The 55,318-nt window shown below is 60.3% G+C and carries 59 protein-coding genes and 1 other RNA gene; 40 read left to right on the top strand and 20 right to left on the bottom strand.

Annotation, left to right across the window (positions count from 1 at the left end):
* Positions 1 to 179: 179 nt before the first annotated feature.
* Together AC1DYF_RS36615 and AC1DYF_RS36610 are read right to left on the bottom strand one after the other, a co-directional pair.
* Entirely contained in the window at positions 180 to 500 is a 321-nt protein-coding gene (locus AC1DYF_RS36615) for a DUF6804 family protein (protein WP_477883358.1), read from the bottom strand.
* Between the two features lie 13 nt (positions 501 to 513).
* Positions 514 to 708, bottom strand: coding sequence for a hypothetical protein (locus tag AC1DYF_RS36610; RefSeq protein ID WP_477883356.1), 195 nt, complete (start codon positions 706 to 708; stop codon positions 514 to 516).
* A 477-nt stretch (positions 709 to 1,185) separates the two neighbouring features.
* Between AC1DYF_RS36610 and AC1DYF_RS36605 the strand changes: the two genes are divergently transcribed.
* The 12 genes from AC1DYF_RS36605 (at position 1,186) to AC1DYF_RS36550 (ending at position 14,273) form a co-directional block, all read left to right on the top strand.
* Positions 1,186 to 2,130, top strand: coding sequence for a transglutaminase family protein (locus AC1DYF_RS36605; RefSeq protein ID WP_477883354.1), 945 nt, complete (start codon positions 1,186 to 1,188; stop codon positions 2,128 to 2,130).
* 42 nt (positions 2,131 to 2,172) lie between these two features.
* Positions 2,173 to 2,943 (top strand): hypothetical protein, encoded by a 771-nt coding sequence (locus AC1DYF_RS36600; protein WP_477883352.1) that lies wholly within the window; start codon positions 2,173 to 2,175, stop codon positions 2,941 to 2,943.
* Positions 2,944 to 2,963: 20 nt separating this feature from the next.
* Positions 2,964 to 3,314 carry a hypothetical protein gene (locus AC1DYF_RS36595; RefSeq protein WP_477883350.1) on the top strand — a complete coding sequence of 117 codons (351 nt, stop codon included), beginning with the start codon at positions 2,964 to 2,966 and terminating at the stop codon, positions 3,312 to 3,314.
* Between the two features lie 160 nt (positions 3,315 to 3,474).
* On the top strand, positions 3,475 to 4,098 hold the full coding sequence (locus AC1DYF_RS36590) for a recombinase family protein (protein ID WP_477883348.1): 624 nt from the start codon (positions 3,475 to 3,477) through the stop codon (positions 4,096 to 4,098).
* A 156-nt stretch (positions 4,099 to 4,254) separates the two neighbouring features.
* A complete protein-coding gene (locus AC1DYF_RS36585; RefSeq protein ID WP_477883346.1) occupies positions 4,255 to 5,214 on the top strand; it encodes a hypothetical protein in 960 nt (319 codons plus the stop codon).
* Between the two features lie 476 nt (positions 5,215 to 5,690).
* The gene (locus AC1DYF_RS36580) at positions 5,691 to 6,893 is read left to right on the top strand and encodes an amidohydrolase family protein (RefSeq protein WP_477883345.1); all 1,203 of its coding nucleotides are present in this window, start codon (positions 5,691 to 5,693) and stop codon (positions 6,891 to 6,893) included.
* Entirely contained in the window at positions 6,890 to 8,191 is a 1,302-nt protein-coding gene (locus AC1DYF_RS36575; RefSeq protein WP_477883343.1) for an amidohydrolase family protein, read from the top strand. Before AC1DYF_RS36580 ends, AC1DYF_RS36575 begins: the two co-directional genes overlap by 4 nt.
* A 395-nt stretch (positions 8,192 to 8,586) precedes the next feature.
* A complete protein-coding gene (ku, locus tag AC1DYF_RS36570) occupies positions 8,587 to 9,471 on the top strand; it encodes a non-homologous end joining protein Ku (RefSeq protein ID WP_477883341.1) in 885 nt (294 codons plus the stop codon).
* Between the two features lie 9 nt (positions 9,472 to 9,480).
* Positions 9,481 to 10,290 (top strand): non-homologous end joining protein Ku, encoded by an 810-nt coding sequence (gene ku / locus AC1DYF_RS36565; RefSeq protein ID WP_477883339.1) that lies wholly within the window; start codon positions 9,481 to 9,483, stop codon positions 10,288 to 10,290.
* 116 nt (positions 10,291 to 10,406) lie between these two features.
* Positions 10,407 to 11,816 (top strand): DUF5939 domain-containing protein, encoded by a 1,410-nt coding sequence (locus AC1DYF_RS36560; RefSeq protein ID WP_477883337.1) that lies wholly within the window; start codon positions 10,407 to 10,409, stop codon positions 11,814 to 11,816.
* A gap of 124 nt (positions 11,817 to 11,940) precedes the next feature.
* Positions 11,941 to 13,350, top strand: a complete 1,410-nt coding sequence (locus AC1DYF_RS36555) for a DUF5939 domain-containing protein (protein ID WP_477883335.1) — start codon at positions 11,941 to 11,943, stop codon at positions 13,348 to 13,350.
* A gap of 14 nt (positions 13,351 to 13,364) precedes the next feature.
* The gene (locus AC1DYF_RS36550) at positions 13,365 to 14,273 is read left to right on the top strand and encodes a hypothetical protein (RefSeq protein ID WP_477883333.1); all 909 of its coding nucleotides are present in this window, start codon (positions 13,365 to 13,367) and stop codon (positions 14,271 to 14,273) included.
* A gap of 2 nt (positions 14,274 to 14,275) precedes the next feature.
* Here AC1DYF_RS36550 and AC1DYF_RS36545 read toward each other — a convergent pair whose 3' ends face one another.
* On the bottom strand, positions 14,276 to 14,713 hold the full coding sequence (locus AC1DYF_RS36545; protein WP_477883332.1) for an OsmC family protein: 438 nt from the start codon (positions 14,711 to 14,713) through the stop codon (positions 14,276 to 14,278).
* Between the two features lie 145 nt (positions 14,714 to 14,858).
* Here AC1DYF_RS36545 and AC1DYF_RS36540 point away from each other — a divergent pair, with 145 nt between their 5' ends.
* Complete coding sequence (locus AC1DYF_RS36540) at positions 14,859 to 15,626, top strand: glutamine amidotransferase (protein ID WP_477883331.1); 768 nt, start codon at positions 14,859 to 14,861, stop codon at positions 15,624 to 15,626.
* A 132-nt stretch (positions 15,627 to 15,758) separates the two neighbouring features.
* Positions 15,759 to 16,319: a PAS domain-containing protein gene (locus AC1DYF_RS36535; RefSeq protein ID WP_477883330.1), complete on the top strand. Its 561-nt coding sequence runs from the start codon at positions 15,759 to 15,761 to the stop codon at positions 16,317 to 16,319.
* A gap of 32 nt (positions 16,320 to 16,351) precedes the next feature.
* Here AC1DYF_RS36535 and AC1DYF_RS36530 read toward each other — a convergent pair whose 3' ends face one another.
* The 3 genes from AC1DYF_RS36530 to AC1DYF_RS36520 are packed head-to-tail and all read right to left on the bottom strand — an operon-like array spanning position 16,352 to position 18,248.
* Positions 16,352 to 16,864, bottom strand: coding sequence for a heme-degrading domain-containing protein (locus AC1DYF_RS36530; RefSeq protein ID WP_477883328.1), 513 nt, complete (start codon positions 16,862 to 16,864; stop codon positions 16,352 to 16,354).
* A gap of 11 nt (positions 16,865 to 16,875) precedes the next feature.
* Positions 16,876 to 17,844 (bottom strand): NAD(+) diphosphatase, encoded by a 969-nt coding sequence (gene nudC, locus AC1DYF_RS36525; RefSeq protein ID WP_477883327.1) that lies wholly within the window; start codon positions 17,842 to 17,844, stop codon positions 16,876 to 16,878.
* A complete protein-coding gene (locus tag AC1DYF_RS36520; protein WP_477883325.1) occupies positions 17,844 to 18,248 on the bottom strand; it encodes an HIT domain-containing protein in 405 nt (134 codons plus the stop codon). The genes nudC and AC1DYF_RS36520 overlap by 1 nt, the downstream gene beginning before the upstream one ends.
* A 91-nt stretch (positions 18,249 to 18,339) precedes the next feature.
* On the opposite strand from AC1DYF_RS36520, the gene ffs reads away from it, so the two are divergent.
* The 3 genes from ffs (at position 18,340) to AC1DYF_RS36505 (ending at position 20,707) form a co-directional block, all read left to right on the top strand.
* An RNA gene (gene ffs / locus AC1DYF_RS36515) (signal recognition particle sRNA small type) lies at positions 18,340 to 18,437 on the top strand.
* A 98-nt stretch (positions 18,438 to 18,535) separates the two neighbouring features.
* Complete coding sequence (locus AC1DYF_RS36510) at positions 18,536 to 20,371, top strand: DNA polymerase III subunit gamma/tau (RefSeq protein ID WP_477883323.1); 1,836 nt, start codon at positions 18,536 to 18,538, stop codon at positions 20,369 to 20,371.
* A 12-nt stretch (positions 20,372 to 20,383) separates the two neighbouring features.
* Positions 20,384 to 20,707 (top strand): YbaB/EbfC family nucleoid-associated protein, encoded by a 324-nt coding sequence (locus AC1DYF_RS36505; RefSeq protein WP_477883321.1) that lies wholly within the window; start codon positions 20,384 to 20,386, stop codon positions 20,705 to 20,707.
* A gap of 377 nt (positions 20,708 to 21,084) precedes the next feature.
* Here AC1DYF_RS36505 and AC1DYF_RS36500 read toward each other — a convergent pair whose 3' ends face one another.
* The 3 genes from AC1DYF_RS36500 to AC1DYF_RS36490 form a co-directional block, all read right to left on the bottom strand.
* On the bottom strand, positions 21,085 to 21,678 hold the full coding sequence (locus AC1DYF_RS36500) for a YdeI/OmpD-associated family protein (RefSeq protein WP_477883319.1): 594 nt from the start codon (positions 21,676 to 21,678) through the stop codon (positions 21,085 to 21,087).
* Between the two features lie 95 nt (positions 21,679 to 21,773).
* Positions 21,774 to 22,658, bottom strand: a complete 885-nt coding sequence (locus AC1DYF_RS36495) for a PhzF family phenazine biosynthesis protein (RefSeq protein WP_477883317.1) — start codon at positions 22,656 to 22,658, stop codon at positions 21,774 to 21,776.
* Between the two features lie 57 nt (positions 22,659 to 22,715).
* Positions 22,716 to 23,606: an alpha/beta hydrolase family protein gene (locus AC1DYF_RS36490; protein ID WP_477883316.1), complete on the bottom strand. Its 891-nt coding sequence runs from the start codon at positions 23,604 to 23,606 to the stop codon at positions 22,716 to 22,718.
* An 82-nt stretch (positions 23,607 to 23,688) separates the two neighbouring features.
* On the opposite strand from AC1DYF_RS36490, the gene AC1DYF_RS36485 reads away from it, so the two are divergent.
* The 4 genes from AC1DYF_RS36485 to AC1DYF_RS36470 all read left to right on the top strand — a co-directional run bounded on the left by AC1DYF_RS36485 (position 23,689) and on the right by AC1DYF_RS36470 (position 27,085).
* Entirely contained in the window at positions 23,689 to 24,279 is a 591-nt protein-coding gene (locus tag AC1DYF_RS36485; RefSeq protein ID WP_477883361.1) for a TetR/AcrR family transcriptional regulator, read from the top strand.
* A gap of 58 nt (positions 24,280 to 24,337) precedes the next feature.
* Positions 24,338 to 24,949, top strand: a complete 612-nt coding sequence (locus tag AC1DYF_RS36480) for a LysE family translocator (RefSeq protein WP_477883314.1) — start codon at positions 24,338 to 24,340, stop codon at positions 24,947 to 24,949.
* 36 nt (positions 24,950 to 24,985) lie between these two features.
* Entirely contained in the window at positions 24,986 to 25,591 is a 606-nt protein-coding gene (recR, locus tag AC1DYF_RS36475) for a recombination mediator RecR (protein ID WP_477883312.1), read from the top strand.
* A 201-nt stretch (positions 25,592 to 25,792) separates the two neighbouring features.
* Positions 25,793 to 27,085 (top strand): lytic murein transglycosylase, encoded by a 1,293-nt coding sequence (locus AC1DYF_RS36470; RefSeq protein WP_477883359.1) that lies wholly within the window; start codon positions 25,793 to 25,795, stop codon positions 27,083 to 27,085.
* On the opposite strand, the gene AC1DYF_RS36465 is transcribed toward AC1DYF_RS36470, so the two are convergent.
* Both AC1DYF_RS36465 and AC1DYF_RS36460 read right to left on the bottom strand, forming a co-directional pair.
* Positions 27,036 to 27,482, bottom strand: coding sequence for an SRPBCC family protein (locus AC1DYF_RS36465; RefSeq protein ID WP_477883311.1), 447 nt, complete (start codon positions 27,480 to 27,482; stop codon positions 27,036 to 27,038). The genes AC1DYF_RS36470 and AC1DYF_RS36465 overlap by 50 nt on opposite strands.
* The gene (locus AC1DYF_RS36460) at positions 27,475 to 27,810 is read right to left on the bottom strand and encodes an ArsR/SmtB family transcription factor (protein ID WP_477883309.1); all 336 of its coding nucleotides are present in this window, start codon (positions 27,808 to 27,810) and stop codon (positions 27,475 to 27,477) included. Before AC1DYF_RS36460 ends, AC1DYF_RS36465 begins: the two co-directional genes overlap by 8 nt.
* Before the next feature lie 227 nt (positions 27,811 to 28,037).
* Here AC1DYF_RS36460 and AC1DYF_RS36455 point away from each other — a divergent pair, with 227 nt between their 5' ends.
* The 10 genes from AC1DYF_RS36455 (at position 28,038) to truB (ending at position 38,497) form a co-directional block, all read left to right on the top strand.
* On the top strand, positions 28,038 to 29,159 hold the full coding sequence (locus AC1DYF_RS36455; RefSeq protein WP_477883308.1) for a hypothetical protein: 1,122 nt from the start codon (positions 28,038 to 28,040) through the stop codon (positions 29,157 to 29,159).
* 75 nt (positions 29,160 to 29,234) lie between these two features.
* Positions 29,235 to 29,828, top strand: a complete 594-nt coding sequence (gene rimP, locus AC1DYF_RS36450; RefSeq protein ID WP_477883307.1) for a ribosome maturation factor RimP — start codon at positions 29,235 to 29,237, stop codon at positions 29,826 to 29,828.
* A gap of 53 nt (positions 29,829 to 29,881) precedes the next feature.
* A complete protein-coding gene (gene nusA, locus AC1DYF_RS36445) occupies positions 29,882 to 31,504 on the top strand; it encodes a transcription termination factor NusA (protein WP_477883306.1) in 1,623 nt (540 codons plus the stop codon).
* A 30-nt stretch (positions 31,505 to 31,534) separates the two neighbouring features.
* Complete coding sequence (locus AC1DYF_RS36440; RefSeq protein WP_477883305.1) at positions 31,535 to 32,182, top strand: RNA-binding protein; 648 nt, start codon at positions 31,535 to 31,537, stop codon at positions 32,180 to 32,182.
* A 70-nt stretch (positions 32,183 to 32,252) separates the two neighbouring features.
* A complete protein-coding gene (gene infB / locus AC1DYF_RS36435; RefSeq protein ID WP_477883304.1) occupies positions 32,253 to 35,192 on the top strand; it encodes a translation initiation factor IF-2 in 2,940 nt (979 codons plus the stop codon).
* A gap of 71 nt (positions 35,193 to 35,263) precedes the next feature.
* Positions 35,264 to 35,641 carry a hypothetical protein gene (locus tag AC1DYF_RS36430; protein WP_477883302.1) on the top strand — a complete coding sequence of 126 codons (378 nt, stop codon included), beginning with the start codon at positions 35,264 to 35,266 and terminating at the stop codon, positions 35,639 to 35,641.
* A gap of 121 nt (positions 35,642 to 35,762) precedes the next feature.
* Positions 35,763 to 36,401 (top strand): hypothetical protein, encoded by a 639-nt coding sequence (locus AC1DYF_RS36425; RefSeq protein ID WP_477883300.1) that lies wholly within the window; start codon positions 35,763 to 35,765, stop codon positions 36,399 to 36,401.
* Between the two features lie 70 nt (positions 36,402 to 36,471).
* Positions 36,472 to 37,092 (top strand): hypothetical protein, encoded by a 621-nt coding sequence (locus AC1DYF_RS36420; RefSeq protein ID WP_477883298.1) that lies wholly within the window; start codon positions 36,472 to 36,474, stop codon positions 37,090 to 37,092.
* A 67-nt stretch (positions 37,093 to 37,159) separates the two neighbouring features.
* The gene (gene rbfA / locus AC1DYF_RS36415) at positions 37,160 to 37,567 is read left to right on the top strand and encodes a 30S ribosome-binding factor RbfA (protein WP_477883296.1); all 408 of its coding nucleotides are present in this window, start codon (positions 37,160 to 37,162) and stop codon (positions 37,565 to 37,567) included.
* On the top strand, positions 37,568 to 38,497 hold the full coding sequence (truB, locus tag AC1DYF_RS36410) for a tRNA pseudouridine(55) synthase TruB (RefSeq protein ID WP_477883295.1): 930 nt from the start codon (positions 37,568 to 37,570) through the stop codon (positions 38,495 to 38,497).
* Positions 38,498 to 38,537: 40 nt separating this feature from the next.
* On the opposite strand, the gene gstA is transcribed toward truB, so the two are convergent.
* On the bottom strand, positions 38,538 to 39,146 hold the full coding sequence (gene gstA / locus AC1DYF_RS36405) for a glutathione transferase GstA (protein WP_477883294.1): 609 nt from the start codon (positions 39,144 to 39,146) through the stop codon (positions 38,538 to 38,540).
* Between the two features lie 134 nt (positions 39,147 to 39,280).
* On the opposite strand from gstA, the gene AC1DYF_RS36400 reads away from it, so the two are divergent.
* A complete protein-coding gene (locus AC1DYF_RS36400) occupies positions 39,281 to 39,658 on the top strand; it encodes a winged helix-turn-helix transcriptional regulator (protein ID WP_477883293.1) in 378 nt (125 codons plus the stop codon).
* Between the two features lie 10 nt (positions 39,659 to 39,668).
* Positions 39,669 to 39,953 (top strand): putative quinol monooxygenase, encoded by a 285-nt coding sequence (locus AC1DYF_RS36395; RefSeq protein WP_477883291.1) that lies wholly within the window; start codon positions 39,669 to 39,671, stop codon positions 39,951 to 39,953.
* Here the strand turns inward: AC1DYF_RS36395 and AC1DYF_RS36390 are convergent, their stop codons facing one another.
* Positions 39,954 to 40,136 (bottom strand): hypothetical protein, encoded by a 183-nt coding sequence (locus AC1DYF_RS36390; protein ID WP_477883289.1) that lies wholly within the window; start codon positions 40,134 to 40,136, stop codon positions 39,954 to 39,956. It abuts the gene before it with no gap.
* A 232-nt stretch (positions 40,137 to 40,368) separates the two neighbouring features.
* Between AC1DYF_RS36390 and rpsO the strand changes: the two genes are divergently transcribed.
* The 5 genes from rpsO to AC1DYF_RS36365 all read left to right on the top strand — a co-directional run bounded on the left by rpsO (position 40,369) and on the right by AC1DYF_RS36365 (position 45,940).
* On the top strand, positions 40,369 to 40,638 hold the full coding sequence (rpsO, locus tag AC1DYF_RS36385) for a 30S ribosomal protein S15 (protein ID WP_477883288.1): 270 nt from the start codon (positions 40,369 to 40,371) through the stop codon (positions 40,636 to 40,638).
* Between the two features lie 243 nt (positions 40,639 to 40,881).
* Entirely contained in the window at positions 40,882 to 43,020 is a 2,139-nt protein-coding gene (gene pnp, locus AC1DYF_RS36380; RefSeq protein WP_477883286.1) for a polyribonucleotide nucleotidyltransferase, read from the top strand.
* Positions 43,021 to 43,099: 79 nt separating this feature from the next.
* A complete protein-coding gene (locus AC1DYF_RS36375; RefSeq protein WP_477883285.1) occupies positions 43,100 to 44,116 on the top strand; it encodes a class I SAM-dependent methyltransferase in 1,017 nt (338 codons plus the stop codon).
* 261 nt (positions 44,117 to 44,377) lie between these two features.
* Entirely contained in the window at positions 44,378 to 45,406 is a 1,029-nt protein-coding gene (locus tag AC1DYF_RS36370) for a helix-turn-helix domain-containing protein (RefSeq protein WP_477883283.1), read from the top strand.
* Between the two features lie 258 nt (positions 45,407 to 45,664).
* Entirely contained in the window at positions 45,665 to 45,940 is a 276-nt protein-coding gene (locus tag AC1DYF_RS36365) for a LuxR C-terminal-related transcriptional regulator (RefSeq protein ID WP_477883282.1), read from the top strand.
* A 182-nt stretch (positions 45,941 to 46,122) separates the two neighbouring features.
* On the opposite strand, the gene fabI is transcribed toward AC1DYF_RS36365, so the two are convergent.
* The 3 genes from fabI to fabA are packed head-to-tail and all read right to left on the bottom strand — an operon-like array spanning position 46,123 to position 48,720.
* Positions 46,123 to 46,929: an enoyl-ACP reductase FabI gene (gene fabI / locus AC1DYF_RS36360; RefSeq protein WP_477883280.1), complete on the bottom strand. Its 807-nt coding sequence runs from the start codon at positions 46,927 to 46,929 to the stop codon at positions 46,123 to 46,125.
* A gap of 8 nt (positions 46,930 to 46,937) precedes the next feature.
* On the bottom strand, positions 46,938 to 48,158 hold the full coding sequence (gene fabB, locus AC1DYF_RS36355) for a beta-ketoacyl-ACP synthase I (protein ID WP_477883278.1): 1,221 nt from the start codon (positions 48,156 to 48,158) through the stop codon (positions 46,938 to 46,940).
* Positions 48,159 to 48,204: 46 nt separating this feature from the next.
* A complete protein-coding gene (gene fabA / locus AC1DYF_RS36350) occupies positions 48,205 to 48,720 on the bottom strand; it encodes a 3-hydroxyacyl-[acyl-carrier-protein] dehydratase FabA (protein WP_477883276.1) in 516 nt (171 codons plus the stop codon).
* Positions 48,721 to 48,953: 233 nt separating this feature from the next.
* Between fabA and irrA the strand changes: the two genes are divergently transcribed.
* Complete coding sequence (gene irrA / locus AC1DYF_RS36345) at positions 48,954 to 49,373, top strand: iron response transcriptional regulator IrrA (RefSeq protein WP_477883274.1); 420 nt, start codon at positions 48,954 to 48,956, stop codon at positions 49,371 to 49,373.
* Between the two features lie 68 nt (positions 49,374 to 49,441).
* Here the strand turns inward: irrA and AC1DYF_RS36340 are convergent, their stop codons facing one another.
* From AC1DYF_RS36340 to AC1DYF_RS36330, 3 genes are all read right to left on the bottom strand, one after another.
* Complete coding sequence (locus AC1DYF_RS36340; protein WP_477883272.1) at positions 49,442 to 50,077, bottom strand: trimeric intracellular cation channel family protein; 636 nt, start codon at positions 50,075 to 50,077, stop codon at positions 49,442 to 49,444.
* A gap of 238 nt (positions 50,078 to 50,315) precedes the next feature.
* On the bottom strand, positions 50,316 to 51,098 hold the full coding sequence (locus tag AC1DYF_RS36335; RefSeq protein WP_477883270.1) for a YdcF family protein: 783 nt from the start codon (positions 51,096 to 51,098) through the stop codon (positions 50,316 to 50,318).
* Positions 51,099 to 51,150: 52 nt separating this feature from the next.
* Positions 51,151 to 52,329, bottom strand: a complete 1,179-nt coding sequence (locus tag AC1DYF_RS36330) for a TMEM43 family protein (protein WP_477883268.1) — start codon at positions 52,327 to 52,329, stop codon at positions 51,151 to 51,153.
* A gap of 250 nt (positions 52,330 to 52,579) precedes the next feature.
* Between AC1DYF_RS36330 and AC1DYF_RS36325 the strand changes: the two genes are divergently transcribed.
* Complete coding sequence (locus AC1DYF_RS36325; RefSeq protein ID WP_477883267.1) at positions 52,580 to 54,583, top strand: MFS transporter; 2,004 nt, start codon at positions 52,580 to 52,582, stop codon at positions 54,581 to 54,583.
* A gap of 368 nt (positions 54,584 to 54,951) precedes the next feature.
* Here AC1DYF_RS36325 and AC1DYF_RS36320 read toward each other — a convergent pair.
* Positions 54,952 to 55,318, bottom strand: a 367-nt coding sequence (locus tag AC1DYF_RS36320) for a DUF433 domain-containing protein (RefSeq protein ID WP_477883265.1), incomplete at its 5' end; no start/stop codon positions are given.

The raw sequence follows: 55,318 nt of genomic DNA, 5'->3' as shown, positions 1-55,318 counted from the left end.
ATTTTAAGCGTTCTCGGTCGGGGTGGTATGTTGACCCGTCTGGGCACTGAAAGGCGATAAACGGGTACCCCGGATATTTGGGCCAAAAGTTCGAAAGCCCCAATCAAATAAGAGGAAACGCGGGTTCCCCCCGGTGCCCCTCGACGTCAGGGCATCGCTTACACCTACCAAGCCGTGCGCTATTGCTTTCGCCCCGCCCATGACCGACGCGACAATGCCAGCCATGTGAAGAACACCGCAAGCCCCAGATCGATAGGCAGCCATGCCGATCTATCCAGCCTGACCGTTATGATCGGATTGAACAGCAGTGCGACAGCGCCCATGAAGATCACCGTCCATACCACGGCTTGCCGCGCTTGATATAGGCCAAGGGCTGCGACGACCGCCGCAATGGTGACCACTAGCCGCAAGAGCGTGTAGTAACCGTAAGGCAGCGGAAGGACGGCGATGACCAGCAGCGCTGCGGGTATCAGGAAAAACAGTGTCGGACGTTCGGTCACTTGCCGCCGCCTCCTACAGGTTGAAGGCATACACGATGACCCCGGCAATCGCCACAAGCGCTACCAGCACCAGCCTATGCACGACAGCGTACCCGGTCCGCCTGCCAAAGCCGTCCGAGGCTTTCGTGGGCAATATCTTCTGCGCAGCCGGATTGGAGATGAACACCTGCACCAAGACGAAGCCGATACACACGACTATGAAAATCATGAATTTGTCCAAACGACAGTCCCCCACTTCGCTGTATTCAACAAAGCTTATGATGCCGTACTTCAACCTGCAACCCCTACGTTGAGCCATTCAACATCTATTCGGACGCTCGCTGCCGCTGGTTCTCAAAGGTACACCTAAATCGCATCGTCTTCGGCTGGACTGGATGCAGAAATGCCACCGATCCTAATCGCAGTTCGAAAATCGCACCGCGCTCAGCGAAGCGACTCTTGGCAACGTTCCTATATATGATAATGTCTATGTTATATAATGTCTGGAAAATCATTAAATCTCATGAGGTTACGTGGCACTCCGGGAATGGAGTGCTTGGTTCAGGTCTTTATTGAGGACGCACCCGCACCTTGCCGCCGCCAGGCCGCATGTTGCCCACAGGAATCATTTAAACTGGTAATCCGTTCGCCTTGACACTCCCGTTTGCCGCGAACTACCAATGGTAGCGGGGCATAGGGGCTGGATATGTTGGTGCGTTCAATCGTCGTGGCGATGGCTGTTTTGATGATGGCCGTGCTGCCCGCCCATTCATCCGAATTTTCGAATATACAGCTGCAAAGCCAGGTCGAGGCCTTGTTTGCGGGCAACCGCGATATGGCCGAAATCAAGCTCACCATCGACCGGCTGACCGACCCTTCGGTGAACGTGGCCGAGGGGCTGAAGGAGATTGCCCGACTGGAAACCGATCTCGACCGCATGGCGGCCGGGGAAACCGACAGCCTCGCCAAGCTCGCCGTCCTCAAACGCTTTGTCTACGAAGCCGGGCCGTGGAACCAGGGCAGGCCGTTCCAATACGACCTGACCGACCCCACCGGCCAGAAGCCGGRAAACCGCCTGCTCACCGATTACCTCGCCGATCGTCACGGCAACTGTGTCTCCATGCCAACCCTGTTCATGGTGCTGGGCCAGCATCTGGGCCTGAAAATGACCTTGGCGCAGGCACCGTTGCACCTGTTCGTCAAGTTCACCGATGACCAGGGCCGGGAGTGGAACCTGGAAACCACCAGCGGCGCCGGGTTTACCCGTGACAGCCACTACCGCAAGATTCTGCCGATGACCGACGCGGCCGTAGCCAGCGGCATCTATCTGCGCGCACTCTCACGCGACGAGACGATTGGTGTCCTGGCTATGGAGTTGGTTGACCATTTCCTGAGAAATGGCCGTTTTGAAGATGCCATCGTTGCCTCTGACGTCATCCTCAAGCACGCGCCGAAATTGGCCTATGTGATGGTCAAGCGCGGCTCGGCCTATGGCGGGATTCTCCGGCGCGACATCGTATCGAAATACAAATCAACGAGCGAGATGGACCCGGAGACCAAGGCTTATGCCGATGGGCTCTATCAGGCCAATCTCGCGGGTTTCGCTGCCGCCGAGGCGCTCGGCTGGCGCGAGCAGGACGGGCAGCTTTAGGGGATTAGAGGGGATGTTGAGATGAGAGACTTGGAGACATCGATGTTTTCACGGCYGATGAGTCTGGTGCTTTTCGCCTTCTTGATAGTGGTGACATTTAGCCAGGCTGCCGATGCGCGGTTTATTTCGCCGGATGATTGGGACCCGACAAAGCCGGGGGTGGGCACCAATCGCTACGCTTATTCGGAAAACGACCCCATCAATAAGAGCGATCCGAATGGGCACAATGATACCGGTGCCTCAAGCGATGACGAAGATCATGATGGCCTTCCGCATGACCTAGACCCCCATCCCGGTGTTGATGACAGGGTGTTTAAGAAGCCAGGAGACTTTCCTGGTCTAATTGGAAAATTCATGGGTGGTGGGGGACCCGGAAAGGTCGCTACCACACCTGGAAAGGCAACAATCGGAGATGATGGGCTTACACTTGGCAAAGCCCCCAAAACCGAAATCAGCGATAAAGCTAAAGAAATTTCGAAAGCAGCTAAGGAATTAGGTAAGGTAACCGATGAAGATGGGAAATTTATCGGTAAAGCCCCTGAGCAGGTTACACCCGGAATTAAGACGCTTAAGGGGCAGTATAAGGATGACCGGGGCAACATCCAACCTTGGGAGGCACACTATGATCAATACGGCCGCCAAATCGGCAGAACTGACTATAATGACGAAAACAGGGCGGCGGCGAAGCCAGAAGTGCACCATGAAATACGAGAATATGGCCCAGGGTTTTCGTATAAAGGAAAATCAGTGATAAATCACGAGCCAGGAGAGTATCCTGGGCCAAATTACTACCGTAAAGGAATTGATTATTAATATTGCATCGGAGAGTGCCAATGAGTGAAAATATTAATTGGAGCTATTTCAACGATCATTGTCTTGAATATAGACAATTCGGGAAAATTGTCTTCAAAAATAGCGTCGAAGGTGACGACGCTGGTCTTTGGGATATCGAGGTTGTATTTACTGACGACCCACGGGGTTCGGCTACTCTTAAAGCAGAGTTCTTTAGATGCTTTGGCATCCATACAGTCGATCTATTCTCCGCCGTTGCTATAGAGCTTAAGGTGATAGATGTAAGTTCCCATCAGATAGAAGGCGCACGCTATAAGATTGTAGACAATGAGTCCGGCGCAATCGATTTTTATTGCCATTCGCTTAGATTTACGAACATTCGCGATAAATGACGTTCGGGCGCTCCAGCGCAATGTGGATACCAATTGTGGAATATGCCATTTAGGTACACCTCCAGCGAACCATGAGCGAACCGGTTCGATAAATATCCATTGACTACTCAAATCAAACTGCATATAAGCGAACCAGTTAAATCGAACTGGAGCGGTCTCCATGACCTTCATCCGTGCCTATCTCAGAGCCTCGACAAAAGACCAAGACGCCAGCCGTGCAAGGGAAGACTTGTTTCGCTTCGCAGAGGAACGCGGCCTGAAAATTGCCGCCACCTACACAGAGAACGAGAGCGGGGCCTCACTGAAGCGGCCTGAGTTGTTCCGGCTGTTGGCCGACTGCCAGCCTGGGGACGTGCTGCTGGTGGAACAGGTCGACCGTCTTAGCCGCTTGAACGCTGTAGACTGGGAGAAGCTGAAGGCCGAGATCAGCAGCCGCAAGGTCAAGGTGGTGGCGCTGGACTTGCCCACGTCTTGGATGATGGCCACGGCTGGCAAGGACGACATCCAGAGCCGGATGCTGGACGCCATCAACGGCATGATGCTGGACATGCTCGCCGCCATCGCGCGCAAGGACTACGAGGACCGCAGAAGGCGGCAAGCGCAAGGCATCGAAAAGGCCAAGGCGAACGGTGACTATAAGGGCCGACCTGAGGACACTGAGCGGAATGCCGGTATCATCAAGATGCTCCAAGCCAAGCTGAGTTGGACTAGCATCCAGAAGGCTACAGGCTGCTCACGGTCCACGCTGTCGAGGCTGGCCAAACGGACGGCTGAGGTAGTCTAAAAAACTTTAGCTGTCACCTTCTTGCGGGGTGATTATGTGTTTTCAATTGCTGAGGGCAGCCGCGCGGGGTTACTACATCCTCTTCCAAGTTCGTCGGCCCACCTATAGCGGTGCTGCAACTTGTGTCGGATAACCGGTCTCTGATTGGAGTGGCTAATGAGTGAAGAATTACGCCCGGCTACGACCCCCGCCCACAGGCTGAACTTTACGACGACTCGTATCGAAATGTTTGCGAACGGGGTCTTGATGGCGCATGGAACTGGCTTCGTTGTGCGCTACCGGGATCAATATGCGCTGGTGACCGCTTGGCACAACTTGAGTGGTAAGAGCCCGATTGACGGTAGTTTAATAGCAAAGATCAGGCCTGATGAAATACGCTTCGAGGTCACCATCGCTGACGAGGTTGGCTTCGTGGATTTCGGGAAATCTAAGAAGTTCCGACGCCCCCTCAGCTTAAAGTTATACGATGAAGATGATCAGAAGATTTGGGTAGATTTCAACAAAGACGGATATCAGGTAGATGTCGCGTTGATTTTGCTAAACGATGCTATCCCAGAATTGATGCAGTATGGCGGGCTTGTTCATATCGATGTTCCATCAACACACCAAGGAGGCGTCTATAACCCAGGGGCAATATTTCCCCCTATGGAGGAAGAGAAGCTAGTCTGGCTTTTCCCGAGGATTAGGAGCGAGGTGTTCATTCTCGGATATCCAAAACATATCCAACTAAGCGATGGGTTTCCCGTCTGGAAAAGGGCGTCAATCGCGTCAGAACCAAACAGCGCAGTGGTTCGTGATGGCGTTGCATTTCAAGATATCCTTTATATAGACGCACTGACGAAGGCGGGGATGTCGGGCGCCCCGGTAATTTACATGGCTCCGGAAGGAGACTTCATGTGGAACGACAAGGGAGAATTTGAAGAATTAGAGTCTCGGTCGATCAAGCTTGTTGGGGTGTATGGTGGGCGGGACGGCTCAACCTCGGACGAAAACGATTTCTCGATGGGACGTGTCTGGAAAGCCAATGTTGTTATCGACCTATTCCGCAAGGCTCTGACGGATAAGGGCGGCGATAACGAAAAATACTGGACTCTCGATAGCGACGACGACGATTGAACAATCGCGCTTCAGCGTGGAAATTTGTGGTACACAGACTGGACGCACTGTGGTACACAATGTTCGAACCACCGCTTGGATACCCCCGCGTCAAGGCCTTGATTTTAATACGAACTCTCGAAAGGCATTGGTGCCCCTTATGCGCTTTGATCGCCTCTTCTGGGCACCATTCCCTTCCGTAATTGTTGATATTGTTTGTGTATTGATCCTCCACCGGGAGGCTCACAGCTGTTACGCAGATGTTCGAGCTGTGGAAAAGAATACCCCTCTCTCCCCGTCGCCTGATGGTACATAGCGCAGCCTATGGCATCCTTTCTGCCCACAAGGGTGAGGCCACGGTGGCCCATGCCTGTCGGCCAGACGCGAGCCGTCGAATTTTCTGATGCGGTTTGGCACCATTATTGCATGCATTTTTCATCACTGGCCGACACTACCGCAAGATTGACGTCTGAGATCAGAAAGAACGGCACCCTCTCGTGACCCCTATCGACACGCTTTTCATCAATGCAAAACTGGCAGACGGCTCGCTATGGGACATCGGCGTGGCGGACGGACGCATCGCCTCCATCACGTCTGCGGGCTCGACGGCCTCCGTCGGCGACACCATCGACCTCGCCGGCGCACTCATCGTTCCCGGCTTTGTCGAAGGCCATATCCATCTCGACACGAGCTTCTACGGCGACAAATGGATCCCGCACAAGCCGTGCACCAACGGCTTCGACGTGCACGAACGCGTCGCCTTCCAGGCTCAGAACATGGCCGAGGCCGCACCCATGGACGAGCGTGCCCGCAGCCAACTCGACCTCTGCATCGGCAACGGCAGCACCCAGATGCGTAGCCATGTGATTGTCGACGGCTCAGTCGGGTTGAAATCGCTTGAAACGGTGCTGAAGGTGCGAGAAGACTATCGTGACCTGATCGACATTCAACTCGTCGCCTTTCCGCAAAGCGGCATCCTCAAAAGCCCGGGCACGCCGGACCTGCTCGACGAAGCGATCAGGTTGGGCGCCGATCTGGTCGGCGGGCTCGATCCTGGCAGTTTCGACCGCGATGTCGATGGCCATCTCGACGTGGTCTTCGGCGTGGCCGAGAAGCATGGTGTCGATGTCGACATTCATCTGCATGATGCCGGGACGCTCGGCCTGTTCACCATCCAGGAAATCTGCGCCCGGACGAATGCGCTCGGCATGCAGGGCCATGTTGCCGTCAGCCATGCCTACGGCCTCGGTGACCTCGCGCCGGACCAGGCGAAGAAGGCGGCCGACCTGATCGCTGCATCGGGCGTCGCGATCATGACCAATGCGCCGGGCAACCACAATTTCCCATCCGTGGCACTGCTGCGCGCGGCCGGCGTCACCGTGTTCAGCGGTAGCGACAATATCCGCGATTCCTGGTGGCCCTATGGAGATGGCGACATGCTTGGCCGTGCAATGATGATCGGCTACCGCTCCGGCTTCTACACTGACGAGGAACTGAATGCTGCCTTCGACGTGGTGACCGCGGCCGGCGCCAGGGCGCTGCGGCTCGAAGGCTACGGCATCACGGTCGGCGCAAAAGCTGATTTCGTGGCGCTTGCGGCCGAGCATGTGCCGCAGGCCGTCGTGGCTGTTCCGAAAGGGCGCAGGGTCTTCAAGCACGGCCGGCTGGTGGCCGAAGATGGGCGCGTGGTTCGCGCATGAGTCTTCCTGCGCCGCTCTTCGATCTCCTCATCCGCAATACCCGTATCGAGGCCGATGGCGCGCTGGTCGACATCGCCGTGCGCGGTGGGAATATCGCTGATATTGGCTCGACGTTGCGGTGCGAAGCTGCCGAAGCCGTTGATGCCGAAGGCGCCTTTGCCTGCGGCGGCTTTGTCGACAGCCATGTTCATCTCGACAAGGCCTGTATTCTTGACCGCTGCACGATTTGCGAAGGCACCCTGGCGGAAGCTGTGCGAGAAACAGCAAAAGCCAAGACCGGTTTTACGGAAAGAGATGTCCATGCCCGCGCCGCGCGCGTCGTCGAACAGGCGATCGTCAATGGCACCACGCGCATGCGCACATTCGTGGAGGTGGACCCGCGCGCTGGCATGCGATCATTCGAAGCGATCAAGCGGATCCGGGCCGATTATGCGTTTGCGATCGACATCGAGATCTGCGCCTTTGCGCAGGACGGACTGACGAACGAGCCTGAGACGTTGGCGATGCTGGATGGGGCACTGGCTAATGGCGCGGATCTGGTCGGCGGCGCGCCCTATATCGACCCGGACCCGCCCGGCCAGATCAAGCTGATCTTCGATCTCGCCGAAAAGCACGACGTGCCGGTGGATCTCCACCTCGATTTCGACCTTGATCCGGCCATGACCAACCTGCCGGCCGTCATCGGAGAAACCATGCGGCGCGGCTGGCAGGGCCGTGTTTGCCTCGGCCACATGACAAGCCTGTCCGCCCTGCCGCCGGCCGAGGTCACCGCAATTGCGTTGCGCCTGGCCGAGGCTGACATCGCGGTCACCATCCTGCCCTCGACGGACCTTTTCCTCAACGGTCGCGCCTATGACAAGCTTGTACCGCGCGGCGTCGCACCTGGACATGTCCTGACACATAGCGGTGTCGTCACGTCGATCGCCAGCAACAACATCCTTAACCCGTTCACGCCCTATGGCGACAGTTCACTGATCCGCATGGCCAATCTCTATGCCAATGTCGCTCAGCTTTCGCGCGATGACGATTTGCGGCACGTGTTCGATATGGTCACACGCTCGGCGTCGCGGCTGATGCAGGCGGATTACGGCCTAACGGTCGGCAAGCCTGCCGACATCGTGCTCATGGACTGCGGTGGTCCTGTGCATGCCGTGCGGGAAATTCCCCGCATTGTCTGCGGCTGGAAGAATGGCCGCAAGACGTTCGACAACGGCCGGCCGACGATTTTCCGGCCATGCTCGCCTACGCCGTCGCAGGTGCAGAGCCATGAGGGAACCGCCTCATCAATTCGGGACTGAGCCCAACGACGATCACCGACTTCACCCATCTGACCGACAAGATCGATCTGTCGCACTGGGATACGATCGGTACGTTCAGCCAATTGAAGAGCCACGCCAATGACGACAGTCACGTCAACATGGTCATCACTGCAGGCGCCGACACGCTGACGATCTGGGCATGACGAAACCTAATCTCGACAATACCGACTTTACATTCTAGGGAGCGGGACGCAGTGCCAGACGAGCGGATCTTCATCTGCCTCTGGACTGGAATTCCTGTCAAATCATTGAGTTGACTTGCTCTTTAGCGTCCATCACGCTCATCGCACTATACTTCAGGCCAATGGCCTCCAAGGAACAATGCGAATAGTCACTCGTTTCGTCGCATGAGTTTCCCCATTCGGAGCGAGACAATGGCACCACGCGCGCAGTGGAAGGGATTTCTGAAGGTCGGTGAAGTCAGTTGCGCGGTGTCGCTCTATACCGCTGCGACGACGTCGGAGCGTATCAGCCTCAATATTCTCAATCGCGACACCGGCAACCGGGTGCGGCGGGAATATGTCGATGTCGAGACCGGAAAGCCTGTCGAGTACGACGATCAGGTCAAAGGTTATGAGACCGATAGCGGCGACTATGTCGTGCTTGAGCCGGAAGAGATCGCCGCCGCCGTGCCCGAAAGCGACAAGACGCTTGCCATCGAAGCCTTCATTCCCTGCGCGGAGATCGACGACACCTATTTCGACAAGCCCTATTATCTCGGTCCTTCGGACAAGAGCGGCAGCGATGCCTTTGCCATTCTCCGGGACGGAATGGAGGAGGCGAAGGTGGCGGCGATTGCCCGCACCGTGCTGTTTCGCCGTGTCCGCACCGTGCTCATCCGTCCGCATGGCAAGGGATTGATCGCCACCACGCTGAATTTCGATTACGAGGTGCGCTCCGCCCGCGAAGCGTTCGACGATGTGCCGGAGATGAAGATCAAGGGCGAGATGCTCGACCTTGCCAAGCACATCATCAACACCAAGAAGGGCAAGTTCGATGCCAGCGATGTCGATGACAGATATGAAGAGGCGTTGACCGAGCTCATCAAAGCCAAGCTGGAGGGTCGGCCGCTGCCGAAGCCGAAGGCGCCCGAAGTGGTCAAGGCGAGCGATCTTATGGAGGCGCTTCGCCTGAGTGCCGGAAGCGGTGCGGAAGGCAAGACGGAAAAGCCCGCCGCGGCCGGCAAGGCGAAGCGATCCGGCGGCAAACAGACGGCTGCCCGCAAGCGGTCCGCTGAAGCCGCGCGACGGGCGAGCTAGGAGACGGCGATGGCGCAGCGTCCTTATTGGAAAGGCTATCTCAAGCTCAGCCTGGTCAACTGCCCGGTCCAGATGATGCCGGCGACATCCGAGGCCGAAAAGGTTCGCTTTCATACGCTGAACCGCAAGACCAAGAACCGCGTCGTCAGCCGCTATATCGATTCGGTGACCGGGCGGCCAGTCGAAGAGGATGACGAGGTCAAGGGCTATCAGCGCGGCGAGAACGAATATGTCATGCTCGAGGAAGAGGAGCTGGACGCCATCGCGCTGGAAAGCGTACGCACCATCGATATCGAAATGTTCAGCCCGCATGATTCGATCCATTGGATCTGGCTGGAAAAGCCCTATTACTTGTCGCCATCCGACCCGATCGGGGAGGAAGCCTTTTCGGTCATCCGCGATGCCATGGCGGCGACGAAGATGGTGGGAATTTCACGGCTGGTTGTGGGCGGGCGCGAGCGCGCGGTGATGCTCGAGCCGCGCGACAAAGGCATCGTGCTCTGGGCGCTGCGTTTTCGAGACGAGGTGCGCGACGAAAGCGACTATTTCGCCAGAATTCCGGAAAAGTCCGATCATGAACTGATGCCGCTCGTGCAGCAATTGATCAAGGAGCGGGTCAAGCGCTGGAAGCCGGATATGGCGAGCGATCCTGTGCAGGAAGAGCTGCTGCAGATCATCGCGGAGAAGAAGAAGCAGCGCGGCAAGACCGTGACGCGCAAGCCGGCGCCGGAGGAAAAGCCGGCGGAGACCAGCAATGTCATCAATATCATGGACGCGTTGCGGCAGAGCCTGAAAGGCGAGCGGCAAAAGTCCCGGTGAACGCTCGACGCGCAATCAATCGATCCGCGGCACTGCGGTTGGTCGTGGGCAAGATTCTGCGTGCGGCGCAACAAAGTGAGTGTTGGCGACGGCAATTTCGATCTATAACCGCCGGCATGATCGAAGCCACATCCCTGTTGGAAGCGCTGCGCCAGTCGTCGCCGCCCGCTATTGTCGATGCGATCGAGCGCCTGGTCCGCGAGGCGCCCGACCGCAAGCTCAACCGCATCAACGCGCTTGCCTTCGCGGCCCAGGAGGGGCTCGATGAAGAACAGACGATCGCGGCCTTCCTGCATGGATCGCGGCTCGGTCTTTTCGAGCTCTCCTGGAACGTGCTCTGCTGCAGCTGCGGCGGCGTGCTCGGCGCCAATAGCACGCTCAAAACCGTCCGGGAGTCCAAATATACCTGCAAGTTGTGCGTCGCGGATTATGAGGCCACGCTGGACGACAAGGTCGATGTCACCTTCACCGTCAGTCCGCGGGTGCGTTCCATCGGTGCCCATGACCCGCACAGACTGTCGCCGGAAGAATATCTCCGCCAGGTCTATTGGAGCTCTGGCGTCGATCTGCCGGACGAGGACTGGGACAAGGCGCTCGGCGGGYTCATTCTCGACACGCTCGAACTGCCGGCCGGGGAAAAGGGGACGATTTCGCTGACCCTGCCCGAGGGGTTCGCCTTCATCTTCGAGCCGGTCACGGATGCCGTGCAATTCATCGACGTGAAGGGGGAACCGACCAAGGAGCGACGCAGCCTCGCGATCGTCTATGACCGTTCCCCCAATCCGAGCGAGATGATGGTGCTGCAGCCCGGACCAGTGCGCATCCAGGTCGAGAATCACACCGATGTCCGCGCCCTGCCCTCGGTTTGCCTCGCCAATGAGGCGATGCATGCCCTGGTCGGCAAGCGGCGGCCATATCTGACCGCCAAGCGGCTTCTGTCCAACCAGACTTTTCGTGACATCTATCGCACCGATACGCTCGATGCCGATCAACGGCTGAAGATCATGGGCCTCACCTTCCTGTTCACCGACCTGCGCGGCTCGACCGCGCTCTATGAGCGGGTCGGGGATCTGGCGGCCTTCGACCTGGTGCGGGCGCATTTCCGGGCGCTGCAGGAGATCGTCGCTGCTGAGGCGGGTGCGGTGGTCAAGACCATCGGCGATGCTGTCATGGCGACGTTCCCGACGCCGGATCGCGCGGTGTCCGCGGCGATCCGCATGCGCGAGGCAATGCGCCGCCTGAACGAGCAGCGCGGCAGCGAGGATCTGGTGCTCAAGATCGGTATTCACGAAGGCCCTTGCATCGCCGTCAATCTCAATGATCGGCAGGATTATTTCGGCCAGACCGTCAATATTGCGTCACGCGTGCAAAATCTTGCCACGGAGCAGGAAATCTATGCCACCGGCGCGGTGCTCAACGACCCGGCGGCCTCCACGCTGCTTGCCGATCGCGGCGTCGATGTGATGCCGAAAAACGTGGCGTTGCGCGGCATCGCCAATGAGGTCACGATCTTCACCATCCCCTGAATGAAATCACCGGCGTGGCCTTGGTGATGCAGACACATGCCCACAGGGCGGGCGGGGTTGTGATTCGGCATGCGACACGACAAAGACAGTGTCGGCTGCGGCGATTTCGATGTATGGTGGCTCTATGAGCGAAACCGTCTCCCTGTTCGAAACGCTGCGCCAATCCTCGCGGGCCGATGTCGTCGACGCGCTTGAGCGCCTGGTCCGGGACGCGCCGGACCGCAAGCTCAATCGTATCAATGCGCTTGCCTTCGCGGCCCAGGAAGGGCTCGACGAGGAGCAGACGATCGCTGCCTTCCTGCATGCCTCGCGGCTCGGCCTGTTCGAACTCTCCTGGAACGTGCTGTGTCCCGGCTGCGGCGGCGTGCTCGGCGCCAACAGCACGCTCAAAACCGTCCACGGCAGCGAATATACCTGCAAGCTGTGCGCAGCGGGATATGAGGCGACGTTGGACGATACGGTCGATGTCACCTTCACCGTCAGCCCGCGCGTGCGCGCCATAGCTGCCCACGACCCGCACAGGCTGTCGCCGGAAGAATATTTCCGTCAGATCTATTGGGGCTCGGGCGTCGACCTGCCCGAAGAGAATTACGACGAAGCCGTCGGTGAATTCGTCCTCGATGCACTGGAATTGCCGCCGGGGGAGAAAGGCACCATTTCGCTGGCCCTGCCGGAGGGTTTCGTCATCCTCTTCGAGCCGGTCACACATGCCGTGCAGTTCATCGAAGTGAAGGGCGAGCCGACCAAGGAGCGACGAAGCTTTTCGGTCATCTATGACAAAGGCTACGATCCCAGCGAGGTCATGGTGCTGCAGCCCGGCCCGGTGCGCATCCAGGTCGAGAACCACGCCGACGTCCGAACGCTCCCGTCCATCTGCCTTGCCAATGACGCGATGCATGCCATGCTCAGCCACCGGCGACCGTTCCTGACGGCCAAGCGGTTGCTGTCGAACCAGACATTTCGCGATATCTATCGCACCGACATGCTCGACGTCGATCAGCGGCTGAAGATCACCAGCCTCACCTTCCTGTTCACGGATCTGCGCGGCTCGACGGCGCTTTATGAGCGGGTCGGAGATCTCGTCGCCTTCGACCTGGTGCGCACGCATTTCCGGGTGCTGCACGAGATCGTCGCCGCCGAGGCAGGTGCCGTGGTCAAAACCATCGGCGATGCTGTAATGGCGACGTTCTCGACGCCGGATCGCGCCGTGGCAGCCGCCATCAGAATGCGCGAGGCGATGCGCCAGCTGAACGAAGAGCGCGGCAGCGAAGATTTGCTGCTCAAGATCGGCATCCACGAGGGCCCCTGCATCGCCGTCAGTCTCAACGAACGACAGGATTATTTCGGCCAGACGGTGAATATCGCTTCGCGCGTGCAAAATCTTGCCACCGAGCAGGAAATCTACGCCACCGGCGCGGTGCTCAAGGACCCGACGGCGTCTTCCCTGCTTGCCGATCGCGGCGTCGATGTCGTGCCGAAAAACGTGGCGCTACGTGGCATCGCCAATGAAGTCACGATCTTCACCATCCCCTGAGCGCTGAAAGCATTATGCTGGTTTCACTCGGCTTTTCCTGCCAGACGCGCTTCATGATCGAAGCGCTCTATCCTGAGCTCAAGCGGCAGCCCTTCGATTTCAACATCACCAGCCGCGCCGCGCTGATCCGAGCGCTGGAAACGGATGGCGCCTCGCTCATGCACCGGCCGGAGACGATGGCGACGTATCGCATGCCGGTGGAGGGCCGCCAGGGCATCGAGGTTTCCGGCATATTTTTCTGGCACGATTATCCGCTCGAGGAGGACAAGCTCACGCTGCATCCGGACTGGGCTCTCAAGCACGAGCAGGTCAATGCCAAATATCAGATGCTCTGGCAGCGGTTTTCCGATCTGATCCGTTCGGAGACGGAGAAGACTTTTGTGCTTTCCAATTCGCAACACAACCTGCCGCAATTCGCCGAAAACGAGACCGATTTCGGCCGCAAATTCGGGCTCGGACGCGCTGCCTATGAGGAACTCGTCGCGGTGCTGGATGGCTATGGCGCGCAAAACTACCGACTGAAATTCCTCAGCCGCAGCGTCGCTGAACTGGCGGAAACGGCTGACCTGCATGACGAGCGGCTCGACCACCGCTTCGTTGGTGCGCTGTCGCTCCGGGTCGCTCCGGACATGGTCGCAAAGCTGTTTTCCGGCGGAGACGAACCTGACATCGCCGTTGTCGCGGGCAGGTACGAAAATGGCGAAAAGCTGGTACAGCCGATTTCCGCGCGGACGGCGCTGATCTTCGACCGGGGCGAGGCGCAGCCGCAGGGCAGCCTGTCGCGGATCCAGAGCGGCCTGCTTGCGGCCTTTCCAGGACGCAACACGCTGACGACCGTCGCATTGGATGGGGACGGGCTGGTGTTTTCCAATGGAATGAGGTGGGCGCGAACGCCCACCCCAGCGGAAAGCAATATTAGATAGGATCAGCCGAGACGGGCCGAAAGCTGCACCTCGATGGCGCCCAGCGCACGCGAGACCGGGCAGCTGGCTTTAGCCTTGGCGGCGAGCTCCTGGAATTTTGCGTCGTCCAGGCCCGCCACGGTGCCGACGAGCTCGATATTGCTCGACTTGATGGTGAAGCCATTGGCCGGATCGGGATCGATGGTGACCGTCGCGGTGGCCTCGAGCTTTTGCGCGGGCGTGCCGTTCTCGGCGAGGAAATGCGAGAGCTGCATGGCAAAGCAGCCGGCATGTGCTGCGGCGATCAGTTCCTCGGGATTGGTGCCGGATTGGCCCGATTCGTCCTGGAAGCGGCCTTTGAACGAATAGGGCAGCGACGAGAGCGCGCCGCTCTGAGACGTCAATGAACCGGTGCCTTCGGTAAGCGTGCCCTGCCAGACGGCCTTGGCGTTTCTCTTCATGATTTCCTCCTGTTGACGGATAGCAGCGACGGCAGATTAGCCGAACTCGATGTATCAACCAAGACACTCCAATTTTGTTCGCAGACGGCTTTCAAGAGTTGTACTGATTGACTAATTTGTGATCCGGCCATGATCGGGGGAAACGATGTCGAAGAAGAAAGTGCTGCTTGCGGGAGAGTCCTGGGTTTCGACTGCGACCCATATCAAGGGTTTCGATCAGTTTTCGACGGTGACGCATCACACGGGCGCCGACGAATTGCTGGCGGCACTCAAGGACGGCCCGCTGGATGTGACCTTCATGCCGGCACATCAAGCGCAACGCGATTTCCCGCAGACGATCGAGGCGCTTTCGGCCTATGACGCGGTCGTGCTCTCCGATCTCGGTTCCAACACGCTGCTTCTGCACCCGGATACCTGGATCTCGTCCAAGCCGACGCCGAACCGGTTGAAACTGTTGCGCGACTATGTCCGCGGCGGCGGCGGGCTGCTGATGTTCGGCGGCTATTACAGTTTCCAGGGGATCAATGGCGGAGCGCGCTATCATCGCACGCCGGTCGAAGAGGTGCTGCCCGTACAGTGTCTTGCCATAGACGACCGCGTCGAGGTGCCGGAGGGTTACATACCGGTGGTGACCGGCGGCGACAGCCATCCGATCCTCAGCGGTCTCGGCACGGACTGGCCGATCCTGCTCGGCTTCAATGAGGTCGTGCCGAAGGACGATGCGGAGGTGCTCGCCACCGTCTCGTCGGAATATGGTTCACTGCCCCTGCTCGTCACCGGGACCTATGGCAAGGGACGTACGGTCGCCTGGACGTCGGATGTCGGTCCGCATTGGCTGCCACCCGGCTTCATCGCCTGGAGCGGTTACAAGACATTGTTCGAGCAGATGATCGGCTGGGCTGCCGGCGATTAAGGATTCGTCCGATCAGCAATGTGTATAAGCGTCTAACTATTTGCGCTGCGTCAATGAACATAAAAACGCAGTTGAATAGTTATTCGACATCTCCGAAAAAGGAATGGTGATTCCCTTACATCAAGGACCAACGTGCCCAAGTCGCATGATCGCACCGATACTCGCGTGTTTGCCGTCAACACGTCGGAGCCAGTCGTCAAAGCATCCGGTGTCTATACCTGGGTTATCACCACGGACACGGTCTATGTCGACAGCCTCGCCGCCGAGTGCTTCGGCTTCAGCGCCGTTGAGGGCAGAAATGGCTTGCCGCTGCTTCGCTATATCGAGCGCATGCACGCGGATGACCAGCCGCGTGTCGCCAAGTCTATCCACGATACGATGCTGACCGGCAATCCGTTTTGCGAGCAGTACCGCGTCTGCCGGCCGGATGGCTCGATGGTCGAGGTGATCGCTTTCGGCGCTTGCTTCCGCGACGAATCCGGCGAGCCCTCGCACTATTCAGGCATGGTGTTTCCGAAATCGACGATCGATATTCACGGCGGCCCGATCATCGGTCATCTGCTGGCGGCCTATGATGCGGCCTGCCGCGAGAGCAGGCCGGCGCTGGCAGAGAAGATCATCGACGCCCTGATCGAAGCCGGCTGGCAGGAAAGCGATATCGCCGTCAGCCCGCAGGGTGTTCGGCTGCACTGATCTCCCAATGTGATTCCAGGATTCTTAGCCGGCTAAAATCCCGGCAATTCCAGTTTCAGGAATTGTCCGAGCGCTTCGATGACCATGCGATGGTCGTCGAGCTGCGGCAGGCCGGAGACGGTGATCGCGGCGATGACGCCGGCCTTCTTCAGGCGAATGGGGAAACTGCCGCCATGGGCGGCGTAGTCGAGTGGATCGAGGCCCCATTCCTCGCCGACCGCCCTGCCCTTTTCAAGCAATTGCTGGCCGTAAAGCAGTGACGACTGGTGAAAGCGGAGTACGACATTGCTCTTGCGGCGAACCCAATGGTCGTTGTCCGGCGTGGCGCCTGGCATGGCCGCGTGAAACAGCGCGCGGTCCGCGGTGCGGATATTGACCACGACCGGTTGCCGCTTGCTGCGCACAAGGCCATAGAGCACCGAGCCGAGATCGAAGGCAGTCTCTTCGGTAAAGCTTTGGAACTGCGCCAGCGATTCCTGCTTCCTGAGGGTTGCGATCCGCTCCGCGATACCGCTGTTGACATCGTCCTTGTTCGTCTCGGCCATCGTCTTTCCTTTCACTCAGCCGTCTCTGGCCAGTCGAGCCAGTCGCGGATCAGCCGGTAGGCGACCGCACCGCTAACCGGCACGAAAATCTCATCCGGATGGGTGCCTTCGATCATTGCCAGCACTTCGTCGCGGGTGAACCATCGGCAGTCTTCGAGCTCGCGCGTATCCGGCGTCACGTCCAGCGTCACCGCCTCAGAATAGCAGCCGATCATCAAGGAATGCGGCATCGGCCAGGGCTGGCTGGCGTGATAACGTATCCTGCCCGTCTCGATGCCGGATTCCTCATAGGTCTCGCGGCGCACGGCGCTCTCGATCGTCTCGCCCGGCTCGAGAAAGCCGGCGAGGCAGGAATACATGCCCGGCGAGAAATGCGGCGAACGGCCCATCAGGCAGCGGTCGCCGGCAATGTCGATGGTGAGCATGATCACCACCGGATCCGTGCGGGGAAAGTAGAGCGTGCCGCAGGCGGTGCATTTGCGCCGGTAGCCGCCCGCTTCCGACACGGTCGGGGCGCCGCACTTGCCGCAGAAACGGCACGAGAGGTTCCAGGAGATCAGCGACGAGGCCTGGGCGAACTCGCCGAGCAGTTCCTCGCCGATCAGCGCCTCGCGCATCAACGTGCGGCCATCGGCAAATTTCAGGTCCRGCGCGGTCTCGGGGTCGATGCCGACGGGAACGGCCAGCCTCGGCTCGCCCGTCTTCTCGAATCCGAGCAGCACGGCATTGTCGAAATCCGGCTGCAGATTGCCGAGTTCATAAGGCGCAAACAGCGGGTCGACCACCTGTTCCTCATGTTTCAGCACCAGCTTACCGCCGGAGAAGGCATAGAGATGCACGCCCTCATGCTTCAACGCCTGCTCGACGCAGTCGGCCGGCCGGTGTTCCGACTGCCGGTCGAGCTTGTTGTCGGAAAAGGCCACCAGTGCCGAGGGTTCCGGATGGGGCTCCAGGACGTCGAAGATCGAGTGATTGCGCATCAAAGGGCATCCGATATGGTTTTGATCAACGCGGCGCGGGCAGCATCCGCATAAGGTCGGCGCTGGCCGAAACCCCAGACGGGACCCGGCCAGTTCTGATCGTTTTCATAGCGGGCGATGATATGCACATGCAACTGCCGAACAATGTTGCCGATGGCAGCGATATTGATTTTCGTCGGCGCCGTCGCGTTCTTCAGTGCCACCGCGACGAGATTGGTCTCGAAGGTCAGCATGGTCTGGTCGAGCGGCGTGAGGTCGAAGAGTTCTGACACATCCGGCCGCTGCGGCACGAGAATCAGCCAGGGCCAGCGGCTGTCATTCATCAGCCGGAGCTGGCAGAGGCCGATCCTGGTGATCAGGGCCGAATCATTTTCCAGCCTTTGGTCGAGCTTGAACGCCTGCACCGGCTTCCCCCCACATGTAATTCTTCTCTGCTTAGCAGATTATTTTTTCTTTGGCTTGCAATCGCAAGCGATATTGACGATATGGACAGCGGGAGGCTGGTGGTGGACGCGCCACTCGCCAACCGGGTCAGGTCCGGAAGGAAGCAGCCCCAACGAGCTTCGGTACGGGTCATCGTGCCGGCCTCCCACCCTTTTTCCGTGGACTGGTAAAGTTTGTCGCGGACCGGAATTTCCATTTCCGGCCGGAACGGCTAGTTTGCCGCCACGGATAGAGAACCAAGGACCAAATGGCAGACGACCTGATCCCCGCCGGAGAGACCGAGAAGACCGGATATCGCGTGCTCGCACGCAAATATCGGCCGAAGGATTTTTCCGACCTCATGGTCGGCCAGGAGGCCATGGTCCGCACGCTCACCAACGCCTTCGAGACCGGCCGCATCGCGCAGGCCTATATGCTGACCGGCGTGCGCGGCGTCGGCAAGACTACGACCGCCCGCATCCTCGCCCGCGCGCTCAACTACAAGACCGAGACGATCGACAAGCCGACGATCGACCTGCGCGAGCCCGGCATCCACTGCCAGGCGATCATGGAAGGCCGGCATGTCGACGTCATCGAAATGGACGCCGCCTCGCATACCGGCATCGACGACATCCGCGAGATCATCGAGCAGGTGCGTTACAAGCCGGCCTCGGCGCGCTACAAGGTCTATATCATCGACGAAGTGCATATGCTGTCGACGGCGGCCTTCAACGGCCTGTTGAAGACGCTGGAAGAGCCGCCGCCGCATGTGAAATTCATCTTCGCCACCACCGAAATCCGCAAAGTGCCGGTGACGGTGCTGTCGCGCTGCCAACGATTCGACCTGCGCCGCATTTCTGCCGCCGATCTCACGGGGCTGTTCACGACCATCTCGGCGAAGGAAGGCATCACGGCAGAGCCGGAAGCGCTGGCGCTGATCGCGCGCGCCGCCGAAGGTTCGGCCCGCGACGGCCTTTCCCTGCTCGACCAGGCGATCGCCCATGGCAGCGGCCATGTCGAAACCGCTGCGGTGCGCGCCATGCTGGGCCTCGCCGACCGCGCCCGCATCGCCGATCTTTTCCGCCAGGTCGCCAAGGGCGATATCGCCGCGGCACTGAAGGAATTCGCCGGACAATATGAGGCCGGCGCCAATCCCGTCGTGGTGCTCACCGATCTTGCCGATTTCACCCATCTGGTGACGCGGCTCAAATATATTCCCGAAGCCGCCAACGACCCGTCGCTCAGTGAAGTCGAGAGGGTGCAGGGCGTGGAGTTTGCCAGTTCGATTGCGGTGACGACACTGTCGCGCATCTGGCAGATGCTGCTCAAGGGCATTCCGGAAACGGAAAATTCTGCCCGGCCGTTCGGTTCCGCCGAAATGGTGCTGATCCGGCTTGCCCATGCGGGCAGCCTGCCCTCGCCCGAGGAAGCAGTGCGGCGCATCGCCGGACTGCAGAACGGCGAGATTTCCGCGCCGTCCTCCGGCCCCGCCCCGCGCCCCGGCAATGGCGGCGGCGCGCCGATGACGCAGGCAGCGCCGGCTGAGGCCCGCGGCTTCGAGCAGCCCACGCCTTCACGCTCTCAAGGTGGACCGACAGCAATGCTGCGTTCGGTTCCCGATATGCGGCCAGCCGAAATGCCGGCGCCGCCGAAGGTCGAGGCCCAGCCGGAACCCAAAGTCCAGATCCGCTCGCTCGCCGACATCGCCAATCTCGCCGGCGAAAACCGCGACATGAAGCTCAAGGCGCAGCTGCGCCAATTCGTCCGGCCTGTGCGGCTGGAACCCGGCAAGCTGGAAATCGTTCTCTCGCCGGATGCGCCGAAATCGCTGGTCAACGATCTCTCGCTGAAGCTCAAGGAATGGACCGGCATCAACTGGCTGGTCATCCTCAGCCGCGATCCCGGCGGGCTGACCCTGGTCGAGGAGGAAGCGCAGCAGCGCGAGAAGAATTTCGACGCCGCCCGCGCCGACCCGGACGTGGCGGCCATCCTCGCCCGTTTCCCCGGCGCCCGCGTGGTCAATGTCGTGGTGCATGCGGACGCAGAAAACGATGACGAGAGCGAGGCACAAGCCGGCCTCGAAACCCCGGAAGACGACGAATAACAGGAGAAGATGATGCGCGACCTCATGGGCATGATGGGCAAGGTCAAGGAAATGCAGGCCAAGATGGAACAGGCGCAGGCCGAGATCGCCGCCATCAAGGTCGAGGGCAAAGCCGGCGGCGGCTTGGTCACCGTCGTCCTCGACGGCAAGGGCCAGATGGCTTCGCTGAAGATCGACCCGTCGCTGTTCAAGGAAGACGATGTCGAAATCCTCGAAGACCTGATCGTCGCCGCCCACAAGGACGCCAAGGATAAGGGCGAAGCCCAGGCGCAGGAAAAGATGGCATCATTGACGGCCGGCCTGCCGCTGCCTCCGGGGATGAAGTTTCCGTTCTGAGTGGAGAGCGATTGTCTCCTCTCAGGAAGAATTCCGAGCGAATGCGACGCTATGACAGGGCGCCCAAGCGTGAATCCCCCCATTCATACTGGACCCGTCCTTCGAACCGTCTTCCCGCTGCCAAGGCAATCGCATCTGCGGCGATACCCCCTCTGCCCTGCCGGGCATCTCCCCCTCAAGGGGGGAGATTGGATGCGGCACCGCTCTGCCACAAAAACAATAGTCTCGAACCCAGTTCTTGGCGGATATTTGAGCCGAGGTGCATGTCTCTAGCCAATCTCCCCCCTTGAGGTGGAGATGCCCGGCAGGGCAGAGGGGGGTATGCCATATGCGATTGTCATGCCTCGCTGAGGAGCGGGGGGGACATCATCGCCACTTCAATCATTCAACCCCTTCCCCACAAAAATATCCGGAATGCATTTCTCAATCCGCGCCTCCCGCGTCTTGGCCTGCTTGGCCTGGGAAAAGTGCAGCAGATAGGCGCGCTGCCGGCCCGGTGTCAGCGCCGCGAACGCTTCCTTCAGCGAGGAATCCGCATCCAGCCTCGCCTTGAATTCGTCAGGCATGGCGAATTCCTCGGTCTTCTTCATCTCGACCTTGAGGCCCGCTTTCTCCACTTCGATGGCCTCGAGAATATAAGCCTTCAACACCGGCTTCAGCTGAGCGATTTCGCCGGTATTGATGAAGCGGATCTGCCGCGCCGACTGCACATTCTCCGTCTGCTGGATGAGAATGCCGTTGGGGTCCTTCATCAGCGCGCCCTTGAAGAACAGCAGCGCGCAATATTCCTTGAAGCCATGCATCAGGACAATGTTGTTCCCGTCCACAGCATAGCAGGGCTGGCCCCATTTCAGTTCCTCGGCGAGATCGCAATCAAGCGCGATCGCGCGCAATTTCTCGAATTCCTCCCGCCATTTGTCGGCTCTTTCCATGAAGGCATCGACCTTGGGATTCGTCTTTTTCTCAGTCATGACGCAGCTTTCCTCCGGTTCGCACATCATGACCGAATTCTGCGCCCTAGTAAAACCACCTTCATGGCCAAGGGTTTAAGTGGGAGACGACGTTCCTAGACGCTCAGCGTTCCCGTCATCACCGGCACGCAGGAGCCGCCGATATGAACTGTTCCGTCTTCATCGACCGCTGCTGAAAGCAGGCTGGGCCGACCCATGTCGATCCCCTGTGCGATCCGGAATTGACGACGTTTTCCGCCTTCGAGCGATGCGATCAGAGCGCAGGTCGCGGCGGTCGCGCTGCCGGTGGCGGGATCTTCAGGCAGGCCGTCGAAAGGTGCGAACATGCGTGCGGTGAAATCCACTTCGCCGTCACGCTCGTTCAATTCCCGGCAATAGAGATAGATCGCGTCGGCGCCGTCAGAGGGGAAAATCCGCGTGAAGGCTTCTTCCTTGGCGCGTGCACGCGCCAAAGCATCCCGGGTGGCGATCTCGACCACGAGGAATGGCAGGCCAACGGAGACGACGCGCGGCGGCTGCAAGCCGGTGGCCAGGTCTGCCGCTGTCAACGACAGGCAGGCCGCAACCTCATCCAGACCGAACGAGCGTCCGGTCGAGAGCTTTTGCGGCGCTGTCAGCTCGATTTGGTCGAGCAGCCCCTGGCGGCGGACAATACGGGCACGAACAAGCCCTGCCTGTTCTTCGAAGACGAACTCCTCGGACTTGTGCGCCTCTTCCAGGCTCGCCAGAACGAAGGCAGTTCCGACATTCGGGTGCCCGGCAAACGGGACTTCCACTGCCGGCGTGAAAATCCGCACATTGGCAGTATGCCCCGCATCGACCGGGCGGAGAACGAAAGTCGTCTCGGAATAATTGAATTCGCGCGCGATGGCCTGCATCTCCGGGGTTTTCAGCGCATCGGCCCCGAGCACGACAGCCAGAGGATTGCCGCCGAAGCGGGTGCGGGTAAAGACATCGACGGTGTGATAGGTCAGGTGCATAGAATCCTCCCAGTCATGCAAGCGGCTGCGCGGCGGCGCTGCAGCCGCCTCCTCTATCTAGTAAAACTGTCTCTGCGGCCAGGGATTTATGCCATCGCGCAGCCAGAGCAGGGTATCGAGCCAGAAGCTCGCTTCGTGGCGGGCGTGAAAGAGATCGAAATGGCCGACGCGGTCAAAGCCGACATCGGTCGGATCGAGCATGACTTTGGTGGCATCAGCCGTGCGATAATAATCGAGCGTACGATTGATCGCAGCCTTGGTGCCGAAATGATCGTCCGACATGCTGAGCGCCAGGATCGGCGCGCCGACCTCGGCGAAACGTTTGAGGATTTTCTGTCTTTCCTCGTCCGGCAACCAGCGCTCCATATGGCGGCCGCCGAAGCTCCAGGCCCAGACGACATCGGCGGGCAGGTCCTCCAGCTTGCCAACCAGCCAGCCGGGGAAATAGCCGCATGCCGCCGTCACGGCCGGCATCAGCACATGCCATTTCAGCACCAGGCCGATGCGCTGCCGGGCGGCATAGTCCGGCCAATAGGCATGCTGGGCGCCAAGGGTCAGCATGCGATAGATCTTCCAGGCATTTTCCGAATAACCGGGCAGGAAGCCGCCGATCGAATGGCCGACGACCAGGATCGGTGACGCCGGCTCACATTGCAGCGCATGGCGCAGCGCGGCATCGAAATCTTTCTCGCCCCAGTCACGCCAGCTGTAACGCTTGCCCCTGAGCCGCACCGGCCGCGAGAAACCGATGCCGCGATAGTCGTAGGTCAGTACATCGAAGCCGTGCCGGGCGAGGAAGGCGGCGTAGCGATGATAATAGCGCGCCTGGACGCCGGTGGCAGGATTGATGATCACCGCGCCGCTGGGATGCTGGGCCTGCACCTTCCACCAATGCCCGCCCAGCCTGACGCCGTCGCTGCAGATGATTTGCGTCTGGGTGCCTTCCAAGATCGTCCTCGCCGGCTGTCTCACGGTTCATAGCATGGTGAAACGCGCTGCTTGTGTATACTAACTGGTCGGTATACTTTGCATCATGAGCGAAATTTCGACCCGGGAACGCATCGTCGCCGCCGCCAACCGGCTGTTCTACCGCGAGGGGATCGGCCGCGTCAGCGTCGATGCGATCGCTGAAGAAGCAGGCCTGACAAAACGCTCGCTCTATTATCATTTCCGCAGCAAGGACGACCTGGTCGCCGCCTATCTCGATTATCGCGACCTGCCGAACCTTTCGGCCTTTCAGAAATGGTTCGGCGAGGCCGAGGGCGCGATCGACGAAAAGATCGCCGCCATCTTCGACCACCTTGCGGAAGCTGCGAAACATCCAAAATGGAAAGGCTGCGGCTTCCTGCGTACCTCGGCGGAACTCATCAACCTGCCTGGGCACCCGGCGCTGAAGGTCGGGGCTGAGCATAAAAGGAAAGTCGAGGCCTGGCTTGCCGGCTGTCTCGCCGAAGCGGGTATCGAACACGCAGAGCCGTTGTCGCGGCAGATCCGGCTGCTGCTGGATGGCGCCTTTTCTGTCGCCATGCTGCACAGGGAACCATCCTATTTCACGACGGCGGGCGAAGCCGCACGCAATCTCATCCAGTCGGCACTGGCCCGTTCCGCCGGCAACCGTTAACAGCGCTTGCCTGCTTATTGCCAACGGCATTATGTTCGCGCCTCGACGGAGGAGCATCATGACACTTGCATCCCTAGCCATTTTTGCCGGCGCACTGCTGATTGCCGCCGGTTCGCCCGGTCCGAGCATCGCCGCACTCATCGCCCGTGTGCTGACCCGCGGCGCCCGCGACGTCTTCCCATTTCTGGCAGCGATGTGGGTCGGCGAAGCGGTCTGGCTCTCCTGCGCCGTGCTGGGACTGGCGGCCATTGCCGAGACGTTCCATTATGTCTTCGTTGCGATCAAATGGATCGGTGTCGCCTATCTGCTCTTTCTYGCCTGGAAAATGTGGCGAGCGCCGACCGACACCGATGGCGGCGCCCTGCCCGAGACCGGCTCGGCGCGCAAACTGTTCTTCGCCGGTTTGACGGTGACGCTCGGCAATCCGAAGATCATGATGTTCTACGTCGCGCTCCTGCCGACAATCATCGATTTGAACGCCGTGACGCTGTCCGGCTGGCTGGAACTGGTGAGCGTGATGTTCGCCGTGCTGGTCTTCGTCGACCTCGCCTGGGTGCTGTTCGCCTCGAAGGCCCGGCTTTTGCTGAGGAGCAGCCGTGCGGTGAAGATCGCCAACCGCACCAGCGCCGGGCTGATGGCGGGTGCGGCGGTGGCAATCGCCACGAAATAATTCCCTTTCACCGCTTATCTACGCTAGAAGCGCCTCATGGCAAAACGAGTCACCGGCCCCGAAATTGAAAAGCTTATCCAGTTGCTGGCCAAGGTGCCGGGGCTGGGGCCGCGTTCGGCGCGGCGGGCGGCACTGCATCTGGTCAAGAAGAAGGACCAGCTTCTGGGGCCGCTGGCGAATGCCATGAGCGAAGCACATCAGAAAGTACGGATCTGCTCGGTTTGCGGCAATGTCGATACGATCGATCCCTGCACCGTCTGCACCGATGAACGACGCGATCATTCCGTCATCATTGTGGTGGAGGATGTTTCCGATCTCTGGGCGCTGGAGCGGGCGAGCGCGATGAATGCCGCCTATCATGTGCTGGGCGGCACGCTGTCGCCGCTCGACGGCGTCGGGCCGGATGACCTCAACATTCGCGGGCTGATCGAGCGGGTGATGGGCGGCAGCGTCAAGGAGATCATCATCGCCGTCAACGCCACCGTCGAGGGGCAGACGACGGCGCATTACATTACCAGCCAGTTGGCCGGGCTCGACATCAAGATCACGCGGCTCGCCCACGGCGTGCCGGTGGGTGGGGAACTGGATTATCTCGACGACGGGACTTTGACGGCGGCGTTGAGGTCGCGGACGGCGATTTGATGGCAGGCGAGGAGAACTGACGTGCGGACGTTTCTGTCGATTTTCCTTGGTGCGTCGCGGGTGCCGGCACCCCCCTCTGTCCTGCCGGACATCTCCCCCTCAAGGGGGGAGATTGGATGGGGGCACGCTCCTCGCGTCAATTCAGGCGTCGAGATCAAGGCAGGCGGCCGCCGCGAGTCGATCTCCCCCCTTGAGGGGGAGATGCCCGGCAGGGCAGAGGGGGGTATCCGGAACGCAGTCGCCGCACTCTTGATGATCGTCTTCTCCACACTCCCCCTCCCCGCCCACGCCACCTCTAAGGCCGCAGTCGAAAAACAATTCCACGCCTGGATCGAAAGCGACATCTGGCCGGCAGCGAAAGCCGAGGGCATTTCCCGCAAGGCCTTCGATCGTGCCTTTGACGGCGTTGCCATCAACTGGAGCCTGCCGGACCTGACGCCGCCGGGCGAAAAGCCGAAGAAAGAGAAGAAGCAGAGCCAGGCGGAATTTTCCTCGCCGGGGCCTTATTTCAGCGAGAAGCGGCTCGCCAAGTTGACGGCCGATGGCCGTGCCTATGCCGGCCAGCATGCGAAGCTGCTGAAAAGCATCGAAAAGCGTTTCGGCGTGCCGGGCGAGATCGTGCTCGCCATCTGGGGCCGCGAAACCGGCTATGGGCAGGCAAAGATTGCCAGTTCGGAAATGGACGTGCTCGCCACCAAGGCTTTTATGAGCGACGACCGCAGAGATCTGTTCAAGACGGAGCTGCTGGCGGCGCTGGCCATGGTGCAGGCCGGCATTGATCCGAAGATGATGAAGGGCTCCTGGGCGGGTGCGATGGGCCAACCGCAATTCATGCCGTCGAGCTATCTCAAATATGCCGTCGACATGGATGGCGATGGCAAGAAGGATATCTGGAATTCGGTGCCGGATGCGCTCGGCTCGATCGCCAACTATCTCGTCGCCAAGGGCTGGCAGCGTGGCCGGGGCTGGGGCTATGAAGTGACCATTCCAAGCAAAGTCTCCTGCTCCCTGGAAGGGCCTGATGTCGCCAAGCCGCTGAAATATTGGGCCGGACTCGGTATTGAACGCATCTCCGGCAAGGCTTTCGCATCGGACGAGATGAAGGCCGACAGCATGATGTTGGTGCCGGCCGGCACGCATGGACCGGTCTTTATCGTCAGTCCGAATTTTTACGTGATCAAGGAATATAACAATTCCGATCTCTACGGGCTGTTCATCGCAAATCTGTCCGATCGCATCACCTATGGCTCCGGCGCCTTCAAGGCGCCATGGGGCGATATCGGGTCCATGCTGCGCTCTGACGTGCTGTCTATGCAGAAGAAACTCGCCAAGACGGGCAGTGATGTCGGCAAGGTCGACGGCCTGCCGGGCTTCAAGACCCGCCGCTCGATCGGCCGCTGGCAGGAAAAGCATGGGCTGGCGGCCCCCCCCCGTTCTGGTCCTGTCAGTCCAGCACGCGGGTCAGCACGTCGAGCATGCGTGTCCAGCCCATGATGTGGCCGTCGCGCAGGCTCTCGCTCTTGAACTTCACCTGATGCAGCGTGAGATCGGTGGTGTTGCCGTCGACTTCCACGAGGTCGATGGTGACGACGCTGTCGTCGAGCGAATTGGCCGATTCCCAGGTGAATTGCAGGCGCGAATGGGGGTCGATTTCGAGATAGGTCCCTTCATGCGGGATATCCTTCTCCTCCATCTTCATCAGGATCGAGAAGCGGCCGCCCTTCACCGGGTCGTTCTCCACCACCGCATCGAGATGTTCGAGATCGGTGGGCTTCATGAACTTGGCGAGCGTCCTGGGCTGGAGCCAGGCGTTGAAGACGCGCTCGCGCGAGGCGGCGAAGCGGCGGTTGATGGTCAGTTCCAGTTCATTCATCGTGGCAGCGTCACTCATGGTCGTTATCCTCTAGCGTCAGCAGTTGATCGAGCGCGGCAAGGCGCAGTTCCCAGACCGACTTCAATTGCCCGAACCATTTCTCCGTATGCCTGAGCGGTGCGAGCTCGGCGGCGATGAAATGTTCCCGACCCATGGTCCGGCGAGTGACCAGTCCCGCCTCCTCCAAGACCTTGATGTGCTTGGAAACGGAGTTCAGCGACATGTCAAAATGGGAGGCAAGACCCGTCACTCTCAGCGGCCCCTCCTGCACGAGGAGTGTGAGAATCTGCCGTCGCGTCGTATCGCCGACGGCTTTGAGGATGCGTGACAAGGCTTCGTCTTCCATTTATTCACCCTAATGGTTGAATATTATATCTCAGGCCATTAGTCAACCATATGGGTGAATATTTCTATAGAGGCTCTGATTACCGCTCGACCGATATCCCCAAGCTTCGCCCCTCCCCTTGAAGGTTGCGGGTGCAGATAAGACACCTGCCAGTCTTGAAAAACCCGCATTTGTCGGCCAATGGGCAGGAAAGGCGCCTTGGCGCCGAGCGCCCCGGCCGGATTTTCATGCTTGGATTGTTGATGCGCATCGGCCTGGCGGCATCGCTGGTGCTGTCGGGCTATGAGGTTTTGCCGCGCGCCCTCGAGGCCGTGCGGATTTTCGGTTTCCGCGACGACCCCGTGCAGATGCTGCTCTATCGCCTCTCCGGTCTCGGCAAGGCAGACTACGAAAAAGAAATCGCCGCGGCGCTTGCCAAGGACGATGCGGAACTGGCTCGCAGCCTGGCCGACCTCGCTGCAAGCCGGGGAATCGAGATCAGCGGCCCCTTGCTGCAGCAGATCGGCGATGCCGAGGAATTCAGCCTGACGCGCTCCGCCGGTCAGCTGTTGGATGGCGTCGTGACCGGGCAGGCCGATAGCCCGACCGCCTTCGCCGGTGCGGTGGCTTCGGACCTGACTGTCGTCGGCGATGTCCGAGATCTCGCGCAGCAGGCCTGGGCCTATCCCAATCAGGATAATCTCACCGTCGCGCTCGCGGCGACCGGCATCGTTATGACGGCGGCGCTGACTTTCAGCGGTGGCACGTCCGCAGCCGGCAAAGTCGGTGTCTCGGCGCTCAAGGCAGCGAAGCGGATGGGCCGATTGTCGAAAGCGCTGGAAAAGCAATTGATCCGGCTGACCGCGGATGCCGTCGATAGCCGGGTGCTGCGCGATATCGGCCGCAATCTCGGTGACTGGAATATCACCGCCGCCGCCGACGAGGCCAAGCGGCTGATCAAGCCGCGCGTGGTACAGGAGCTCGGCCAGACCGGCTCGGCGCTCGAGGGCGTCTTCGCCAAGCAGGGCTATCGAGGCACGCTGCAAGTGCTCGAATCAGCCGAAACGACCGGCGATGTGCGGCAGCTCGAACGCATGTCGGACCGGCTGGGCAATAAATTCCGCGGTGCGCTCCTCCTCAAGCGCGGGGCGCGGCTGACCTTCCGCTTCGGCGAATTTCTGTTCCACGTGATGTCGTGGCTGATCAGTGCCGGCCTGTGGCTGTTATGGGCGGCCTATGTCGCACTTCGCATCCTCTGGAAACTTGACAGGTTGGGTTGTCGCTTGATCGGTTTTGCACTGCGAAAGTGGAAAACGGGTTTTGCCTTGCAATCGGTCCCTGATGGGGTTATACGAGCCTCAAATTCTTGATCTGTTGATGAAGAGTGGGGCCGCGAGGACCCGCTCTTTTTTGTTAGCTCCGGCCTGCCGGACGAAAAGAGAACGATGAACGAAACGGTTATCGAACCGAGACTGATCACCGAAACCGGCATCGACGCGCGCGTCGCGGCCATCATCGAGCCGGTTATCGTCGACATGGGCTATCAGCTCGTGCGAGTGAAGCTCACGAGCCAGAATGGCACGACGCTGCAGATCATGGCCGAAAAGCCCGATGGCACGATGACTGTCAACGATTGCGAAGCGCTGTCCATGGCGATTTCGCCGGTGCTCGATGTGGAAGACCCGATCGACAAGGCGTATAATCTCGAAATGTCCTCACCGGGGATCGATCGGCCGATGGTCCGCAAGGGCGATTTTCGCAAGTGGGCCGGCCACCTGATCAAGTGCGAGACTTCGGTCATGGTCGAGGGCCGCAAGCGGTTCCGCGGCAAGATCGTGAGCGTCACGGACGACGGTTTCGTCCTCGACCGGGAGCAGACGAGCAGGGACGAAGCAGGCGAGATCACCATTCCTTTTTCGGCGCTGGCCGAGGCGAAACTGATCCTGACCGATGACTTGATCCGCGACGCGCTGAAAGCCGACAAGGCCGCGCGTGCCGCCGCAAACCAGAATGACATCGAAGAGGACGACGAGGACTGATCGCCCAAAGGCGCATCCTCGGAAACGACCATCCATAACGGAGACTAAAGACGATGGTAGTGAGTGCTAACAGGCTGGAGCTCCTCCAGATCGCCGACGCGGTTGCCCGCGAAAAATCCATCGACCGCGAGATCGTGCTCGCCGCGATGGCCGATGCGATCCAGAAGGCGGCTCGCTCTCGCTACGGCACCGAATCCAACATCAAGGCGGACATCAACCCGAAGACCGGCGAGATGAAGTTGCAGCGCCTGCTGGAAGTCGTCGAACAGGCCGAGGATTATTCCAGGGAAATTCCGCTACTTCTGGCCCGCGACCGCAATCCGGACGCCCAGATCGGCGACTTCATCGCCGACCCGCTGCCGCCGATGGATTTCGGCCGTATCGCCGCCCAGTCGGCCAAGCAGGTGATCGTGCAGAAAGTGCGTGAGGCCGAGCGCGACCGCCAGTTCGACGAATACAAGGACCGAATCTCCGAGATCATCAACGGCACGGTCAAGCGTGTCGAATATGGCAATGTCATCGTCGATCTCGGCCGTGGCGAAGGCATTATCCGCCGCGACGAGATGATCCCGCGCGAGGCGCTGCGCCCCGGCGACCGTGTCCGCGCCTATGTCTACGACGTACGCCGCGAGCAGCGCGGTCCGCAGATCTTCCTGTCGCGCACTCATCCGCAGTTCATGGTCAAGCTGTTCACCATGGAAGTGCCTGAAATCTACGACGGCATCATCGAGATCCGCTCGGTCGCCCGCGATCCCGGTTCGCGTGCCAAGATCGCCGTCATCTCCAACGATTCGTCGATCGATCCGGTCGGCGCCTGCGTCGGTATGCGCGGCTCCCGCGTCCAGGCCGTCGTCGGCGAATTGCAGGGCGAGAAAATCGACATCATTCCCTGGTCGCAGGACCCGGCGACCTTCATCGTCAATGCGCTGCAGCCGGCCGAAGTCGCCAAGGTCGTTCTGGATGAAGATGCCGAGCGCATCGAAGTCGTGGTGCCGGACGAGCAGCTGTCGCTGGCCATCGGCCGCCGCGGCCAGAATGTCCGCCTCGCGTCGCAGCTGACCGGCTGGGATATCGACATCCTGACCGAGCAGGAAGAATCGGGCCGCCGCCAGAAAGAATTCAACGAACGTACCCAGCTGTTCATGGAAGCGCTCGACGTCGACGAGATGGTCGGCCAGGTGCTTGCCTCAGAAGGCTTTGCCCAGGTCGAGGAACTCGCTTTCGTCGATCCCAGCGAAATCTCCTCGATCGACGGCTTCGACGAGGAGACCGCGGCCGAAATCCAGGCCCGCGCCCGCGAATATCTCGACCGCCTCGAATCGGAGATGGACGAGAAGCGCAAGGAACTGGGCGTCGAGGACGAACTCTACCAGATCGAGGGCATGACCGCCCGCATGCTGGTGGCGCTCGGCGAAGACGGCATCAAGACGATCGAGGATTTCGCCGGCTGCGCTGCCGACGACCTGGTCGGCTGGGTCGAGAAGAAGAACGGCGAAACCAAGCGTTTCGAAGGCCTGTTTCRGAAGCTCGATGTGTCGCGTGCCGATGCCGAGCACATGATCGTACAGGCCCGCCTGACTGCGGGCTGGATTACCGAGGAGGACCTCGCCAAGGAAGCCGAGGCGCTTGCCGCGGCCAGCGCCGACCAGTCCGACGAAATCGAAGAGGAAGCCTGAGACTAGTCTCGGGCAGATCGGCGGTCGCTCATGAAGTCCGAAAACGAAACGGATCAGGACGAATTCATGGGCGAACGCATGTGCATCGTAACCCGCGAGGCTCTGCCGGCCGACGAGATGATCCGCTTCGTCGCCGGCCCTGATGGTTCGGTGGTGCCGGACCTGAAGCGGGTGCTGCCGGGACGCGGCTGTTCGGTGAAAGCCGAGCGGCGGACACTTGAAAAAGCTGTTCAAAAGAACATATTTGCAAGAGCATTCAAGAAAGATGTGAGGCCTGCGGCCGATCTCGCCGATCAGGTGGACCATCTCCTGGTCACGAACATGACCGGGATGATGAACATGGCCCGCAAGGCCGGCCAGTTCCTCTCCGGCACGATGAAGGTGGACAATGCAGTGCGCGCCGGCGAGGCGCTCGCGGTGTTTCACGCCACCGATGCCGCCGACGACGGAGTGCGCAAGATCGCCCAGGCGCGCAAGGCCTGGGCTCTGACGATGGAAGAGGAAGAACCGCCGGCTTTCCAGCTTCTCAGCTATGAGGAAATGGCAAAACTGATGGGCGATAATGCATTTATCCACGCCGTAGCGCTTGCAGGGCAGGCCGGTGAGGGTGTAGTGAAGCGCGCGAAACTGCTCGAGACCTATCGTGGCGGCAGTTCAGGCAAAGCTTCCGACAGATGACTGCCGCGATGATTGTTAGACGAAGGACGCTCGCCCGCCGGCGGGAGCCCTCGGAAAAAACGGGACCGGAATGAACGATAATAACGACGACAAGACTTTGCATGTATCAGGCAAGAAGACGCTGACGCTGAAACCGTCGGGCCTTGCACAGGGCACGGTGCGCCAGGATATGGGGCGCGGCCGCACGAAGGCTGTCGTCGTGGAAACCCGCAAGCGCCGGCCGACCGGTCCGCAGGATGAGAAGCCGGCTGTCGTGACGCCGATAGTCCAGGCGCGTCCGCAGCCGGTGCAGCAGCCGGCGCAACCACAGCCGCGCATCCAGCCGACGGAGCAGCGGCGTCCGGACCAGCAGGGCCAGCCGCTCCAGCAGCAGCGCCGCCCTGACCAGCAGAATAATAACCAGCAGCGTCGGCCCGACCAGCAGAACAATCAGCAGCGCCGCCCCGATCAGCAGGGCCAGCAGCAGCGCCGGCCCGACCAGTCGAGCCAGCCACGGCGGCCCGATGGCGGCCGTTCAGGCAATGTGCTCAACGATCTTTCCGCAGGCGAGATCGAGGCCCGCCGCCGCGCGCTTGCCCAGGCCGCGATCCGCGACGCCGAAGAAGCGCAGCAGCGCGCCGAAGAAGCGGTACGCCGCGAACGCGCCATGGCCGAGGAAGCTGCCCGCCGCGCCGCCGAAGACGCTGCCCGCAAGGCGGAAGAAGCCACGCGCCCTGTCGAAGCCACTCCGGTTGTCGAGGTCGAAACCGTCGCCGAAGCGCGGGTTCCGGAACCCGCCGTTGAAGTCGCTCGCACGGCACCGGTCGCCGAAATTATTCGACGCGCCGACGCCACGGCGCCGCAAGCCCGCAGGACAGATGGTGCCGGTGGACCGCAGGCTCGCAGGCCTGATGGTGCTGGCGGACCGCAGGCGCGTCGTCCCGATGGCCGACCTGCACCTGCCGCACAGCCGGAGCCCGCCGGACCCGGTAGACCCGGCCTTGCCCAGCCCGGCCGTGGCCGTGGCCGCGGTGAGGAAGAGGACGATCGCGGTGGTCGTGGCGGTCCTCCGCGCAGCAGCAAGCCCGGCGTTCGCGTCGAGGCCCCCAAGCCTGCACGCAAGGTCGAAGACAACCGTCGCGCGCCCGCAAAGGTCGTGGTCACCGGCGAAGATGATGACGGCTCGCCGTCACGCGGCCGCTCATTGGCCTCGATGCGGCGCCGGCAGGAGAAGTTCCGCCGTGCGCAGATGCAGGAGACACGCGAAAAGGTTCTCCGCGAAGTCATCCTGCCGGAAACCATTTCCATCCAGGAATTGTCACAACGTATGTCCGAACGTTCGGTCGACGTCATCAAGTTCCTGATGAAGGAAGGCCAGATGCTGAAGCCGGGCGACATCATCGATGCCGACCTCGCCGAACTCATCGCCGTCGAATTCGGCCACACCGTCAAGCGCGTATCGGAGTCAGACATCGAAGAAGGCATCTTCAACCGCGCCGACGAAGCCGAGGAAACGCTGCCGCGTCCGCCGGTCGTGACCATCATGGGTCACGTCGACCACGGCAAGACCTCGCTGCTCGACGCTATCCGCAATGCCAACGTGGTTGCCGGTGAAGCCGGCGGCATCACGCAGCATATCGGCGCCTATCAGGTCGAGAAGAACGGTTCGAAGATCACCTTCATCGACACGCCCGGCCACGCTGCGTTCACCGCGATGCGTGCCCGCGGTGCCCAGGTGACCGATATTGCCATCCTGGTGGTTGCGGCCGACGACAGCGTCATGCCGCAGACGATCGAATCGATCAACCACGCCAAGGCGGCCGGCGTGCCGATCATCGTGGCGATCAACAAGGTCGACAAGCCGTCTGCCAATCCGCAGAAGGTCCGGACCGAACTGCTGCAGCATGAAGTGTTCGTCGAAACCATGGGCGGTGAAGTGCTCGATGTCGAAGTGTCGGCCAAGACCGGCACCGGCCTCGACAAACTGCTCGAAGCCATCCTGCTGCAGTCGGAAATCCTCGACCTGCGCGCCAACCCGAACCGTACGGCGGAAGGCTCCGTCATCGAAGCCAAGCTCGATCGCGGCCGCGGCTCCGTTGCTACCGTTCTGGTGCAAAAGGGCACGCTGAAGCCCGGCCAGATCATCGTCGCCGGCGACCAGTGGGGCCGTGTGCGCGCATTGGTCAATGACCGCGGTGAGCATCTCAAGGATGCCGGCCCGGCGATCCCGGTCGAAATCCTCGGTCTTCAGGGTACGCCGCAGGCGGGTGATAAGTTCGCCGTCGTCGAGAACGAAAGCCGTGCTCGCGAAATCGCCGAATATCGCCAGCGCTTGACGCGCGAAAAGGCCGTGGCCCGCCATGCTGGCCAGCGCGGTTCGCTGGAACAGATGATGACGCAGCTGACTGCTGCCGGCGTCAAGGAATTCCCGCTGGTGATCAAGGGCGACGTGCAGGGCTCGATCGAAGCCATTGCCGGCGCTCTGGACAAAATTTCCACCGAGGAAGTCCGTGCCCGGATCGTTCATTCCGGCGCCGGTGCGATCACCGAATCGGACGTGGCGCTGGCGGAAGCCTCGAACGCCGCGATCATCGGCTTCAACGTCCGCGCCAATCCCCAGGCGCGCGATGCGGCCGAACGCGCGGGCATCGAAATCCGCTACTACAACATCATCTACGACCTGACGGACGATGTGAAGGCGGCCATGTCCGGCCTCTTGTCGCCGGAGCGGCGCGAGACTTTCCTCGGCTACGCAGAGATCCTGGAAGTGTTCAACATTACCAAGGTCGGCAAGGTCGCGGGCTGCCGCGTCACCGAAGGCAAGGTCGAGCGTGGCGTCGGCGTGCGCCTGCTGCGCGACAACGTCGTCATCCACGAAGGCAAGCTCAAGACGCTCAAGCGCTTTAAGGACGAAGTCTCGGACGTGCAGGTCGGCCAGGAATGCGGCATGGCCTTCGAGAATTACGAAGACATCCGCCAGGGCGATGTCATCGAATGCTTCCGTGTCGAACACGTCACGCGCACGCTGTGATGTGGACACAATCCTGACTAGGATCATGGCGGCTTCGGCCGCCATTTTCATGTTGAATGGAGCTTTCTTGAATGTTTACCGCCCATTTTCTCGCACTCGTGCTCACCAACACGAACATGCTGACGGGCGGCCAGGGCTATTGTGCCTTCGATTTCACCCTGCGTGACAAGACGGTCACCTATTCGAACGTCGAGATCGTGCTGCGCCCGCAATTCGACCCCAACGACACCGCCACCGGCAACGCGACACTGGACGACATCACGCTGGGCGCCAACAGCGTCGGCAGGAAGCGGGTGAAGATCACCACCGACACCGACTGCAATGTTACCGGCTTCAGCGTCGTCAAGGCCACGGCTACCAAGGACGGTGCGGCCGTCGACCTGATCGGCAGCCGGGCGCTGTCGGTCGGCAAGGAAAACCAGCTGCCGATCACCGTCGACGGCAATTGATCAGCCGCAAGTCTGCTACAAGGACCGCAGTCTAAACTTCCAGAAAATCGGGCATGGCGTGAGCGGAAATCGGATTTCACGCCGTTTTCCGCATGAAGGCCGCAATATTGGGAAGAACCGCATGCATCTCGATGCGCAAGATCGCGTCCTGTCGCTTTCTTTCGAACGTAACCCGAAGGAGCATGTCGATGCCATGATAGCCGCAGGTCGCCGGCTCGTGCGCCCGCGCCGCAAGCTTCCCCGCAGCGTCACCTTCGTTGGTTCGATAATCATCGGTATCGCAATCGGCATGTCGATGGATTTTTATCGAAAGCTGGTGCTAGAGCCGGTGTTTGGCGTGGATGCGGTCGCACCGCTCGGCATTGTCCTGCTCCAAATCTTGCCGATCATCATCATGCTTGCTGTCCTCTACTACATCTTCTGTATCCGAGCAGTGAAGCGGCGGCGGCAGGCGCTAATCGATAGGATGGAGCCTGGCAAGTTTGTCGATGTTGACATCTTTAAGGAGGGCCTCCGAACATCCTATGGCCTGATCACAACCATATTCGACTGGAGGGCAGTCAACGACATCGTCGTCAGGCAGGATCGTATCGAATTCGATTTTGATACATCAATCAGCTACATTCCGGCACGTGCCTTCAAGAGCCGCGCCGAATTCGAAGCAGCCGCACAGCAAACCCGCCGGCTTTGGGCCGAGGCAAAAAACCGCTCGTCGACGGAAGAGGTCCGAACGGCACACGACCGAACGTCGGAAAAATAGGACAAGGTCATCGGAAATCTGGTTCCCAGCCGTATTCCTCCACGAGGGCCGCGACATCGGGAAAAACCGCATGGATTTCGATAGACAACACTGCATTATGTCTTTGTCCTACGAACGAGATGCGAAGGAACAGATCGAAATCGGACGGACGGCGACGGCGCGATGGCTGACATCCCGCAACGGATCGCCTGGTAAATATGCCTTGCTCTGGTATATCGCCTATATCGTCCTCTTTGGACTGCTGATGGAACTCTATCGGCGATATGTGCTGACCTATATCGCTGACCTTTCCAGCATCCCGCCATTCAGCATCGCCATGCTTCAGGCTCTTCCAGTGTTCGCCCTCATCTGGCTGCTGATCGTGATACAGAAGCGGCTGGCCGCCAAGCGACGGGAGGAGGCGCTTGAGGCAGGGATGGCCGGGAAACGGCTTGTTTCCTTTGAGATCTATCCCGAAGGTATTCGCTCGACCATCGGCGAGATGATGTTCCAGAGCTGTTGGACGACGATTCGCGATATCGTCATCTCGAAGCGATGCATCTATTTCGATTATGGCACATGGGTGTTCTATCTTCCCTCCCGCGCCTTCGAGGGACATGAAGACTATACAAAGCGCGCTCGGGAAATTGTCGCCCTCTGGAAGGGCGCCGTCGAAGCCAGGGCTGCCGTCGCAGACGCGGTTGGCCCTTGACGTTTGGCCGCAACTAGGTCATTTCACCGCGCTTGATTGTTGGGCCAATGGCCATATTGGAAATATCATGTCGAAAGCCACATCTTCCGCGCCCTCGCAGCGTATGCTGCGGGTGGGCGAACAAGTCCGTTCCGCGCTGACGCAGATCCTGCAGCGCGGCGAAATCGTCGATCCGGTGATCGAGACCACGGTCGTTTCGATTTCGGAAGTGCGGATGTCGCCGGACCTCAAGATCGCCACCGCCTATGTGACACCGCTCGGCGCTGTAGACCATGAGACCGTGGTGGAGGCGCTCAACCGCAATGCCCGCTTCATCCGCGGCAAGCTGTCGCCGGCGCTCAGGCAGATGAAATACATGCCGGACATTCGCTTCCGCGACGACACGAGTTTCGAGAATTATCGCAAGATCGACGAATTGCTGAAGTCGCCGCAGGTACAGCGAGACCTGGACCAGGAAGAAGAAGACAAGGAATAAATGTCCAAACCGAGAAAACCCAAGGGCCGGCCGATCTCCGGCTGGCTGATCCTCGACAAGCCGGTGGATTTCGGCTCGACCGAAGCCGTTTCCAAGATCAAGTGGCTCTACAAGGCGCAGAAGGCGGGCCATGCCGGCACGCTCGATCCGCTCGCCTCCGGCATGCTGCCGATCGCGCTGGGCGACGCCACCAAGACCGTGCCTTATGTCATGGACGGCCGCAAGATCTATGAATTCACCATCGCCTGGGGCGAGGAACGCTCGACCGACGACCTCGAAGGCGAAGCCGTGCACATGTCGGACAGCCGCCCGGCCGAGGAAGCGATCCGCGCGCTGCTGCCGAAATATACCGGCGTGATCGAACAGGTGCCGCCGCAATTCTCGGCGATCAAGATCGCCGGCGAGCGCGCCTATGATCTCGCGCGTGAAGGCGAGGTTGTGGAAATTCCAGCCCGCGAAGTCGAAGTGCACCGGCTGACGCTGATCAAGGCCGAGACAGACCGCGCCCATTTTGAAGTCGAATGCGGCAAGGGCACCTATGTGCGCTCGCTGGCGCGCGATCTCGGTCGCGATCTCGGCTGCTATGGCCATATCGCCACGCTGCGCCGCAGCTATGTGGCGCCGTTCGGCGAGGAAACCATGGTGCCGCTTGCCAAGCTGGTCGAGCTCGAATCGATCGAGGACGCGGATGAGCGGCTCGCGGCGCTTGATGCGTTCCTGATCGATACAGGCGAAGCGCTGTCGTCACTGCCGCATCTGCCTGTGAATGACGATCAGGCGCGGCGTCTGCGGGCCGGCAATCCCATCATCCTGCGCGGCCGCGATGCGCCGCTGCCCTGCCCCGAAGCCTATGCGACGGCGCATGGCGAGCTGATCGCCATCGGCGCCATCGAGGCCGGTGAATTCCGCCCCAAGCGGGTCTTCGCCTGAGGCTGTCAAGGCGCGGCTACGAGCCGCGCCTTGTGCTGGATTAAATCAAGCCTTCGGCCTGCATTGCCGCCTGCACCGACGGGCGCGCGGAAACGCGCTCGACGAAAGCCTTGAGCTTCGGCCACTTGTCCAGCGGGATATTCATGCCTTTCGACCAATTGGTAACGACGAAGGTATAGGCATCGGCGACGGTGAACGCACTTCCAGTGAGGTAGGCGCGGCCATCGGCAAGGCGCGATTCCAGCCAATCGAATCTCTTGCCGATCGCAGCCTTGGCGGCATCCTTTTCTTCTTCCGTCTTGCCCGGATAGAAGAGTGGGCTGAAAGCCTTGTGCAGTTCGGAAGCGACGAAATTCAGCATTTCCTGGACGCGGGCGCGTGCCATCGTGCCAACAGGCGGGGCGAGTTCGGTGGCGCCATTGCTGTCGGCAATATATTGCAGGATGGCGGCGCCTTCGGTCAGCACTTCGCCATCGGCGAGTTGCAGTGCCGGCACGGCGCCCTTGGCGTTGATGGTCCAGAAATCAGTGCCTTTTTCCGTCGTCTTGGCTTTGCCGTCGACCTTCTCGATCTCAAAGGGTTTGCCGATCTCGTGCAGGATGACGTGGGAAGCCATGGAGCAAGCGCCGGGCGAATAGAAGAGCTTCATGATAGTTACCTTTCGAAGGATTGGTTCGATGCGGTGTAACTAGGATATCTGGTTCTCTTTTGTAACCAGGCATCTTGAGGTAACCGGCATTTCCTGATATCCGCCAGGTAACCTGATTTCCGGGGAGAAATCCGATGACCTTGAAGCGCCGCAAGAACCACGCGCCGAGCCCCGCCTGCCCTCTCGGCGAATGCATGTCGATGATATCAGGCGCCTGGACGCCGCATATCATCTGGTATTTGAGCCAGGGGCCGCGCCGGTTTTCAGAACTGCGTGCCGACATCCCGAATATTTCGTCAAAGGTACTGAGCGCGCGGCTAAAGGAACTCGAACAGCGTGGCATAGTGCACCGCGAGGTCATGCCGACTTCGCCGCCGACGGTGGAATATAAGCTGACCGAACTCGGTGCCGAATTGATGCCGGTGATCGCGGCAATCGTTGATGTCAGCCATCGCATGCGGCTAAAGTCGCTCGGCACATGCGACTTCGATCGACCCGCAGCGGCCGCCTGAGGAGGTGAAGATGTATGGACTGATCAGCAGGTTCAAAGCCCAGACCGGCAAGCGCGACGACCTGATCGCCATCATGACCGAGGGCGCTGTGAAAATGCCCGGCTGCATCAGCTATGTCATCGCCCGCGACCCGACGGATGCGGACGCGATCTGGATTACTGAAGTGTGGGACAACAAGGAGTCACATGCCGGGTCGCTGAATATTCCGGAAGTCAGGGCGACCATCCAGAAGGCCATGCCGCTGATTGGCGGGTTTGATCAGCGTTTTGAGACCGAGCCGTTGAATGTGGTTTGATCAGCGCCTATCAGCAGTGGTCTGTTGATAGCGGGCATAGAGCGCCTGTAGCCGTTTACACATCTCGGTGCTGGTCAGATTAGGCCGAGGATCATCGAGAGATTGCTGTAGGCGGAGGCGAATTGCCGCCATGCGCTCTTCATGTCTCTCATTCATGGCGTTGAGCTCTTCGGTCTCACTCATTTCTTTGGCTCTTTTCATATCGTCGTGACAGCATTGTTGATCTCATCGACAACAGATGAAAAGCCGAAAAACCGGGATTTCCGCCACAGAACCCCTCCCCCTTCCCTTTTCCATCAAATTCGTTTATAGGCCGCGCCAGCTAACGATCCGTCGTTGCTATCACTGGCCAGCGCTGGACGACATCCCGGCCCTGGGCGTCTCAAAATCCAATAAAAACGAAAGGATTTGTCCGATGTCGATCACTGCAGAGCGCAAGGCTGAACTCATCAAGCTGTATGCCACCGTCGAAGGTGACACCGGTTCGCCGGAAGTCCAGGTGGCGCTGCTCACCGAGCGGATCAACAACCTGACCGGCCACTTCAAGGACCACAAGAAGGATAACCATTCTCGTCGTGGCCTGTTGAAGATGGTGTCGAGCCGCCGTTCGCTTCTTGACTATCTCAAGAAGAAGGACGAGCCCCGTTACACCAAGCTGATCGGTGCTCTCGGCATTCGCCGCTAATATTCTCCGGCCGGGGAGCCTGCTTCCCGGCCGTTTTCGCATCCGGAACAATCCGGAACCCTGGAGACCGGAGGGCCGTTGCTCCAGGATATGTCATCCAGCCCATCATGGGGCAGGATTGCAGGATGTTTGCCAGCCGGCCGGCTGATGACCGAAACATCCCGCTGTCTTGCCCGTGATGTGCACAATAAAGCGGACGATCGTGCTTCTTGGCCGCGGCTCCGCGCACAAAGGACAAACTATATGTTTCAAACCCACAAGATCGAAATCGAATGGGCCGGACGCCCGCTCATCCTGGAAACCGGCAAGATTGCCCGGCAGGCTGACGGCGCCGTTCTGGCCACCTATGGCGAGACCGTGGTCCTCGCCACCGTCGTCTCCGCCAAGGAGCCGAAGCCCGGCCAGGATTTCTTCCCGCTGACCGTCAACTACCAGGAAAAGACCTATGCCGCCGGCAAGATCCCCGGCGGCTATTTCAAGCGCGAAGGCCGCCCGAGCGAGAAGGAAACGCTCGTCTCCCGCCTGATCGACCGTCCGATCCGCCCGCTCTTCCCCGACGGCTACAAGAACGACACCCAGGTCGTCGTCACCGTCATGCAGCATGACCTCGAAAACGATCCGGACGTGCTCTCCATGGTCGCCACGTCTGCGGCGCTGACGCTTTCCGGCGTGCCGTTCATGGGTCCGATCGGCGGCGCTCGCGTCGGCTATATCAATGGCGAATACGTGCTCAACCCGCATCTCGACGAGATGGACGAGTCCTCGCTCGATCTCGTCGTCGCCGGCACGTCCGAAGCCGTGCTGATGGTCGAGTCCGAAGCCAAGGAACTCAACGAAGAGACCATGCTCGGCGCCGTCATGTTCGGCCATCGTGGTTTCCAGCCGGTGATCGACGCGATCATCCAGCTCGCCGAGGCAGCCGCCAAGGAGCCGCGCGACTTTACCGCGCCGGACCATTCCGAACTCGAAGCCGAAATGCTGAAGATCTCGGAAGAAGAGCTCCGTGCCGCCTACAAGAACACTGAAAAGGCCGTCCGCTACGCCGCCGTCGACGCCGTCAAGGCCAAGGTCAAGGCGCATTTCATCGACGCCGAAGGCAATTCGAAATATCCGGCCGATGTGATCGGCGCCGTGTTCAAGGAATTGCAGGCGAAGATCGTCCGCTGGAACATCCTCGACACCAAGAGCCGCATCGACGGCCGCGACCTCGAAACCGTTCGCCCGATCGTCGCCGAAGTCGGCATCCTGCCGCGCACCCATGGTTCGGCGCTGTTCACCCGCGGCGAGACGCAGGCGATCGTCGTCGCCACGCTCGGCACCGGCGAAGACGAGCAGTTCGTCGACAGCCTGACCGGCATGTACAAAGAAACCTTCATGCTGCACTATAATTTCCCGCCCTACTCGGTCGGTGAAACGGGCCGCATGGGTTCGCCGGGCCGCCGCGAAATCGGCCACGGCAAGCTTGCCTGGCGCGCCATCCATCCGATGCTGCCGAACGCGGAATCCTTCCCCTACACGCTGCGCGTCGTCTCGGAAATCACCGAATCCAACGGCTCGTCTTCGATGGCGACCGTCTGCGGCACTTCGCTGTCGCTGATGGATGCCGGCGTGCCGCTGGCGCGTCCGGTGGCGGGCATCGCCATGGGCCTGATCAAGGAAGACGATCGTTTCGCCGTTCTGTCCGACATTCTTGGCGATGAAGACCATCTCGGCGACATGGACTTCAAGGTGGCCGGCACCGAGATGGGCGTCACCTCGCTGCAGATGGACATCAAGATCGAGGGCATCACCGAAGAGATCATGGGCATCGCGCTCAAGCAGGCCAAGGGTGGTCGTATCCACATCCTCGGCGAAATGGCCAAGGCGATCTCCGAGAGCCGCGGCCAGCTCGGCGAATTCGCCCCGCGCATCGAAACGATGAACATCCCGGTCGACAAGATCCGCGAAGTCATCGGTTCGGGCGGCAAGGTGATCCGCGAGATCGTCGAAAAGACCGGCGCCAAGATCAACATCGAAGACGACGGCACCGTCAAGATCGCCTCTTCCTCCGCCAAGGAGATCGAAGCGGCGCGCAAGTGGATCCATTCGATCGTCGCCGAGCCGGAAGTCGGCCAGATCTATGAAGGCACGGTCGTCAAGATCGCCGATTTCGGCGCCTTCGTGAACTTCTTCGGCCCGCGCGATGGCCTCGTGCACATCTCCCAACTCGCGTCCGAACGCGTCGCCAAGACCGGCGATGTCGTCAAGGAAGGCCAGAAGGTCTGGGTCAAGCTGCTCGGCTTCGACGAGCGCGGCAAGGTGCGCCTCTCGATGAAGATTATCGACCAGGCGACCGGCAAGGAAATCGTGCAGAAGAAGGAAAGCGAAGACGCCGCTGAATAAGCGCGCTTGCTTTTCGTGATATCGAGGCGCGGGGTAGCCCGCGCCTTTTTTATATAGTCAAGCCGAAAGAACCGATCGTATGAGCCGCGACGCCGTCAAAACCCTTTTCCACCCCTTCGTCACCGACGTGCTGACGCCGCCGGCCAAGGACGAACGCGTCCTCTTTCTCGGCGCGGAAACAGGCTACGACCTGCCGGAAGGCTTCGACGCCGCAATCACCGCCGTGCAAGGCTTCAAGCCGCTCTACAACGCTCTGGTCAAGCGCGGCGTGGAAGCACAGCCATTTGCCGAAGGCGATGGCTATGACATGACACTCGTGCTCATGAGCCGCCATCGCGGCGCCAGCGAGAACTATCTCGCCGACGCCGTGCGCAGGACGCGGCCGGGCGGCCGGATCGTCGTTGCGGGCGCCAAGGAGGACGGTGTACAATCGTTGCGCAAGCGCGTTGCCGCCCTCGGCATAGAGACCGAGCATCTGGCAAAATATCATGCGCAGGCTTTCTGGTTTGCACAGCCAAACGACGCCGATGCGGTCATCGCCGCCTTCACCCAGCCGGAGGCAACAATCCTCGATCGCTTTGCCACGGCGCCGGGCATGTTTTCACACGGCGAAGCCGATCCCGGTTCCGTTTTCCTTGCCCGTTACCTGCCGAAGGGTTTTACCAAGCTCGCGGCGGATTTCGGCGCCGGCTGGGGATTTCTCGCCGATGCACTTTATCAGGCCTCTCCCGGTATCGAGGGCATCGATCTCTACGAGGCCGACCATGCGGCATTGCAGACCGCCCGGCGTAATCTCGACGCAGGCGCGCCTGCGCTCAGCGCCCGCTATTTCTGGCATGATCTTGCACGCGAGGCGGTCAAGCATCGTTACGACCTCATCATCATGAACCCGCCCTTCCACGAAGGCCATGCTGCGGAGCCGCAGCTCGGACAGGCGATGATAAAGACGGCGGCAAGCGCGCTCCGGCCGGGCGGAGAACTGCTGCTGGTCGCCAACCGCGGCCTGCCCTACGAGCCAGTTCTCGGCGAGCTATTCAAGACCAGCAACGAAGTGGCTCGCAACGCCCGTTACAAGGTTCTTTTCGGCAAGCTCTGAGCGCAAGCCTGTCATGAGGCTCCGGCATGACACAGTCTCTGTTTCGGATCGGAGCCCATCCGGATCGGCTTGTGCCGTTGCTTTCATTGCATTGTAACATCAAAGCCTGGAACGCGTGAAACGCGTAAACGTCTGTTATTGCTATAACATCTCATTTGTTAAAACCGTAACTTTTGCGACTTGCCGGCTGCTCGTGATGGACAAGGCCAAAACCCTTCGATAGATTATCATTTCATGCCATTTATTTAACTTTGGACGCCAATGGTCGAGCAGCGTCAGACCGAAGTGGACAAATATCTGACGCCGTCGGGGCTCGCTTCGGCGATCGGTGAATCCGCAGCGCGTTACGGAATTGACATTGTACCAATTTGCAAGGCGCTCGGGCTCGATCCAGCGACCTTTTCAGATCTCACCGGCCGAATCAGCCTCGACCGTCTTTGCCGCCTGTTCGAGACCTGCGCACTGATCACCGGCGACGAGGCTTTTGGCCTGAAAACCATCGACCATTTCCAGCCGGGGGCAAGCGGTCCCTATGGCTATGGCCTGATGAGCGCGCCGACGGCGCTGGATTTCTTCCGCTTCCTCGGCGATCACCAGCAATATGTCTCCGACAAGAGTTTCGCGCGGTTCAAGGTCGACAACCACGGGGCAGAACTTCAGTTCTCCTATTCACCGCTGCTCGTCAAGCGCGACCAGTATGTCGACATGGTCATCGGGCTGATCATGCAGCGGCTCCGCGGCATATTGGGGCCAGACATCGACAGTATCGAGGTCGGCCTGGAAAGGTTGAAGCCGAAGAATATTGCCGTCTACCGCGAGAAAATTTCCAAGAAAATCAATTTCTCGCGCCGTATGAACAGCCTGAGACTGCCGCCCGAACTCTATTTCGTCACCAATCCGCGCGGCGACGACAGGCTGTTCCGGCTGATGGATCTGCAATGCCGCAGCCTGCGACCGGAGCGTTCCGAAGGCGACGACTTCGCCGAGGACCTGCGTGAATTCCTGCTGACGCGCATTGCCGAGAACGATATCAACCTCTCGGAGGCCGCCGATTATTTCCGTGTCTCAGAACGCACCCTGCAGCGCCGGCTCGCCGAAACCGGCACAAGCCTCAATGATCTTCGCGACGACGTCCGGCGCAGCCTGGCGGGAAAGCTGCTGACCGAGACCGAACTCAGCGCCGCCGAGATCGCCTTGCGGCTCGGCTATTCCGCCGCAAGCGCCTTCACCCGCTCGACGATGAGATGGTTCGGCAAGACGCCCCGCGACTATCGCAAGGCCGCGATCTAGGCATTTCATTGTTTCACAACGATGTCGCGGCGCAAAAGTCGATTATTCCAGATTTCAATCGCTTTAAGTTTAGCATCAATTCAGAATTCTTGGCGCGCGCTGTCAATGCAATTGCCCAAGTTTTAAACTACATCAGCGCCATCCGAATGAGGTGTTTGCGAGCCACTCCCAAGCGATGATTGGGGGCACGGCCGATTTCGTCATCGCGACAGCCTCAAGTGAACTCTCCAAGGACACCGGCAATCGCAGGAGCCCTGCATGAACCTGAATTTGAACGGCGTGATGATGATCCAGAGAAAGACGAGATTGGGTGCGGCTCAAGCCAAGCTCGACCTTACGCATGAGGAGATCGCCTGCCTCAAGCTTGTCGCCAACGGCTTCCGGCTGGGTGAAATCAGCGGCGAGTTGAAGACGGATGAAACAGAAGTCGACAGCATTCTCAACAGCGCCGAACGCAAGCTCGGCGCGCGCAACAGGCTGCATGCCATCGGCATCGCAGTCTCCCAAGGCTTGATCGGTATTGACGGTAAGTAACGCGTTTCCGGTCGAGCGCTGCAAGTGCCCCGGCGGAAAGCTGCCTGTCCCCTCCCGGTAGGCCGCTTCCCGTCGGATCGAAGGCGGGCGGACCACTTGCAGCTCTTATTCGAGCGCCACTCTCTAAAAGAGCCGCTCCATAGCCCGGCCTCGGGGTTCAGGCCGGGCTATGTTATTTCTATTTACTCCTGATCAGCGCGGCCCAGCGTTTCGAGCGCCGGCATCGAGGTGATGTTGTAGCCGGAATCGACGTAGTGAATTTCGCCGGTGACACCGCGCGACAGGTCCGACAGCAGATAGACGGCCGAGTTGCCGACATCCTCGATCGTCACCGTGCGTCGCATCGGCGAATTCTTCTGCTGCCAGTTGAGCATGGCGCGCGCATCGGAAATGCCGGCGCCGGCAAGTGTGCGGATCGGACCGGCAGAGATGGCGTTGACGCGGATTCCACGTGGGCCGTAATCCCCCGCCAGATAGCGGACCGAGGCTTCGAGCGCGGCCTTGGCGACACCCATGACGTTATAGTTGGGCATGATCCGCACCGAACCGCCATAGGTCAGCGTCAGCATCGACCCGCCATGGCTCATCAGGCCGGCGGCGCGCTTGGCGATCTCGGTGAACGAGAAGCAGGAGATCACCATGGTGCGGACGAAATTGTCGCGCGTGGTGTCGGCGTAGAGGCCCTTGAGCTCGTTCTTGTCGGAGAAGCCGATGGCATGGACGAWGAAATCGAGCGTGCCCCAGCGCTCGCCAATATGGGCGAAGAGCGCATCGACCGATGCGAGGTCCTCGACATCACATTCAAGCAGAAAATCCGACCCGACTTCCTGGGCGAGCGGCTTGACGCGCTTGCCCAGCGCCTCGCCCTGATAAGTGAAGGCGAGTTCGGCGCCTTGAGCCGCGAGCGCCTTGGCAATGCCCCAGGCGATGGAATGGTTGTTGGCCACGCCCATGATCAGGCCGCGTTTTCCGTGCATCATACCCGTCATCGAGAGCGTCACCCGTTGAAACGTTCAAAGACCAGCGTGGCGTTGGTGCCGCCGAAGCCGAAGGAATTCGACAGCGCGACATCGATCTTTGCGTCGTCGATGCGCTTGCGGACGATCGGCACGCCCTCGAATTCCGGATCGAGCGTTTCGATATGGGCGCTCTCGCCGATGAAGCGGTTCTGCATCGAAAGGATCGAATAGATCGCTTCCTGCACGCCGGCAGCGCCCAGCGAATGGCCGGTCAGCGACTTGGTCGACTGGATATTCGGCATCTCTGCGCCGAACACTTCGCGGATCGCGCCGATTTCCTTGCTGTCGCCCACCGGCGTCGAGGTGCCGTGGGTGTTGACGTAGTCGACCTTGTTCTTGATGGTCGAAATCGCCATCTTCATGCAGCGCTTGGCGCCCTCGCCCGACGGCGCCACCATGTCGTAGCCATCAGAGGTCGCGCCATAGCCGGTGAGTTCGCAATAGATCTTGGCGCCGCGCGCCTTGGCGTGCTCCAGCTCTTCGAGGATGACGACGCCGGCACCGCCGGCAATGACGAAGCCGTCACGGTTGGCATCATAGGCGCGCGAAGCGATCGTCGGCGTGTCGTTATACTTGGTCGACATCGCGCCCATGGCGTCGAACAGGTTGGACATGGTCCAGTCCAGATCCTCATGGCCGCCGGCGAACATCACGTCCTGCTTGCCCCATTGGATCATTTCCGCGGCATTGCCGATGCAATGCGCCGAGGTCGAGCAGGCCGACGAGATCGAATAGTTGACACCGTGAATCTTGAACCAGGTGGCGAGCGTCGCCGATGCGGTCGAGGACATGGCCTTCGGCACGGCGAACGGACCGATGCGCTTCGGCGAGGTGTTCTGGCGGGTGATATCCGCAGCCTCGACGATCTGGCGGGTCGATGGGCCGCCGGAACCCATGATGATGCCGGTGCGCTCGTTGGAGATATCCTTCTCCTCGAGGCCGGAATCGGCGATCGCCTGCAGCATGGAGACGTGGTTCCACTGGCCGGCGGTCGACAGGAAGCGCGTGGCGCGCCGGTCGACCATGCCGGTCAGGTCAAGATTGGGGGCGCCCCAGACCTGGCACTTGAAGCCGTGCTCGGCAAAATCGGGCGAGAAGGAAATGCCGGATTTCGCGTTGCGCAGGGATTCCGTCACCTCGGCGGCATTGTTGCCGATGGACGACACGATCCCAAGGCCGGTGACAACGACACGTCTCATGATTTCAGACCTTCAATAAGTTGGCGGATTGGCCCAAGCGAAACGCTCAAGCCGCCTTTTCCTTCGAGAGGCCGACCTTGAGGTCCGTCGCCTGATAGATGGTTTCCCCGTCAGCCTTCAGCCAGCCGTCAGCGATGCCCAGGACCAGACGGCCGCGCATGACGCGCTTGAAGTCGATGCCATATTCGAGCAGCTTGGTGTTCGGGCGGACCATGCCCTTGAACTTGACCTCGCCGGTGGAGAGCGCCATGCCACGGCCTTCCTCGCCGAGCCAGCCGAGGAAGAAGCCCGTCAACTGCCACATGCCGTCAAGGCCCAGGCAACCGGGCATGATCGGATTGCCTTCGAAATGGCAGGGGAAATACCAGTCGTCGGGGCGAACGTCATATTCGGCGCGGAGATAGCCCTTGTCGAAAGCGCCGCCGGTTTCGGAAATGTCGCTGATGCGGTGGACCATCAGCATAGGGGGAAGCGGCAGTTGTGCATTGCCCGGGCCGAACAATTCGCCGTGAGCACAGGTCAGGAGATCCTCATAGGTATAACTCGACTTCTGCACGGCCATAAACGGCGTTCCCCCTGTTTTTTAAACTCAGACACTTCGGGCCGCTCTCAGCACGCCCGAGCGCGGACTTGCAGCCGCAATATAGGATGCGCCGGTAAAAAGCCAACTTAAATCGCCGTTTTCCAATGCGTCGAAAAGGCCTTGCAATGAAAATCTGTTGAAAGGCAAGCCCCAGGTCTATATATCGTTGACAAAAATACTCCTATTTTTCACGGGATCGGAGCTTGGCATTTATGGCCGGTCATCATTCGGCATCGACTGAAGCGCGTTTGCGGCAGGCAGGTTTGCGCCCGACACGACAGCGCGTCGCCCTGGCGTCGCTGCTATTCGCCAAGGGCGACCGGCACCTGACCGTCGAGGAACTGCACGAGGAAGCTGCGGAAGCCGGTATCGACGTGTCGCTCGCCACGGTCTACAACACCCTGCACCAATTCACCGAAGCGCATATGATCCGCGTGCTTGCCGTCGAAGGCAGCCGGACCTATTTCGACACCAATATTTCCGACCATCACCATTTCTTCGTCGAGGGCCGTAACGAGGTGCTCGACATCCCGCTCAGCAATATTTCCATCGCCAACCTGCCGGAACCGCCGGAGGGTATGGAAATTGCGCATGTCGACGTGGTCATCCGCCTGCGCGAGAAGAAGGGCTGAGGGTCTTCGACCCGCACGAATTCCAATCGCCCTCTCTTTCCAATACCGGCCCCAGCAGCCGAGGACGGCTACATGACGTCGTCCGGGTGCCGGCCAGGTCGTGCCTTGTAGACTGGAAAGCACCAGCCATAGCGCAACGCTCCGCCGCGAATGAGAAAAGCCGTGAGGCTTGCGAGCAGAAAGCAGGTGATCTGGCTGAAACCGAGTGCATGGGCGATCGTGAACACGGCCGAGCCCGCCATGGCAGCAGAAACATAGATTTCGGGCCGCAGCAGTACCGAGGGCTCGCCGGCGACGATATCGCGTAAAATTCCACCGAAGGTCGCCGTCAGCATGCCGGTGACGATCGCCACCACGGGCGACCCCGTCATCGCCAGCCCCTTGCCCGCGCCGAGCGCCGCATAGGCCGCCATGCCGATGGCGTCGAGCCAAAGCAGCACGCGATAGCGCGATTCGAAGAAATGGGCGGTAAAATAGACGAGCACGCCGGCGGCGGCGCAGACGAGGAGATAATCCGGATTCTTTACCCAGAACACCGGCAGCGCGCCGAGCACGACATCGCGCAGCGTGCCGCCGCCGATGCCGGTGACGGCAGCGAGGAAGACGAAGCCGATGAGATCCAGCTGCTTGCGGCTTGCAGACAATGCGCCGGTGCCGGCGAAAAGTGCGATCGCGGCATAATCAAGAAATTCGAGAATCGTCATGCCCGCCCCCTGCCCATGCCGATATGGGAAGGATGGCGCCGATGATTGTCAACGATTTTGATGCGACATCGTTGTGAGCTCCATCTCAGCGCAAAGGGTCATCGGCGGCAACCGCTCTTGCGCTGGACCGATGAGCAGGACGCAGTTACCGTTTGGCTCGACCAAAACACCGTCGACGACCTATCAGCATGCTTCTCCGCTCTGTCGTCCCGGAATAATCACGTGGCGATCTCGAAGCTTACGGCACATAAGTCGCGGTCTCACCTGTCCAATGCGCGACAGCCAGCGCCAGCCATTCACGGGCCGCGGTCGATGCGAGCTGGCCGTTGAGCGTTGGCTGGGTGAAATCCAGACCCAGCTCAACCTTGCCGCTCGACCGGTAGTCCGACGGCCAGGGGATGACCTCGAGACCGGCCTTGTCGAACAGCGCCTTGGCGCGCGGCATGTGATAGGCGGAAGTGATCAGCAGGCAGCTCTTGAGGCCATTCTGATCGGCAAGCGCCTTGGTCTCGGAAACATTCTCCTCGGTGTTGCGCGAGGCCGTGTCCTTGATCAGCCTTGTCGGATCGACGCCCATGGCGGAGAAGAAATCGCCGGCCAGTTCGGCATCACCCTTATAATCGCCGGAGAAGGAGCCGTCGCCGCCGGAGACAAGGATCTTTGTCTCAGGATGCAGCCGCGCCAGTCTTGCGGCCTCGATGAAGCGGTCGGCGGACTGGTTAAACTCCATGCCGCCCCGGCCCGCTGTGACTTCGAGATCAAAAGCGCCGCCGAGCACGATCATACAGGGGACTTGTGCCGGCAGGTCGGGACGCGGGTAACGCGCCTCCAGTGTCTGCAATGCCCAGGCGCCGGTCGAGGTGAAGAGGGTAGCGAACAGGACCGCGGCACCGAGAAGCGTGAACAGGAATGCGAAAAACCTGCGGCCGAGGAGTGTGAGCAGCAGCGCGAAAGCCACCAGAAAGAAGGCGAGCGACAGTGGCTGCAGCACGATCCAGGCGGACTTGCCGAGAAAGAACATCTTTGTCTCCCAAAAGAGAAGGCCGGCTTGGCGCCGGCCTTATGGCTTGATGTCAGGTGGCGCGGCCAAGCTGCGGCGAGGCGCTTGCCGCCGGCTTGCGCCGCAAGAAGGCAAAGCCGACCGCGAGTGCGACGCCGACGGCGATGATGGCGATCGACAGCAGCGGCCGATAGGCGAACCAGCCGATGGCGATGACGACCGGTCCCAGCACGAGGGTGAAGATCAGCGCGAGAATGCTCGTGCCGCCGCCGATTAGCGAACCGATGAACGGGATCAGGTCGCCCAGGATACTGAAGATCGCCATGCAGAGCTTGAAACCGATGAACAGGCCAATCAGGCCGCCGGCACGGATCAGCCAGGTGATCATCGTGTTCTCGTCCTGCGCCTGCTTGAACATCGCCGCTGCATCCTTGGTGCCGGGAGCCCTGAGGAAGATGTCGCGGCCATTCGAACTGGTATAGGGGCCGAGCGTGTCATCGATCTGCTTGCCGACGAAGCTCGCCTGCTTGAGGTCGATGCGCTCGAAGCGGATCTTCATGTCGCCGATCTGCGGCGAGGTCACCGAATTGCCGAGATAGACCTCGCCCTGGTTGAGCTTGGCCGGCCGGTCGGTCGAGATATTGCCGGCGATACGGCTGACATCGGTGGCGGCAAGCTTGATCTGCGTCGCATCACCAAGATCGGCGACCGTGTCGCCATTCATGGAAAAGGCGCCGACCGTGGCCTTCTGGACCGGCGTCGTCGCATCATTGACGGCGAAATCGGGATTGTCGTGGCCGCCCTGCTTGAAGTCGGAGGAGTCGACATGGCTCGACCGCCATTCCTTCTTATAGGAATAGGTCGTCGTGGTCGTTTCGCTGCCGCCGAGATTCTTCTCGGTATGGCTCTGCGATTCCTGGATCCATTGATACATCTGGACGTCACGCCTGACGGCGATGGCGCCGTCGGCGGTAACGCCGAAATCGGGATCGGCGGCCTGGCCGTTCGGCGTCACGGCGCCGGAAATATGCACCAGCTTGCCGTTGTTAGTCGCATCGACCTTGGCGCTGTCGATGGAAACGACAAGGCCGGCGCCTTCGACCAGCGCGCGATAGGTCTCGATCGCCCGGCCTTCGTTCCAGAACAGCAGCCAGATGCAGCCAAGAATCAGCACGATGCCGATCGGGATGCCGATCAGTGCATTCTTGATACGCGAAAACCAGGATGTCGTTTCAGTTTCGGTGTAGCTCATTTCCCTCTCCTGCGGGTCGATGCCCCAACGCGGTCCCACGAGCGTTGCAAAGACGAACGTACTGCTTCGACGTTAATCCATCGGGCCTTATTCTGTCATCACAGACGAAATTTCTCGCCATCGTTGAAATTTGACGAACGGACGAAGAGGGACCCGCAAATCTGCTTGCATTCTCGCGCAATAGGCCGGAAAAGTCGAAAGATTCGGCACTGCACCGCCGAACAAGGAATTGCGAAACTGGGGGGTTTCGATGAAGGCATTTTTCGAGCAGGCGAGACGGTTCCTGGCCGCCTGGCATGGCGTCATCTACGCGATTTCAGCATTCGTCATCGGCATTTTCGTCGCCTGGCATGTGCTGAGCCTTGCGACGCCGTTGTCAGGCCCCGAAATCATCCTGATGATCGTCTGCCTGGCTGGCCTGTCGGCCGGCCTCTGGCTGCGCTGGGGTGAAATGCGCCTTCTCAATGCGCTGGCGACACTCGGCATCTATGCCGGCGGCTTCGCGGCGGCGCTTGCCATCTACAATACCATCAAAGGACAGGGTGCTGCTGTCGCGGAATGGCAGATCTGGCTGATCTTCACCGGCATATTCCTGCTGCTCTACAAAGCCTTCGTCAGCTGGTTCGCACCATCGCGCCGGCTGGACGGCATGACACCCGAGGAACGCGCCGAATATCTCGCCCTACGCGCCGCCAATGCCCGCCGCAAGGCCGAGCTCAACAGCCTGCCATCGCAGGGCTGGTACCAGATCGCATCCTTCGTCACCGGCGCGGCCATGGTCGGCTCGTTCGCCACCACGGCGATCGGTTTCCACCATGAAATCGTCGACCCGCTCGATCCGCCGCTCATCCAATATGGTGTTCCGATCGGCCTTTCGGCATTGGCGGCGCTGATCATCTGGGCTGGCTGGAATTTCGTCTTCCTGCGCATCCGCCTGGCGCGCTTCATGATCTCGCGCATCTTCGGCTATGTCGTCGGCCTTATCGTGCTGGTGCCGATGACGCTCGCCATTCACACCGTGTTCGGCATTATCGGCGTCGGCGGCACGGAAGGCATCCGCGCCCATAATCTCTGGTATTCCGATGTGCTCGACGCTTATGAGCGGCGCGTCGACGGCATCCGCGCGGTCGAGGCCAACCGCCTGTCGGGCGCGCTGCAATATATGTCGAACCAGCTGCAGGCCGCGGCGGTCAGCGAGCAGACCACGGGCCAGGGCTGCGGCGCCGGCAGGGGCTCTCTCTGGCGGTTCTACACGGACTCGGCGGCGCGCACCGCGACAATCCTCAACATCGTCAATATCCGCAAGAACGCCAACCAGGATATCAAGGCGCAGATCGAGCAGTTGCGCGCCCATATCCGCAAGCCCGAAGGCAAGATCGAGGATATCCAGCCGGAACTCGCCGCCGAAGCCGACAATATCCGCAAGAAGATCGTCGAGACGGACAATTCCTCGGCGCTGCCGAGCGTGAAGACCTTCGTGCGCGAGACGCGCGCCACAGTGAATTCCGACGCCTTCTTCTCCGGCTGGTCGGCCTGCACGCTCGCCAAGAAGGACGTCATTCTCAACCAGATCAACACGCTGATCGATTCCGTCGAGGAGGCCGCGACCAGCGCCGAGAAGGACATCGATGTGCGCAAATCGAGCCCGGAATTCCGTATTCCGGTCGAAAACCGCATCGAGACCATTCCCTTCGTCGATCGCCTGTTCCATGGCACGCAGGAAACACCGCCGACGCCGCTGCAGCAGGCGCAGGCCGCCAACGACGTGCCGGTCTTCGTGCCGCTCCGGCCGTTCTGGGCCGTGGTCTCCTATGCCGGCAGCCTGATGGGCTATATTGCGCTACAACTGGCGCTCGACTTTTCGCCGGCGGTGCTGGGCCTGTTGTTTGCACTGCTGGCGCCGTTCCCGGACCACAAGACGCGGCTTGGCCGGGCCTGGGAGGGATTCTGGGCAAGGCAGCTCGAGAAGTGGACGCCAATGCGGGAGGAGCAGCCGGTCGTGGCGAAGGCGGAACCTGTGGTGGCGCCGGTTAGAGGTGTGGAGCCGGAGACCGCGACAGCTGCTGAGCAGACCAAGACGGAGGAGACTGTGGCTTCGGAAGAGGTCGCAGTTTCGGAGCCGGTGCAGCCGGATCATAGGGGCGTCTCGGAACCGAAGCCTGCATTGCGGCAGGAACCAAAGTTCGAGGAAGAGCGGCCGGAAGAGGATGACCACATCCGCGATGACAAGCCCGGAGATGTCAGACCGTTCTGATGGCCATTGGGCTTGGTTTTGTGCTTGGAACGGCCCCTTCGAGGCTTTTCCGGTTGCGCCGAAAAAGTGCCTCAGGGTGAAGGAGTATGGGGCAGCGCTGGTGCCCCAATCTTCTGTCGCTCACAGGGGCGCTTTTGGCATCGCGGTGCCCCAATCTCCCCTCATCCTGAGGTGCCCAATGACGCGAAGCGGAATTGGGCCTCGAAGGATCCACCATCAACTCTACGCAACGCTATGCTCATCAAAGCGTCCAGCTGCTTGCTGGATTACACTGGCCGCGTCGGAGCCTCTTGACGCCCAAGCAGGCGCGTCGAACGATCAGCATCAATGAGAAACCGTATCACGCGATATATGGGACGAGAGGTCATTCATATGGCCGCATATTTCAGCACCGCCGCGATGTCCTCTGGTTCCAGCAATGAGTAGTCTTCGAGAATCTCCGCCCGCGAGGCGCCTGCCGGGAGATCGAGAACGTCCTTCACGCGAATGCGCARGCCGCGAATAATCGGACGGCCGCCGCATATCTCGGGATCGACGATAATTCTGTGAAGCTCGCTCATGGGGCCCCTGCTCGATGGTGCCCATAATCGGGATAGGGGGGAGCCAATCAGCTCCGCCCCTCCCACACCACCCGGCATGCGGGTCCGCACCGGGCGGTTGGAGCGGTTGAAGTCGTCAGGCTTATAGTTCTCCCGGCCCGACGCTTGGGTTTGCTTATTCTGGTTCGGCGGGTTT

The sequence above is a fragment of the Rhizobium sp. P2_G9 genome (assembly GCF_056403475.1).
This window is presented reverse-complemented; position numbering and strand designations above follow the sequence as displayed.

What these genes read in the sequence shown, in the direction of transcription:
- AC1DYF_RS36610 (WP_477883356.1), bottom strand. Translation starts at nt 708, where the DNA reads ATGATTTTCATAGTCGTGTGTATCGGCTTCGTCTTGGTGCAGGTGTTC.
- AC1DYF_RS36595 (WP_477883350.1), top strand. Translation starts at nt 2,964, where the DNA reads ATGAGTGAAAATATTAATTGGAGCTATTTCAACGATCATTGTCTTGAA.
- AC1DYF_RS36590 (WP_477883348.1), top strand. Translation starts at nt 3,475, where the DNA reads ATGACCTTCATCCGTGCCTATCTCAGAGCCTCGACAAAAGACCAAGAC.
- AC1DYF_RS36585 (WP_477883346.1), top strand. Translation starts at nt 4,255, where the DNA reads ATGAGTGAAGAATTACGCCCGGCTACGACCCCCGCCCACAGGCTGAAC.
- AC1DYF_RS36575 (WP_477883343.1), top strand. Translation starts at nt 6,890, where the DNA reads ATGAGTCTTCCTGCGCCGCTCTTCGATCTCCTCATCCGCAATACCCGT.
- ku (WP_477883341.1), top strand. Translation starts at nt 8,587, where the DNA reads ATGGCACCACGCGCGCAGTGGAAGGGATTTCTGAAGGTCGGTGAAGTC.
- ku (WP_477883339.1), top strand. Translation starts at nt 9,481, where the DNA reads ATGGCGCAGCGTCCTTATTGGAAAGGCTATCTCAAGCTCAGCCTGGTC.
- AC1DYF_RS36555 (WP_477883335.1), top strand. Translation starts at nt 11,941, where the DNA reads ATGAGCGAAACCGTCTCCCTGTTCGAAACGCTGCGCCAATCCTCGCGG.
- AC1DYF_RS36550 (WP_477883333.1), top strand. Translation starts at nt 13,365, where the DNA reads ATGCTGGTTTCACTCGGCTTTTCCTGCCAGACGCGCTTCATGATCGAA.
- AC1DYF_RS36545 (WP_477883332.1), bottom strand. Translation starts at nt 14,713, where the DNA reads ATGAAGAGAAACGCCAAGGCCGTCTGGCAGGGCACGCTTACCGAAGGC.
- AC1DYF_RS36540 (WP_477883331.1), top strand. Translation starts at nt 14,859, where the DNA reads ATGTCGAAGAAGAAAGTGCTGCTTGCGGGAGAGTCCTGGGTTTCGACT.
- AC1DYF_RS36530 (WP_477883328.1), bottom strand. Translation starts at nt 16,864, where the DNA reads ATGGCCGAGACGAACAAGGACGATGTCAACAGCGGTATCGCGGAGCGG.
- AC1DYF_RS36510 (WP_477883323.1), top strand. Translation starts at nt 18,536, where the DNA reads ATGGCAGACGACCTGATCCCCGCCGGAGAGACCGAGAAGACCGGATAT.
- AC1DYF_RS36505 (WP_477883321.1), top strand. Translation starts at nt 20,384, where the DNA reads ATGCGCGACCTCATGGGCATGATGGGCAAGGTCAAGGAAATGCAGGCC.
- AC1DYF_RS36500 (WP_477883319.1), bottom strand. Translation starts at nt 21,678, where the DNA reads ATGACTGAGAAAAAGACGAATCCCAAGGTCGATGCCTTCATGGAAAGA.
- AC1DYF_RS36495 (WP_477883317.1), bottom strand. Translation starts at nt 22,658, where the DNA reads ATGCACCTGACCTATCACACCGTCGATGTCTTTACCCGCACCCGCTTC.
- recR (WP_477883312.1), top strand. Translation starts at nt 24,986, where the DNA reads ATGGCAAAACGAGTCACCGGCCCCGAAATTGAAAAGCTTATCCAGTTG.
- AC1DYF_RS36470 (WP_477883359.1), top strand. Translation starts at nt 25,793, where the DNA reads ATGCCCGGCAGGGCAGAGGGGGGTATCCGGAACGCAGTCGCCGCACTC.
- AC1DYF_RS36465 (WP_477883311.1), bottom strand. Translation starts at nt 27,482, where the DNA reads ATGAGTGACGCTGCCACGATGAATGAACTGGAACTGACCATCAACCGC.
- AC1DYF_RS36460 (WP_477883309.1), bottom strand. Translation starts at nt 27,810, where the DNA reads ATGGAAGACGAAGCCTTGTCACGCATCCTCAAAGCCGTCGGCGATACG.
- AC1DYF_RS36455 (WP_477883308.1), top strand. Translation starts at nt 28,038, where the DNA reads ATGCTTGGATTGTTGATGCGCATCGGCCTGGCGGCATCGCTGGTGCTG.
- rimP (WP_477883307.1), top strand. Translation starts at nt 29,235, where the DNA reads ATGAACGAAACGGTTATCGAACCGAGACTGATCACCGAAACCGGCATC.
- AC1DYF_RS36440 (WP_477883305.1), top strand. Translation starts at nt 31,535, where the DNA reads ATGAAGTCCGAAAACGAAACGGATCAGGACGAATTCATGGGCGAACGC.
- infB (WP_477883304.1), top strand. Translation starts at nt 32,253, where the DNA reads ATGAACGATAATAACGACGACAAGACTTTGCATGTATCAGGCAAGAAG.
- AC1DYF_RS36430 (WP_477883302.1), top strand. Translation starts at nt 35,264, where the DNA reads ATGTTTACCGCCCATTTTCTCGCACTCGTGCTCACCAACACGAACATG.
- AC1DYF_RS36425 (WP_477883300.1), top strand. Translation starts at nt 35,763, where the DNA reads ATGCATCTCGATGCGCAAGATCGCGTCCTGTCGCTTTCTTTCGAACGT.
- AC1DYF_RS36420 (WP_477883298.1), top strand. Translation starts at nt 36,472, where the DNA reads ATGGATTTCGATAGACAACACTGCATTATGTCTTTGTCCTACGAACGA.
- rbfA (WP_477883296.1), top strand. Translation starts at nt 37,160, where the DNA reads ATGTCGAAAGCCACATCTTCCGCGCCCTCGCAGCGTATGCTGCGGGTG.
- truB (WP_477883295.1), top strand. Translation starts at nt 37,568, where the DNA reads ATGTCCAAACCGAGAAAACCCAAGGGCCGGCCGATCTCCGGCTGGCTG.
- gstA (WP_477883294.1), bottom strand. Translation starts at nt 39,146, where the DNA reads ATGAAGCTCTTCTATTCGCCCGGCGCTTGCTCCATGGCTTCCCACGTC.
- AC1DYF_RS36400 (WP_477883293.1), top strand. Translation starts at nt 39,281, where the DNA reads ATGACCTTGAAGCGCCGCAAGAACCACGCGCCGAGCCCCGCCTGCCCT.
- AC1DYF_RS36395 (WP_477883291.1), top strand. Translation starts at nt 39,669, where the DNA reads ATGTATGGACTGATCAGCAGGTTCAAAGCCCAGACCGGCAAGCGCGAC.
- AC1DYF_RS36390 (WP_477883289.1), bottom strand. Translation starts at nt 40,136, where the DNA reads ATGAGTGAGACCGAAGAGCTCAACGCCATGAATGAGAGACATGAAGAG.
- rpsO (WP_477883288.1), top strand. Translation starts at nt 40,369, where the DNA reads ATGTCGATCACTGCAGAGCGCAAGGCTGAACTCATCAAGCTGTATGCC.
- pnp (WP_477883286.1), top strand. Translation starts at nt 40,882, where the DNA reads ATGTTTCAAACCCACAAGATCGAAATCGAATGGGCCGGACGCCCGCTC.
- AC1DYF_RS36375 (WP_477883285.1), top strand. Translation starts at nt 43,100, where the DNA reads ATGAGCCGCGACGCCGTCAAAACCCTTTTCCACCCCTTCGTCACCGAC.
- AC1DYF_RS36370 (WP_477883283.1), top strand. Translation starts at nt 44,378, where the DNA reads ATGGTCGAGCAGCGTCAGACCGAAGTGGACAAATATCTGACGCCGTCG.
- AC1DYF_RS36365 (WP_477883282.1), top strand. Translation starts at nt 45,665, where the DNA reads ATGAACCTGAATTTGAACGGCGTGATGATGATCCAGAGAAAGACGAGA.
- fabB (WP_477883278.1), bottom strand. Translation starts at nt 48,158, where the DNA reads ATGAGACGTGTCGTTGTCACCGGCCTTGGGATCGTGTCGTCCATCGGC.
- fabA (WP_477883276.1), bottom strand. Translation starts at nt 48,720, where the DNA reads ATGGCCGTGCAGAAGTCGAGTTATACCTATGAGGATCTCCTGACCTGT.
- irrA (WP_477883274.1), top strand. Translation starts at nt 48,954, where the DNA reads ATGGCCGGTCATCATTCGGCATCGACTGAAGCGCGTTTGCGGCAGGCA.
- AC1DYF_RS36340 (WP_477883272.1), bottom strand. Translation starts at nt 50,077, where the DNA reads ATGACGATTCTCGAATTTCTTGATTATGCCGCGATCGCACTTTTCGCC.
- AC1DYF_RS36335 (WP_477883270.1), bottom strand. Translation starts at nt 51,098, where the DNA reads ATGTTCTTTCTCGGCAAGTCCGCCTGGATCGTGCTGCAGCCACTGTCG.
- AC1DYF_RS36330 (WP_477883268.1), bottom strand. Translation starts at nt 52,329, where the DNA reads ATGAGCTACACCGAAACTGAAACGACATCCTGGTTTTCGCGTATCAAG.
- AC1DYF_RS36325 (WP_477883267.1), top strand. Translation starts at nt 52,580, where the DNA reads ATGAAGGCATTTTTCGAGCAGGCGAGACGGTTCCTGGCCGCCTGGCAT.